60 protein-coding genes and 3 tRNA genes (2 of these 63 running past the window's edge) are annotated in these 54,028 nt (G+C 68.7%); 26 read left to right on the top strand and 37 right to left on the bottom strand.

The genetic code is table 11. The features are described from left to right. The 4 genes from EI982_RS17050 to EI982_RS17065 form a co-directional block, all read right to left on the bottom strand. Positions 1-1,807 carry the 5' portion of a PrkA family serine protein kinase gene (locus EI982_RS17050; protein WP_157690828.1) on the bottom strand. 446 nt of this gene lie to the left of the window's left edge, so the window shows 1,807 of its 2,253 coding nt (coding positions 1-1,807); its start codon is at positions 1,805-1,807; its stop codon lies off the left edge, out of view. Next, complete coding sequence (locus EI982_RS17055; protein WP_157690829.1) at positions 1,804-3,870, bottom strand: PrkA family serine protein kinase; 2,067 nt, start codon at positions 3,868-3,870, stop codon at positions 1,804-1,806. The genes EI982_RS17050 and EI982_RS17055 overlap by 4 nt, the downstream gene beginning before the upstream one ends. Positions 3,871-4,121: 251 nt before the next feature. Next, positions 4,122-4,325: a DUF8132 family protein gene (locus EI982_RS17060; protein ID WP_157690830.1), complete on the bottom strand. Its 204-nt coding sequence runs from the start codon at positions 4,323-4,325 to the stop codon at positions 4,122-4,124. Positions 4,326-4,344: 19 nt separating this feature from the next. Beyond that, on the bottom strand, positions 4,345-4,623 hold the full coding sequence (locus tag EI982_RS17065; RefSeq protein WP_157690831.1) for an acylphosphatase: 279 nt from the start codon (positions 4,621-4,623) through the stop codon (positions 4,345-4,347). 102 nt (positions 4,624-4,725) lie between these two features. Here EI982_RS17065 and EI982_RS17070 point away from each other — a divergent pair, with 102 nt between their 5' ends. Further along, the gene (locus EI982_RS17070) at positions 4,726-5,172 is read left to right on the top strand and encodes a universal stress protein (protein ID WP_157690832.1); all 447 of its coding nucleotides are present in this window, start codon (positions 4,726-4,728) and stop codon (positions 5,170-5,172) included. A 65-nt stretch (positions 5,173-5,237) separates the two neighbouring features. Here EI982_RS17070 and EI982_RS17075 read toward each other — a convergent pair whose 3' ends face one another. Both EI982_RS17075 and EI982_RS17080 read right to left on the bottom strand, forming a co-directional pair. Continuing rightward, positions 5,238-6,122, bottom strand: a complete 885-nt coding sequence (locus EI982_RS17075) for a DUF5794 domain-containing protein (RefSeq protein ID WP_157690833.1) — start codon at positions 6,120-6,122, stop codon at positions 5,238-5,240. A 278-nt stretch (positions 6,123-6,400) separates the two neighbouring features. Beyond that, entirely contained in the window at positions 6,401-7,450 is a 1,050-nt protein-coding gene (locus EI982_RS17080) for a LolA family protein (protein WP_157690834.1), read from the bottom strand. An 83-nt stretch (positions 7,451-7,533) separates the two neighbouring features. Between EI982_RS17080 and EI982_RS17085 the strand changes: the two genes are divergently transcribed. Together EI982_RS17085 and EI982_RS17090 are read left to right on the top strand one after the other, a co-directional pair. Beyond that, positions 7,534-7,953: a VOC family protein gene (locus tag EI982_RS17085; RefSeq protein ID WP_157690835.1), complete on the top strand. Its 420-nt coding sequence runs from the start codon at positions 7,534-7,536 to the stop codon at positions 7,951-7,953. A 174-nt stretch (positions 7,954-8,127) separates the two neighbouring features. Further along, positions 8,128-8,403, top strand: coding sequence for a HalOD1 output domain-containing protein (locus EI982_RS17090; RefSeq protein WP_157690836.1), 276 nt, complete (start codon positions 8,128-8,130; stop codon positions 8,401-8,403). A 9-nt stretch (positions 8,404-8,412) separates the two neighbouring features. On the opposite strand, the gene EI982_RS17095 is transcribed toward EI982_RS17090, so the two are convergent. Next, positions 8,413-8,763: a nuclear transport factor 2 family protein gene (locus EI982_RS17095; RefSeq protein ID WP_157690837.1), complete on the bottom strand. Its 351-nt coding sequence runs from the start codon at positions 8,761-8,763 to the stop codon at positions 8,413-8,415. A 270-nt stretch (positions 8,764-9,033) separates the two neighbouring features. Between EI982_RS17095 and EI982_RS17100 the strand changes: the two genes are divergently transcribed. Both EI982_RS17100 and EI982_RS17105 read left to right on the top strand, forming a co-directional pair. Beyond that, the gene (locus tag EI982_RS17100) at positions 9,034-10,344 is read left to right on the top strand and encodes a hypothetical protein (protein WP_157690838.1); all 1,311 of its coding nucleotides are present in this window, start codon (positions 9,034-9,036) and stop codon (positions 10,342-10,344) included. Positions 10,345-10,386: 42 nt separating this feature from the next. Then, positions 10,387-12,651, top strand: coding sequence for an NADP-dependent malic enzyme (locus EI982_RS17105; protein WP_157690839.1), 2,265 nt, complete (start codon positions 10,387-10,389; stop codon positions 12,649-12,651). A gap of 1 nt (position 12,652) precedes the next feature. Here EI982_RS17105 and EI982_RS17110 read toward each other — a convergent pair whose 3' ends face one another. Further along, positions 12,653-13,093, bottom strand: a complete 441-nt coding sequence (locus EI982_RS17110) for a universal stress protein (protein WP_157690840.1) — start codon at positions 13,091-13,093, stop codon at positions 12,653-12,655. Between the two features lie 102 nt (positions 13,094-13,195). Between EI982_RS17110 and EI982_RS18555 the strand changes: the two genes are divergently transcribed. Continuing rightward, a complete protein-coding gene (locus EI982_RS18555; protein WP_166033678.1) occupies positions 13,196-13,351 on the top strand; it encodes a DUF7563 family protein in 156 nt (51 codons plus the stop codon). Between the two features lie 27 nt (positions 13,352-13,378). Beyond that, complete coding sequence (gene dph5, locus EI982_RS17115) at positions 13,379-14,170, top strand: diphthine synthase (RefSeq protein ID WP_157690841.1); 792 nt, start codon at positions 13,379-13,381, stop codon at positions 14,168-14,170. A gap of 263 nt (positions 14,171-14,433) precedes the next feature. Here dph5 and artA read toward each other — a convergent pair whose 3' ends face one another. The 6 genes from artA to EI982_RS17145 form a co-directional block, all read right to left on the bottom strand. Then, entirely contained in the window at positions 14,434-15,378 is a 945-nt protein-coding gene (gene artA, locus EI982_RS17120) for an archaeosortase A (protein ID WP_157690842.1), read from the bottom strand. Between the two features lie 39 nt (positions 15,379-15,417). Continuing rightward, positions 15,418-16,494 carry a DUF7350 domain-containing protein gene (locus tag EI982_RS17125; RefSeq protein ID WP_157690843.1) on the bottom strand — a complete coding sequence of 359 codons (1,077 nt, stop codon included), beginning with the start codon at positions 16,492-16,494 and terminating at the stop codon, positions 15,418-15,420. Positions 16,495-16,551: 57 nt separating this feature from the next. Beyond that, positions 16,552-17,841: a DUF7405 family protein gene (locus tag EI982_RS17130; RefSeq protein WP_157690844.1), complete on the bottom strand. Its 1,290-nt coding sequence runs from the start codon at positions 17,839-17,841 to the stop codon at positions 16,552-16,554. 58 nt (positions 17,842-17,899) lie between these two features. Then, positions 17,900-18,415: a winged helix-turn-helix transcriptional regulator gene (locus tag EI982_RS17135; RefSeq protein WP_157690845.1), complete on the bottom strand. Its 516-nt coding sequence runs from the start codon at positions 18,413-18,415 to the stop codon at positions 17,900-17,902. Next, on the bottom strand, positions 18,412-18,750 hold the full coding sequence (locus EI982_RS17140; RefSeq protein ID WP_157690846.1) for a DUF7471 family protein: 339 nt from the start codon (positions 18,748-18,750) through the stop codon (positions 18,412-18,414). The genes EI982_RS17135 and EI982_RS17140 overlap by 4 nt, the downstream gene beginning before the upstream one ends. Before the next feature lie 251 nt (positions 18,751-19,001). Continuing rightward, positions 19,002-19,086, bottom strand: a tRNA-Leu gene (locus EI982_RS17145). 153 nt (positions 19,087-19,239) lie between these two features. Here EI982_RS17145 and EI982_RS17150 point away from each other — a divergent pair. Then, the gene (locus tag EI982_RS17150; RefSeq protein WP_157690847.1) at positions 19,240-19,800 is read left to right on the top strand and encodes a DUF420 domain-containing protein; all 561 of its coding nucleotides are present in this window, start codon (positions 19,240-19,242) and stop codon (positions 19,798-19,800) included. 68 nt (positions 19,801-19,868) lie between these two features. Here the strand turns inward: EI982_RS17150 and EI982_RS17155 are convergent, their stop codons facing one another. Beyond that, positions 19,869-20,144: a DUF7521 family protein gene (locus tag EI982_RS17155; protein ID WP_157690848.1), complete on the bottom strand. Its 276-nt coding sequence runs from the start codon at positions 20,142-20,144 to the stop codon at positions 19,869-19,871. After that, a complete protein-coding gene (locus tag EI982_RS17160; RefSeq protein ID WP_157690849.1) occupies positions 20,141-20,518 on the bottom strand; it encodes a winged helix-turn-helix domain-containing protein in 378 nt (125 codons plus the stop codon). Before EI982_RS17160 ends, EI982_RS17155 begins: the two co-directional genes overlap by 4 nt. A 123-nt stretch (positions 20,519-20,641) precedes the next feature. Here EI982_RS17160 and EI982_RS17165 point away from each other — a divergent pair, with 123 nt between their 5' ends. The 3 genes from EI982_RS17165 to EI982_RS17175 all read left to right on the top strand — a co-directional run bounded on the left by EI982_RS17165 (position 20,642) and on the right by EI982_RS17175 (position 23,050). Beyond that, the gene (locus EI982_RS17165; protein WP_157690850.1) at positions 20,642-21,046 is read left to right on the top strand and encodes a MoaD/ThiS family protein; all 405 of its coding nucleotides are present in this window, start codon (positions 20,642-20,644) and stop codon (positions 21,044-21,046) included. A 164-nt stretch (positions 21,047-21,210) separates the two neighbouring features. Then, positions 21,211-22,326 (top strand): copper-containing nitrite reductase, encoded by a 1,116-nt coding sequence (gene nirK / locus EI982_RS17170; RefSeq protein ID WP_157690851.1) that lies wholly within the window; start codon positions 21,211-21,213, stop codon positions 22,324-22,326. A gap of 82 nt (positions 22,327-22,408) precedes the next feature. Further along, entirely contained in the window at positions 22,409-23,050 is a 642-nt protein-coding gene (locus tag EI982_RS17175; RefSeq protein WP_157690852.1) for a helix-turn-helix domain-containing protein, read from the top strand. Here the strand turns inward: EI982_RS17175 and EI982_RS19050 are convergent. The 4 genes from EI982_RS19050 to EI982_RS17195 form a co-directional block, all read right to left on the bottom strand. Then, entirely contained in the window at positions 23,047-23,793 is a 747-nt protein-coding gene (locus tag EI982_RS19050; RefSeq protein WP_157690853.1) for a halocyanin domain-containing protein, read from the bottom strand. The genes EI982_RS17175 and EI982_RS19050 overlap by 4 nt on opposite strands. Before the next feature lie 90 nt (positions 23,794-23,883). Beyond that, positions 23,884-25,326 carry an amidophosphoribosyltransferase gene (gene purF, locus EI982_RS17185; RefSeq protein WP_157691270.1) on the bottom strand — a complete coding sequence of 481 codons (1,443 nt, stop codon included), beginning with the start codon at positions 25,324-25,326 and terminating at the stop codon, positions 23,884-23,886. A 194-nt stretch (positions 25,327-25,520) separates the two neighbouring features. Beyond that, a complete protein-coding gene (locus EI982_RS17190; protein ID WP_049936239.1) occupies positions 25,521-25,694 on the bottom strand; it encodes a 50S ribosomal protein L37e in 174 nt (57 codons plus the stop codon). After that, positions 25,691-25,924, bottom strand: coding sequence for an LSM domain-containing protein (locus tag EI982_RS17195; protein ID WP_157690854.1), 234 nt, complete (start codon positions 25,922-25,924; stop codon positions 25,691-25,693). The genes EI982_RS17190 and EI982_RS17195 overlap by 4 nt, the downstream gene beginning before the upstream one ends. 150 nt (positions 25,925-26,074) lie before the next feature. Between EI982_RS17195 and EI982_RS18560 the strand changes: the two genes are divergently transcribed. After that, the gene (locus EI982_RS18560; protein ID WP_199243682.1) at positions 26,075-26,233 is read left to right on the top strand and encodes a DUF7563 family protein; all 159 of its coding nucleotides are present in this window, start codon (positions 26,075-26,077) and stop codon (positions 26,231-26,233) included. Positions 26,234-26,240: 7 nt separating this feature from the next. Here EI982_RS18560 and EI982_RS17200 read toward each other — a convergent pair. The 3 genes from EI982_RS17200 to EI982_RS17210 all read right to left on the bottom strand — a co-directional run bounded on the left by EI982_RS17200 (position 26,241) and on the right by EI982_RS17210 (position 30,381). Next, positions 26,241-26,360 (bottom strand) — tRNA-OTHER (locus EI982_RS17200). 49 nt (positions 26,361-26,409) lie between these two features. Next, complete coding sequence (locus EI982_RS17205; protein ID WP_157690855.1) at positions 26,410-28,107, bottom strand: sensor histidine kinase; 1,698 nt, start codon at positions 28,105-28,107, stop codon at positions 26,410-26,412. 45 nt (positions 28,108-28,152) lie between these two features. Next, a complete protein-coding gene (locus EI982_RS17210) occupies positions 28,153-30,381 on the bottom strand; it encodes a CDC48 family AAA ATPase (RefSeq protein ID WP_157690856.1) in 2,229 nt (742 codons plus the stop codon). Positions 30,382-30,566: 185 nt separating this feature from the next. On the opposite strand from EI982_RS17210, the gene larC reads away from it, so the two are divergent. Then, positions 30,567-32,021, top strand: coding sequence for a nickel pincer cofactor biosynthesis protein LarC (gene larC, locus EI982_RS17215; RefSeq protein WP_157690857.1), 1,455 nt, complete (start codon positions 30,567-30,569; stop codon positions 32,019-32,021). 37 nt (positions 32,022-32,058) lie between these two features. After that, entirely contained in the window at positions 32,059-32,466 is a 408-nt protein-coding gene (locus tag EI982_RS17220) for a RidA family protein (RefSeq protein WP_157690858.1), read from the top strand. Here EI982_RS17220 and EI982_RS17225 read toward each other — a convergent pair. After that, complete coding sequence (locus tag EI982_RS17225) at positions 32,463-33,191, bottom strand: hypothetical protein (RefSeq protein ID WP_157690859.1); 729 nt, start codon at positions 33,189-33,191, stop codon at positions 32,463-32,465. The two genes, EI982_RS17220 and EI982_RS17225, sit on opposite strands and share 4 nt — an antisense overlap. A 94-nt stretch (positions 33,192-33,285) precedes the next feature. Between EI982_RS17225 and radB the strand changes: the two genes are divergently transcribed. After that, a complete protein-coding gene (gene radB, locus EI982_RS17230) occupies positions 33,286-33,996 on the top strand; it encodes a DNA repair and recombination protein RadB (RefSeq protein WP_199243683.1) in 711 nt (236 codons plus the stop codon). Here the strand turns inward: radB and EI982_RS17235 are convergent. The 5 genes from EI982_RS17235 to EI982_RS17255 all read right to left on the bottom strand — a co-directional run bounded on the left by EI982_RS17235 (position 33,991) and on the right by EI982_RS17255 (position 36,834). Next, positions 33,991-35,139 carry a CBS domain-containing protein gene (locus EI982_RS17235; RefSeq protein WP_157690861.1) on the bottom strand — a complete coding sequence of 383 codons (1,149 nt, stop codon included), beginning with the start codon at positions 35,137-35,139 and terminating at the stop codon, positions 33,991-33,993. The two genes, radB and EI982_RS17235, sit on opposite strands and share 6 nt — an antisense overlap. A 466-nt stretch (positions 35,140-35,605) precedes the next feature. Continuing rightward, positions 35,606-35,680: transfer RNA gene (locus tag EI982_RS17240), tRNA-Val, on the bottom strand. Between the two features lie 42 nt (positions 35,681-35,722). After that, the gene (locus EI982_RS17245; protein WP_157690862.1) at positions 35,723-35,980 is read right to left on the bottom strand and encodes a DUF7553 family protein; all 258 of its coding nucleotides are present in this window, start codon (positions 35,978-35,980) and stop codon (positions 35,723-35,725) included. Positions 35,981-36,064: 84 nt separating this feature from the next. Then, on the bottom strand, positions 36,065-36,598 hold the full coding sequence (locus EI982_RS17250) for a cob(I)yrinic acid a,c-diamide adenosyltransferase (RefSeq protein ID WP_157690863.1): 534 nt from the start codon (positions 36,596-36,598) through the stop codon (positions 36,065-36,067). After that, on the bottom strand, positions 36,595-36,834 hold the full coding sequence (locus EI982_RS17255) for a glutaredoxin family protein (protein WP_157690864.1): 240 nt from the start codon (positions 36,832-36,834) through the stop codon (positions 36,595-36,597). Before EI982_RS17255 ends, EI982_RS17250 begins: the two co-directional genes overlap by 4 nt. Before the next feature lie 249 nt (positions 36,835-37,083). Here EI982_RS17255 and EI982_RS17260 point away from each other — a divergent pair, with 249 nt between their 5' ends. Then, positions 37,084-38,055 (top strand): transcription initiation factor IIB, encoded by a 972-nt coding sequence (locus EI982_RS17260; protein ID WP_157690865.1) that lies wholly within the window; start codon positions 37,084-37,086, stop codon positions 38,053-38,055. On the opposite strand, the gene EI982_RS17265 is transcribed toward EI982_RS17260, so the two are convergent. Continuing rightward, the gene (locus tag EI982_RS17265) at positions 38,056-38,607 is read right to left on the bottom strand and encodes a hypothetical protein (RefSeq protein ID WP_157690866.1); all 552 of its coding nucleotides are present in this window, start codon (positions 38,605-38,607) and stop codon (positions 38,056-38,058) included. 85 nt (positions 38,608-38,692) lie between these two features. On the opposite strand from EI982_RS17265, the gene EI982_RS17270 reads away from it, so the two are divergent. The 3 genes from EI982_RS17270 to EI982_RS17280 are packed head-to-tail and all read left to right on the top strand — an operon-like array spanning position 38,693 to position 42,510. Continuing rightward, a complete protein-coding gene (locus EI982_RS17270; protein WP_157690867.1) occupies positions 38,693-39,187 on the top strand; it encodes a hypothetical protein in 495 nt (164 codons plus the stop codon). After that, positions 39,184-39,795, top strand: coding sequence for a hypothetical protein (locus EI982_RS17275; RefSeq protein WP_157690868.1), 612 nt, complete (start codon positions 39,184-39,186; stop codon positions 39,793-39,795). Before EI982_RS17270 ends, EI982_RS17275 begins: the two co-directional genes overlap by 4 nt. Positions 39,796-39,834: 39 nt before the next feature. Further along, entirely contained in the window at positions 39,835-42,510 is a 2,676-nt protein-coding gene (locus EI982_RS17280; RefSeq protein WP_157690869.1) for an AAA domain-containing protein, read from the top strand. A gap of 14 nt (positions 42,511-42,524) precedes the next feature. On the opposite strand, the gene EI982_RS17285 is transcribed toward EI982_RS17280, so the two are convergent. Together EI982_RS17285 and EI982_RS17290 are read right to left on the bottom strand one after the other, a co-directional pair. Further along, the gene (locus EI982_RS17285; RefSeq protein WP_157690870.1) at positions 42,525-44,258 is read right to left on the bottom strand and encodes a sensor histidine kinase; all 1,734 of its coding nucleotides are present in this window, start codon (positions 44,256-44,258) and stop codon (positions 42,525-42,527) included. Between the two features lie 176 nt (positions 44,259-44,434). Further along, positions 44,435-47,197 (bottom strand): ATP-dependent helicase, encoded by a 2,763-nt coding sequence (locus EI982_RS17290; protein ID WP_157690871.1) that lies wholly within the window; start codon positions 47,195-47,197, stop codon positions 44,435-44,437. A gap of 86 nt (positions 47,198-47,283) precedes the next feature. Here EI982_RS17290 and EI982_RS17295 point away from each other — a divergent pair, with 86 nt between their 5' ends. From EI982_RS17295 to EI982_RS17315, 5 genes are all read left to right on the top strand, one after another. Next, positions 47,284-47,568: a hypothetical protein gene (locus tag EI982_RS17295; protein ID WP_157690872.1), complete on the top strand. Its 285-nt coding sequence runs from the start codon at positions 47,284-47,286 to the stop codon at positions 47,566-47,568. Between the two features lie 126 nt (positions 47,569-47,694). Beyond that, on the top strand, positions 47,695-48,699 hold the full coding sequence (gene mvk, locus EI982_RS17300) for a mevalonate kinase (RefSeq protein WP_157690873.1): 1,005 nt from the start codon (positions 47,695-47,697) through the stop codon (positions 48,697-48,699). Then, positions 48,696-49,442, top strand: a complete 747-nt coding sequence (locus EI982_RS17305) for an isopentenyl phosphate kinase (protein ID WP_157690874.1) — start codon at positions 48,696-48,698, stop codon at positions 49,440-49,442. Before mvk ends, EI982_RS17305 begins: the two co-directional genes overlap by 4 nt. A gap of 151 nt (positions 49,443-49,593) precedes the next feature. Continuing rightward, positions 49,594-49,788, top strand: coding sequence for a cold-shock protein (locus tag EI982_RS17310; protein ID WP_157690875.1), 195 nt, complete (start codon positions 49,594-49,596; stop codon positions 49,786-49,788). Positions 49,789-49,962: 174 nt separating this feature from the next. Continuing rightward, positions 49,963-50,238, top strand: a complete 276-nt coding sequence (locus EI982_RS17315; RefSeq protein ID WP_157690876.1) for a DUF7967 family protein — start codon at positions 49,963-49,965, stop codon at positions 50,236-50,238. Here the strand turns inward: EI982_RS17315 and EI982_RS17320 are convergent. The 3 genes from EI982_RS17320 to thyX form a co-directional block, all read right to left on the bottom strand. Beyond that, positions 50,235-50,975: an MBL fold metallo-hydrolase gene (locus EI982_RS17320; protein WP_157690877.1), complete on the bottom strand. Its 741-nt coding sequence runs from the start codon at positions 50,973-50,975 to the stop codon at positions 50,235-50,237. The two genes, EI982_RS17315 and EI982_RS17320, sit on opposite strands and share 4 nt — an antisense overlap. A 159-nt stretch (positions 50,976-51,134) precedes the next feature. Continuing rightward, positions 51,135-51,344, bottom strand: a complete 210-nt coding sequence (locus EI982_RS17325) for a TRAM domain-containing protein (protein WP_157690878.1) — start codon at positions 51,342-51,344, stop codon at positions 51,135-51,137. 68 nt (positions 51,345-51,412) lie between these two features. After that, entirely contained in the window at positions 51,413-52,156 is a 744-nt protein-coding gene (gene thyX, locus EI982_RS17330) for an FAD-dependent thymidylate synthase (RefSeq protein WP_157690879.1), read from the bottom strand. 173 nt (positions 52,157-52,329) lie between these two features. On the opposite strand from thyX, the gene EI982_RS17335 reads away from it, so the two are divergent. Both EI982_RS17335 and EI982_RS17340 read left to right on the top strand, forming a co-directional pair. Further along, positions 52,330-52,806, top strand: coding sequence for a dihydrofolate reductase (locus EI982_RS17335; RefSeq protein ID WP_157690880.1), 477 nt, complete (start codon positions 52,330-52,332; stop codon positions 52,804-52,806). 152 nt (positions 52,807-52,958) lie between these two features. Next, positions 52,959-53,537, top strand: coding sequence for an MBL fold metallo-hydrolase (locus EI982_RS17340; RefSeq protein WP_157690881.1), 579 nt, complete (start codon positions 52,959-52,961; stop codon positions 53,535-53,537). Here the strand turns inward: EI982_RS17340 and EI982_RS17345 are convergent. Next, positions 53,534-53,803: a DUF5827 family protein gene (locus EI982_RS17345; protein ID WP_157690882.1), complete on the bottom strand. Its 270-nt coding sequence runs from the start codon at positions 53,801-53,803 to the stop codon at positions 53,534-53,536. The genes EI982_RS17340 and EI982_RS17345 overlap by 4 nt on opposite strands. 40 nt (positions 53,804-53,843) lie before the next feature. Then, positions 53,844-54,028, bottom strand: the final stretch of a protein-coding gene (locus EI982_RS17350; RefSeq protein ID WP_157690883.1) for a nitrous oxide reductase accessory protein NosL. The gene runs 391 nt beyond the window's last position; only the last 185 of its 576 coding nucleotides appear in the window; the start codon falls outside the window, past its right edge — the gene reads right to left on this strand; the stop codon is at positions 53,844-53,846.

Below are 54,028 nucleotides of genomic sequence, written 5' to 3' on the forward strand. Positions count from 1 at the left end.
GCTCGTCGTTCGCCCAGGCGAAGACGTGTTCGACGTACTCCGCGACCGTCTCCTCGTCGACGGCCTTGTCGGCGAGCAGCGCGTCGAGGACGTCCGCCTCCTGTCGGTCGAAGACGTAGCTTTTGACGACCGCGAGACGGTTCTCGTACTCGGCGGCCTCGGCCCGCGAGAAGACCGGCGCGTCGTTCAGTCCCTCGGCCATCGCGTCCAGGATGTCGTCGGGCATGACGACCCGCTCGACCGGCAGGTCCGGATGGTGTCGGTCGGCGTCGGTCTGGAGCAGGTCCGCGATCACGTCGCGGGTGTAGGTGACGGGAACCCCGTGGCTCCCGTCGTCGCCGTCGAAGTCGTACTCGTCGGCCTCGATCCGCTCGTCGTCCTCCCGGAGGTAGCCCTGATCGAAGAGCAGGGCCTTCTCGACGAGCGTCCGGTTCCCGGGGATGTCCTCGCCGTCCAACCGGGTGACGACGCTGTACAGCGCGGCCGCCTCGACGGCGTGCGGGGCGAGTTCGCGCTCGACGACGCCGTCGTCGTCGCGGGTCGACAGCGTCAGGCCCTCGCGGACCCGCGATTCGAGGTCGGCGTACCCCTCCGCCTCCCAGACGGCCGTCTCCGCCGTCAGCTCTCGGCGGATCAACTCGGCCTCCAGCGAGAGGTTGGTGAGGTAGCCGAACTCGTGTTTGTCGAGGCGCCGCTTCAGCGCCTTGAGCGGGTCACGGCCGTTCCGGTCGGCGTACTGATCGAGTTCGACGTCGAGGTCGGGGTTCGAGATGATGAGCAGCTGTGTGTCGATGTCCATCCCGATTCCCTTGTCGAGTTTCACCCGTCCCTCGTCGGGGACGTTCAGGAGCTTCCGCAGCAGGTCGGCGTGCTGGGAGGCGTCCTCGACGACCGTCAGCAGGCCGTTGCCCTGCGAGAGGACGCCGTCGTAGGAGAACGCCTGCGGGTTCTTCCGCCCCCGGGAGTCGAGTTCGCGGAGCATCCCGGGCATCCACGAACCGACCAGTCGCTCCTTGGGCGAGCCGTCGTCCTCGGAGTGGAGGACGCCGATGCCCCGCCCCACGTCGACGACGTAGTTTTTGACCCGGAGGTGTCGCGGGTCGGTGATCGAGGAGAACAGGTTGGTGCCGCCCGCCCGCCGGTAGCGCTCCTCCAGGTGGTCGTAGGCCTCCCGGCAGAAGGGATCGAGGTCGGTCTCGATCCGGATCGGGATGTGACTCCCCGCGTTCAGGTCGTCGAGTATCGACGCCCGCACCCCGGGGGGAAACACCGAGAGCGGGTGGGACTGGACGGGGCTCTCGTACCAGTCGTCCTCGCGGTCGACCCCGTCGCCGTAGCTGAGGCCTCGCTCCTCGCTACCGCTGGCGACGTTCCACTCGACGGTGTACCGGCGCCCGGCCTCGGTCTTCGAGTACTCCCGGAGGCCGTTGATGAGACACCGCTTGAGTTCCGACTTGCCGGTCGCGGTCGGCCCGTCGAACCAGATGATCTTCTCGCGTTTCCCTCGGTCCGCGGCGATGGTCCGGAGGTCGTCGACGAAGCCGTTCAACACCTCGGTGTTGCCGAGGACGGCGTGTTCCCCGTCGTTGGCGGGGTCGTCGAAGAAGCGGTAGCGCTCCCGCCGTTTCCCCTCCTCGATGACCGTCCGGGTACCCATCGATTCGATGGCTTCGAGCAGGTACTTCGGGGCGTGGGAGGCGATGGAGGGCCGCTCCATCGCCGTCTCCACGTACGCCTCGAGGCTCATCGGCTCCTCGTAGGCGCCGGAGAGCGCCTCGTCGCCCGCGCGGATGTACTCGCCCGTCATCCTTCCAGTTCGCTCTTTGCGACCTCCGCACCGGCGAACTCCAGGACCTCGGTGGCGCCCTCGCGGGAGTATCCCTGTTCGATGAGCGCGTCGACCCACGCGCTCCGCTCGTCGTCGTCGAGTTCGTTCGCCGATACGAGCGCCGAGAAGTTGATGTTGTGTTTCTTGTCCTCCCAGAGCTTTCGCTCCAGGGCGCGCCGCAGGCGGTCGTTGTCCTGCGGGTCGAACCCCTCGCCCTCGCGGGCGCGACGACTCACCCAGTTGGACACTTCCTGTCGGAAGTCGTCCTTGCGGTCGCTGGGGATGTCCAACTTCTCCTCGACGGATCGCAGGAACGTCTCGTCGGGTTCCTGCTCGCGCCCGGTCAACTCGTCGGTCACCGTGGCGTCGTCGATGTAGGCCATGACGTGGTCCATGTACTTCTCGCCCTGCCGCCGGATCTCGTCCACGTCGTAGGCGAGCGCGTGGCGCACGTCCTCGATGGCCCGCTCCTTGTACTCCTCGCGGACGAGTTCGAGGTAGCGGTGGTACCGGTCGACGTTCTCCTCGGGGATCGAGCCGTGGTTCTCGAGGTTGCGCTCGAAGTGGGTGAACACCGAGAGCGGCGAGAGGTAACCCCGGCCGCGGTGGGTGGCATCCATGATGGCCTCGGCGATCTCGTCGCCGATGAACCGCGCGGAGACGCCGTCCATGCCCTCGGCGATGTCGGCCTTTCGCTCACCCTCCTCCCGGAGTTTCTTGACGTCGACGTCGTCGGCCTCGTCGATCTCGCCGTTGTACGCCTTGGCCTTCTGGACGAGCGTGACGTTCTCGCCGTCGGGTTCGGTGATCCGGGTGAGGACGCCGAACAGCCCCGCCATCTCCATGGCGTGGGGCTCGATGTGCATGTCGGGCACGTCGGCGTTCCGGAGCATCTTCCGGTAGATCTCGGCCTCCTCGCTGTACTCCAACACGTACGGGAAGTCGATGCGCTTGGTGCGGTCGTTGAACGCCTCCATCTTCTCGTCGCCCTTCTTGTCCCGGTACTCGGGCATGTTGGTGCGGCCGACGATCACCTGGTCGATGTCGATCCGGGGGTTGTTCTTGGGCTTGATCGTCTGCTCCTGGGAGGCATGGAGGAAGTCGTAGAGGAACTCCCGCTGGAGCTTCAGGAGTTCCTCCCCGCTGAACAGCCCGCGGTTGGCGTTACAGAACGCTCCGGAGTAATCGAAGGCCCGGGGGTCGCTCTCGCCGTAGATGGCGATCTTCGAGTAGTTGACGTCCCCCGTCAACTCCGTTTCGTCCTGGTTTTTCTTGTCCTTCGGCTCGAAGGTCTCGACGCACTGGCGTTTGTTCTCGGAGGCGACCAGCCGGACGATCTCGACGTGGTTGTCGAGGACGGCCTTCAGGTCGTCGTCGTAGTGGGCCAGCAGGCGATCCATGTAGAACTCGCTGGCCGGGTCGAGCGACTGCTCGTTCCGGATCGTGTACGGTGCCTCCAGCGCCCCGTTCAGGCGTTCGAGCACCCGATCGCGTTGCTCCTGTGGGAGGAGCACGAGGGGGTCCTGGTTCATCGGCGAGACGACGGTGTCGTCCGCGGGGTCCTGATCGCGGACGATGTCACAGAGGTTGGTCCACCGGAAGGTGTACATCCGGCCGTCGTCGTTCATGGTGTAGTCCTCGAAGTAGCGCCGGACCATCCAGTCGAAGTGGGACTTTCCGGAGCCGACGGGCCCGAGCAACAGTTTGATGCGTTTCTCCGGGCCGAGCCCCCGGGCACCGCTTTTCACCTTGTTGACGAACTCGTGGATCGACTCGTGGACCTCCCGGCCGTAGAAGGTGTTCTCCCCGTCGTGCAACGGGTCCTCCGAGGCCATGAGGTACTCCACCACGCCGGCGTCCTCGTCGTACTCCGTCCCGTAGTAGTCGAACATGTCGGCGACACGCTGGTGGGAGTTACGGGCGATCCGCGGATGGTCGTACACCTCGTCCAGATACCAGTCGAAGCGCTTCGCTTCGCGGAGGTCCGCGGGAACCGATTCCTTGTAGTGCTGGCTGAGGTCTTCGAGGGTTTCCTTCGTCATTGTCTCGTCGTGTCTCGGGCCCGAGGACCGGCGTCACGTCCCCCGACGCGTGTGGTATGGCTACTTCTACCACGCCCCGGTCGCGACCACGGGGTGCGTGCGTTGACTCCAGGGGACGCCGGACGGCGGGGGCGGTCGACCAGTCCGCTGGTAACCGAGACTATAAACCATGTCAGGAGTACACACGGATAAGTCTTGCTGGGATCCCGGGTAATCGGCCGGATCGAAACCGTGCCCCGTCGTGCGACCGACTACAGTCTGGCGTAGCGCGTGGCGCCCCAGGCCGCCACGGTGACGCCGACGACGAACGCGCCGAGCGTCGCGAGCAGCGGTCGCGGCGCCAGCGTGGGGCCGCCGAGGAAGGGTCCGCGGACGACGAGATACCCCGCGCCGAGCGTCACGACGAGTCCCAGGGCGCCGACGACGCCGGCCACGAGCTTGACGACCGAACTCACGTCGGTCGGTCACCCTCACTCATCGGCGGATCGTAAAGTCCGATTCGCCGTCCGGTTTCTCGTAACTCACGTCGACGTCCCGGACGTCGGCGGCGGGACTGCCGGTGTGACACCACTCGATCATCGACTCGACTGCCGCCTCCTCGCCCTCGAAGACGGCCTCGACGCGTCCGTCGCTCAGGTTGCGCACCCAGCCGTCGACGTCCCTGGCTCGCGCGGCGTCCCGGGTGTTCGCACGGTAGTACACACCCTGGACCCGTCCCGAGACGAAGACGCGGGCCCGCACTCGCTCGCTCATGGTGGTTCGTTCGTGATCCACCGATAAAAACCCGAAGCGTGCGACCCGGGACCGTGCTGGCCGCCGACAACACTACGCCCGCCGGCCGACCTAGGGGGACGTATGTATCGAACCATCCTGGTGCCCACGGACGGAAGCGACGCTTCGGCGGCGGCGGTCGATCACGCGGTGGATCTGGCCGACCGATACGACGCCCGCATCCACGCGCTGTACGTCGTCGACAGCGGGTCGTACGGCGTCCTCGGGGAGAGTACGCCGACGGTCGTCGAGGCGTTGCACGAGGAGGGATCGCGGGCCGTGTCGGCGGTCGCGGAGGCGGCCGCCGACGCGGGCGTCGAGGCCGACACGGCCGTCGTCGAGGGGGCCGTCCACCGATCGATCCTCGACTACGCCGAGGAGGCCGAGGCCGACCTGATCGTGATGGGGACCCACGGCCGACAGGGCATCGACCGATACCTGCTCGGAAGCGTCACCGAACGGATCGTCCGGTCGTCCCCGCTTCCCGTGCTCACCGTCCGGTCGGCGGACGACTCATACGGATTATCGTAACTGTTCACCGGTGGTTCGCCGGACCGTCTCGGCGAATCACCGGTAACGACGTACAATAAACAGTATCATAACCACGGGGCGCGGGACTCCTCCTCGACGGGGAACGGCGAGGGGCGACCCTCGTCCTCGGCGGGGGCGTCGGCGTCCTCGTCGGCGACCTCCGGTGACCCCTCCGGGGCCGGATCCTCGTCTCCGGCGTCCGCGTCGTCCGCCGCCGGGGCACGGCCGGGGTCGAAGGAGAACAGGGCCGTCACACAGAGGACGCCGAGCGCCACGGGCGCTTCGGTGGGCATCAGGCCCAACACGGAGAGCGCCAGCATGCCGAGGGCGACGGCGCTCCCGAACCGGAACAGATCGAGGTCGACCGATTCCTGCAGCACCGGTCCGAGCGCCGCGATCAGCATGGCGAAGCCGACGCCGACGCCGGCGGCGGCGACCCCGCGGACGACGAGGCCGGGATCGGCCACGAACGTCACGGACGCCCCCGCAGGCTGGAGGCTGGCGATCAGCCCCAGGCCGATGATGACCGCCGGCCGGGGGAGGTATTCGCCGACGCGCGCGCTCGCCGTCTTGGCCGCGACGGTCAGGATGACCAACCCGGCGAACCGCTCGAAGACCGCCATGTCGATGAGACTCTGGACGGTTGGCGCCAGCGCGGCCTCCACGGCCGCCGCCGGGAGGAGGACGAGCGCCAGCAGCGCGATGGCACGCACGCGCTCGCGGGGCGAGCCGTCCATCTCGGCGAGGACGACGGCGACGGTGGCCGAGCCACCGAAGATGAGCAGGCCGGTCTCGAGGATGCCGAACGGATAGGTGAGCGCCCCCGCCAGGATCAGCGCGGGAAAGATCCCGTCGATCAGCGGGAGCATCATCACCGTCGCGAGGAGCTTCGTCGCACCACCGACGCGTCGCTCGAGGCGGAGTGCGATCGGGTGTTGAGAGACGCTCATGCCACGCTAGCGGCCGTAACCATCGGCCGACCGGTGGTGTAACGCCCGCGACCTATCGGGTCGGTCGGAGACGTTCGCGTCGGTTCCGAAGCGTTTGAAATTCGCCAGCGCTGTAAAGATGCCGGAGTTCTCGACGGAACTCGTCCGGGCGGCAGTGCGCGTGGCGATGGAACGCTTCGAAGCCATAGGCGTAAGTGGGGCCACGGCGGTATTAAACGTTGCGTGGGACGGGGCCCCACGACCGTCGACGGCACCGATCCGGCCGTCGCGGTGCCTCCCTACCCGTCCAGTCGGCGGGCCAGCGACACGGCTCGGTCCTCACTCCCCTCGACGACGACGGCCGTCGTCACGCCGTCGTCCTCCCAGTAGACCACGGCGGCGTCGCGGACCGTCGTCACGTTCGCCTCGTGGCCGTCCACGGTCACGCGGGTGGCGTTCTCGCCCGACCGATCGAACTCGCGGTCCGCCGTCGTCGAGACGACGGTCACGTCGTCGCCGTCGTCGCGGTACCGCTGGGCGACGTTGGTGCCTGCGGCCCGCGTGAGGACCGTCGCGTTGCGGAACTCGGCGTCCAGCCGCGGCAGGTCGAGGCTCGTGTTCGTCTGCGCCGCGCCGAAGGCGTCGTAGCGCTCGACCGAAGCGACCGAGAGGCGGTCGCCCGGCGGGTCGAAGGTGCTGTCGTGGACGCTCGCGTTGAACCGCGTCTCGCGGTAGTCGATCACCGTGGTGTTCGTCCCGTCCTCGGTCTCGACCCGCAGAAGCCGCGAGTCGTCGACGGCGACCCAGACGGTCGCCGTGGTCGTCGCCGACGGGTCGTCCGGGCGCACCTCGACGACGTGGGCGTCCGTCCCGTCGTCGCTCCCGCGGCGCAGGTACGTGGCGCTCAGGTTCGCCTCGTCGGCGGACCGGTTCGTGGGGTCGAGGGTCGACGAGGCGTTCCCGACGGGTTCGACGCCGGCCACGCGGCCGGCCGCGCCGCGCTCCACGGCGACGCTCCGATTGGGGCCGACGTACCAGGCGACCGTCTCGTTGACGCCGGTCCGGTAGGTGACGTTCTGGCCCGCGACGACGGTCCGAGACCGGTTACCCGCGGCGGCGAACTCGACGGTCGACGTGCGGTTCGCGCTCCCGTTGTCGACGGTCACGTTCGCCGTCACGACGACGGTGTCCGCGGCCGCGTACCGGTCCCGCGTGTCGTTGAGCACCGACTCGCCCGAGGGCTGCCCGTCGTCGGTGCCGGTCGTCGCGGCGCCCGCCACGGCCACCAGGGCGACTACCGCGACGACCAGAAGCGCCAGGCGGCGCCACTCGCCGAGTGTCGGTCGCATGACTGCTAGTACGCCCGGATCTCAAAGAAGGTTCCCCCGGCCGTATCGAAGCCGCTATGTCGACGGCGGCCCCGCCCGACGACGTGACCCGACTCGCTGCCCACCACTTCGGCGTGACCGTCTCCGACCTAGATCGTGCGGTCGAGTTCTACGGCGACACCCTGGGGCTCGGCGACCCCGAGCGGTTCAGCGTCTCGGGGGAAGCCTTTGCCGACGCCGTCGACGTCGACGGCGCCACCGGGCGGTTCGCCCACTTCGACGCCGGCGGCGCCCGGATCGAACTCGTCGAGTACGACCCCGAGGGTCCCGACGCCTCCGGCGGGACCGTGAACCGCCCCGGGGCCAAACACCTCGGCCTCTCCGTCGAGGACCTCGACGCCTTCTACGCCGGCCTCGACCCCGCCGTCACCACCCTCAGCGAACCCCGAACGACCGAGAGCGGGACGCGCATCCTCTTCGTTCGGGATCCGGAGGGGAACCTCGTCGAGGTGCTCGAAGCCTGAGACACGTTTGCCAAAAGACGTATTCCAGCGAGGCGGCTAGCTGGTCCCCGTAGCACAGGCACACATCATGCCCGACCACCATCGCGGCCCCCGACGGCGGCGTATCGCCGAATCTCCCTCGAGCGGCCGTAACACGGCCCTCCCTCCAGCGGCGACGGAGGTGTCCCGTCGGCCATGATCGGGACCGATCCCCCGGCCTCCTGGGACGACGACCGGGACGCGTACGTGGCCGACTTCGACGCCGAGGGTCTCCCGCCGAGCATCGCCGTCGCCGAGGCGCTCGATGTGGCCCGCGAGGGGAGCGACCGACCGCTGTTCGACTACGTCGATCCCGACGCGCTGGACGCGCTCGTGACCGACTCGGGCCCCTCGATGAGCGTAACCTTCGCGGTCGAGGAGATGCGGGTCACCGTCCACGCCGACGGCCGCGTCTTCGTCCGACCGTCCTGACGCCGACGGCTACGCCTTCGGTTCGATCTTCCCGGCGAACGTCTGTCGGTGGATCGTCCCGTCACGGACGACGAACGTGTCGGTGCAGAACTCGTAGTCGTTCTCTGGGGTCTCCCCGTTCCAGACGATGTACGCGTACTCGTCCTCGACGGTCTTCCGTTCGAGGTCGATCCGCGAGCCCTCCTGGGAGAACTCCTCGAACAGATCGGCGAACAGGCCCTCGATCTCGTCGAGCCCCCGGAACGTCCCGACGTTGGTGATGACGACGGACTCGTCCGTGTAGTCCGCGAGCGTCTCGTCGAGATCCTGTGCGGTGAAGGCGTCGAGGTGGTGGTCCAGCACGTCTTCGGTCGTTGTCATCGGTGTAACACCGGCTACCCGTTTCGGGCACACTATCATGAACGTTACCCGTAGACGGGCCGGGCGGGGTCACCCGCCGAAGTAGATGACTGCGAACCCGAGCGCCGCGGCGAGGAGGATAAACACCATCATGTATTCGAAGAGACCGTCCGGCGTCGTCAACGATGGAAGGTTCATACGGCGTCGTTCGACACCCCGGTTCAAGACGTTAACGCTCGCCGAGTGGTCGGCCGACAGAGCTAATTGGCCGCCGGCCTTCCCTTTCACCGAATGTCCGTGACCCGACGGGGACTCCTGGCGGCCGCGGCGCTCGCCCAGTCCTCCATCCTCGCGGGGTGTTTCGACGGCTCCAACGGTACGACCGCCGACGACGGATCGAACGCCGACGGCGGGTCGACTGCGGCGGCAACGGGGACCCCCGAACCGACCGGGACGAACGCGACAGAGACGGCGACGGCGACGGCGACGCCGGTGGCCCACGCCGACCTCGCGGGCGCTACGGCCGACGTCGTCGCGGAGTTCGAGTGGTTCCGCACGGAGTATCCGGCGGCCATCCGCGGACTCCGAACGCGGGTCAACCGGGTGCTCGGCGCCATCGGCGACGCCGAGACCGCCGACGAGGCGACCCAGTCCCACGTGACGGCGCTGCGGGAGGCGACCACGACCGTCGCCGACTACGTGCGGTCGAGCCTCGTCGATCACTTCGTCGTCGACGCCGCGCTCCGGCGTGGCGACAACGTTTACGTCCGTGACTTCGAGCGGGGCGTCACCCGGAACGACGAGGAACTACAGCGGCGGGCGCTCTCCAGTGCCCGGGTGTTCTACCAGCGGGCCATCTCGACGGAGTACGTCGAGAACGCGTTCTCCCGGCGGCCGATCTACGGGCCACTGTACGACACCTTGGTCCCGGGCGGGGACGACCGGGTCGTCGCGCTCGTGAGCGCCGACGACGACTTCGTCACCTGGTCCCATCCGGACCGCACCGAGTCGACGGCCGGCGACGGGATCGACCGGCACACCCACGAGTTCCCGAGCGGGCACCGGACCTACACCCACGCACACGCCCACTCCCCCCCGCATCCGATCGGCGATCACGAGAACGAACCGCAGTACAACGAACTGTACGCTGTCGGCGAGGACGGTACCGTGGCTCTCCTCGAGGACACGGTCGACTACCGCGAGCGACTCGACGACTTCGAACCGGTCCTCACCGACCTCTTCGGCCCGGTCCGATCACCGAGTCGGACGGCCGGCGTCACGATGCTGATCGACACGGTCGACGCGGGGTTCGACGCCGAACCGCTGTACGTCGAACGGTTCGCCTCCCCCGAGGTCGCCCGGTCGGCCGTCGCGTCGGCCGATGACGGCCCCGTGACCGCGTCCGGCACCGCCACCTTCGCCGGGCGGCCGTGGGACCGCGTGCTCTACGAGATCGACGGCACCACCGTCTACGCCTACCGCATCCGCGCCGGCGCGGCGGTCGTCACCGCGCTCCCGTCCGACGTGCCGTGGGAGCGCCGGCCGGAGTGGGCCGCCAGCCTGCGTGGCACCTGGCTCGACACCCCGCCCGCGGACGCGTAACCGTCCGCCCCGTTTTATCAGCGCGGGTGTCGAGTCGGCGGTATGGGACTCGACGAAGACGCCCTCGACTACCATCGGCGCGATCCGCCGGGCAAGGTCGCCATCGAGACGACGAAACCGACCAGCACGCAACGCGACCTGAGTCTCGCGTACTCGCCGGGCGTGGCCGCGCCCTGTCGGGCCATCGCCGACGACCCGACCGACGCCTACACCTACACCGCGAAGGGGAACCTCGTCGGCATGGTCTCGAACGGATCGGCCGTCCTCGGACTGGGTGATATCGGCGCGCAGGCGTCCAAACCCGTCATCGAGGGGAAGGGTGTCCTACTCAAGCGCTTCGCCGACATCGACGTGTTCGACTTCGAACTCGACACCGACGACCCCGACGCCATCGTCGAGGCCGTCGCGCTCACCGAACCCTCCTTCGGCGGCATCCACGTCGAGGACATCAAGGCCCCCGAGTGTTTCGAGATCGAGGAACGGCTCCGCGAGCGGATGGACATCCCCGTCTACCACGACGATCAGCACGGCACCGCCATCGTCTCCGGGGCGGCCCTGCTCAACGCCGTCGACCTCGTCGACAAGGACCTCGCCGACTTGGAGGTGGCCTTCGCCGGCGCGGGCGCCAGTGCCATCGCCACCGCCGAGTTCTACGTCTCGCTCGGCGTCCCCCGCGAGAACGTGACGATGGTCGACTCCGAGGGAATCATCACGACTGCGCGCGCGGACGCGGGCGAGATCAACGACTACAAGGCACGGTTCGCGAGCGACCGCCCCGCCGGCGACCTGGCCGACGCCATGGCGGGTGCCGACGTCTTCGTCGGCCTCGCCGTCGGCGGCCTCGTCGACCCCGAGATGGTTCGCTCGATGGCCCGGGACCCCGTCGTCTTCGCCATGGCCAACCCCGACCCCGAGATCGGATACCACGAGGCCCGGGCGGCCCGCGACGACACGGTGATCGCCGCCACCGGCCGCTCGGACTTCCCGAACCAGGTGAACAACGTCCTCTGTTTCCCCTTCATGTTCCGGGGCGCGCTCGACGTGCGCGCCCGCGAGATCAACGAGGAGATGAAGGTCGCGGCCGCCCGCGCACTCGCCGAACTCGCCCGCGAGGACGTCCCGGACGCCGTCGCGAAGGCCTACGGCGACGACCCGCTCCGCTACGGTCCCGAGTACCTCATCCCGAAGGCGCTCGACCCGCGCGTGCTGTTCGAGGTCGCCCCCGCCGTCGCCCGAGCAGCCGTCGAGAGCGGCGTCGCCCGGGTCGACCTCGACCTCGACACCTATCGCGAGGACCTGGAGGCCCGCCTCGGAAAGGACCGCGAGATGATGCGGATCGTCCTCAACAAGGCCAAGACCGACCCCAAGCGGGTCGCCCTCGCGGAGGGGACGAACCCGACGACCATCCGCGCCGCCGCCCGGATGGTCGAGGAGGGGATCGCCCACCCCGTCCTGCTCGGGGACCGCGAGACGATCGAGGGGCAGGTGGCCGACCTCGGCCTCGAGTTCGATCCGGCGATCGTCGACCCGACCGAGGCCGACGTGCTCGACGCCTACGCGGACCGGCTCTACGACGCCCGCAAGCGAAAGGGCCTCACGCGGGTCGAGGCCGCGGACCGCGTCCGCACCGACACCGACTACTTCGGGAGCGTGATGGTCGAGGCCGGCGACGCCGACGCGCTCCTGACGGGACTGACCCACCACTATCCCTCGGCGCTGCGGCCGCCGCTCCAGGTGATCGGGACCGCCGAGGACGCCGACTACGCGGCCGGCGTCTACATGCTCGCCTTCCGGAACCGGGTGATCTTCGTCGCCGACACCACCGTCAACCAGGATCCTGGAGCCGACGAGTTGGCCGAAATCGGTCGCCACACCGCCGACCTGGCGTGCCGCTTCAACGTCGAGCCGCGCACGGCCTTCCTCTCGTACTCGAACTTCGGGAGCGTCGACAACGCGGGGACGCGCAAGCCCCGGCGGGCCGCCGAGCGGCTCCGAGCGGATCCGGCGGTCGACTTCCCGGTCGACGGCGAGATGCAGGCCGATACGGCCGTCGTCGAGGACGTCCTCGAGGGCACCTACGACTTCGCCGAGCTCGGCGAACCCGCGAACGTGTTGATCTTCCCCAACCTCGAAGCCGGTAACGTCGGCTACAAGCTCCTCCAGCGCCTCGGCGGCGCCGACGCCGTCGGGCCGATGCTGGTCGGCATGGACGACCCCGTCCACGTCCTCCAGCGTGGCGACGAGGTCAAGGACATCGTCAACCTCGCGGGCGTCGCCGTCGTCGACGCACAGGAACGCGACGGGTAGCTCAGTCGGCGTCGTCCCCGATGTTGACGACGAACACGGGGACGGTCGCGTTCTCGACGACGCGCTCGGTGACCGAACCGAGGTGGGCGAGCCGGTCCCGACCGGTGCGGCCGTGGGTCCCCATCGCGATGACGTCCACGTCCGCCTCGTCGGCGTACCCGAGGATGGTCTTGTAGGGGATGCCCTCGCGGACGCCGGTCACGGCGTCGACGCCGGCCGCCCCGGCCCGCTCGGCCACAGCCGCGACGGCCCCCTCGCCGCGCTCCGTGAGGCGGGCGATCAGGTCGTCGCGGTCCTCGTCGGCCGCGAGTTCGAACCGACGGTCGATGACATAGAGGGCGTGGACCGTCGCGTCGTGGTTGCGCGCCATCTCGAGGGCGTGGTCGAGCGTCCGCTCGACGCCCTCGCTACCGTCCGTCGGGACGAGTATCGCGTCGTACATACGCGGCCGTTCGACCCCCGAGCACTTGAAACGACGACTCCCGTCCCGATCACGTCGGTCGGCCGTAACGTACATGATGGTTCACGTCACTCGTTGGCACGTATGCCGAGCTGTCAGAACTGTGGTTCGTTCGTCACCGACGACTACGTCCGAGTGTTCGCCCCCACCGGCATGACGGAACCGCGCGTCTGTCCGAACTGTGAGGATCTGGTCCGCGACGGCGCGGACGTTCGGCAAGCGCGCGCGAGACGCACCTGATTTATCGGCTCGCGTCCCACGACCCGTATGCTCACTTTCGTCGGCCTCGGACTCTACGACGAACGGTCGATCACGGTCGAGGGACGCGACGCCCTCCGTGCGGCCGACCGTGCGTTCGCGGAGTTCTACACCAGTCGCCTCGTCGGGACCAGCGTCGACGCCCTCGAATCCCACCACGGGGTCGACATCGAGGTCCGGGACCGCGCCGGCGTCGAACGGAACCCCGATCCCATCCTCGACGCCGCCGCGGACGGCGACGCCGTCTTCCTGACCGCCGGCGACGCCATGATCTCGACGACCCACGTCGACCTCCGCCTGCGCGCTATCGACCGCGGGATCGACACCAGGGTCGTCCACGGCGTCACCGCCCAGTCCGCCGCAAGCGGCCTCACCGGCCTCCAGAACTACCGCTTCGGCAAGGCGGTCACGCTCCCCTTCCCCCGTGCCCACGGCGGGGCGGGCGTCCCCGACTCGGTCGTCGACTCGGTCGCGGCCAACCGCGAGCGTGGCCTCCACACCCTCGTCTACCTCGACATCAAGGTCGACGACGGACGGGGACCGGACGCCGGCGAGCGGTTCATGACCGCCGACGTCGCCGCGGATCTGCTCGCCGCGGAGTGGCCCGACCGCCTCGCCGTGGCCGTGGCGCGGGCGGGGAGCCCGGATCCACTGGTCGCCGCCGACCGCCTCGCGGCGCTCGCTGACCGCGACTTCGGCGACCCGCTCCACCTGCTGGTGATCCCCGGCGAGGTCCACCACGTCGAGGCCGACGCCCTCCGGACGCTCGCGGACGCGCCCGCGGCGCTCCTCCCGGAGTAGGGAGCGTCGATCCACCATTGGAAACGCGACACCGACGCGAAAAATATCACGAAAATATTATGCAGATGCGGGAGATCGCCGGTTTTTTTTGCAAAAACACGGGTAAACGGGATAAAATTTTAATACGGTTGAGGAGTTCCTGTCGAACGGGGGAAGCGGTCGGGGTCGGCAGGCTCTGAGGCCGGGTGACGCCCGCCGCCGCGACACGCCATACCGATCAGGAACGCTCAGCCTGCCCACGAAAGCATTGTGGCCGTCTCCCCCTAATCGGCGCCCGGTCCGATCTCGTCCGGTTCGGGCAGGTCGAGCGCCTCCCGGAGGTCGTACTCCTCGCGGGTGACGACATAGAGGACGTCCTCGACGATTGTCAGGAGTTCGGGGAGTTCACGCACCACGAGGAACGTGACGCCGATCAGGGCGAACACCGCGAGCACCTGACTGATGACGCGATCCGAGATGTAAAACGAGACCTTGTAGGGGTCGGTGCCGCCGAACAGGAACAGCACCTCGTCGACGAACCACTGCATGTACTGCTCGCCGAACATCACGGCGATGAACGTCGTGCGCGCGATGTTGAGGACGTAGATGATCGGCACGGCGACGGCGAGGGCCCGGAGTTTTCGACGCAGCGGTGCCTCGACGGCGCCGATGAGGCCGACGAAGATGGCGATGCTGCCCAGCCCCGTACAGGCGAGAATGATCGAGAACAGGATGACGTGTCCGCCCTCGGTGACGAACTTGAACGTGTTGAGATACCCCTGGTCGCCCTCGACGAGCGTCGGCGTGTAGCCCAACAGTTCCATCGCCCGTTCGGTCTGGGCGGTCGTATGTGAGATGAGGATATAGCGAGGCGACGGGAGCGCGAGGCCGCCGACCGTGAGCGCCGGAATCGTCTCGAAGGGGAGGTAGACGACGCCCATGACGGCGATGGCCTTCGAGAGGACGAAGAGGGAGTCCCGGCCGTCGTAGAGGAGCCAGCCCACGTACAGCGACGCGGGGACGGCGACGAGCGAGAGGAAGCCCTCGACGAAACTCTTCTGTTCGAACGCGAAGTGGGGCACGAGCGCGGCCCAGAAGGCGGCGAAGACGGCCCACGCGGCGACGGTCACCGCCCGACCGCCGTCGCGGTCCTGCCACCGGAGGAGGGCACCGACGAGAAAGAGGCCGACGACGGCCCAGGCGAGTACGTCGGTGACGGGGCCTGCCATATCCGTGACAACGACATCGACCGATAAATCCCTTGTCGTTCAGGGTGCCTCGACCGTCACGTCGGGCATCCCGCCCGTGACTCCGCCGAAGGCCGTTTCGTAGCCCTCGTGGCGCGCCGTCTGTGGTTGGACGGTCGTCGAGAGGGTGAGTGTGTCTCCCGACTCGACGCCGTCGACGACCGCCCCGTAATGATAGCCCAGGTCCGGATCGAGCGTGCGCGCGAACTCGCCGTCGTATACGGCCTCGCCGTCGCGCTCTAGCCGTCCCGACAGCCCCATCGCGGGGATCACCATCCGGTTGTACCGGGTCCGTGCCGAGACGGCGAGGTAGGTCCCCTCCGCGTCGATCCCCGTCGGCGGGCCGTCGAGTGCGGTCACGACGAGGCGGGCGTCGTCGCTCGTCGCCGCGCCGAGGACACGCCCCGGCAGCGCCGACTCCGGCGGCGCGAAGGAGTCGGGGAGCCCCTCCATGCCCATGGGGTCGACCGCCCCGGGCGTGCCGGCCCGGTCGTCGAGGGTTCGGAACTCGATCTCCTCTTTCGCCGCCTCGCTGTACTCGAAGGGGATCTCGACGGTCGCCGGGTCGGCGAACCGCCCCTCGAACGCCCCCGTTCGGCGCGTCGACACCGCACCGACGCTCAGGCGGACCGCGTACGTCCCCTCCCCGTCGAGGCCGAAGTTCGCCCCGTAGTGAAACCCCATCGGCTGGGAGAGCATGGGGTAGATGGCCTCCTGGGAGACGAGCGACCCGTTCCGATAGATCTCGGCCGAGAGGCCCGTGTCGGGGAGGATCGCCTCGGTGTCGGCGTCCCAGACGCTCGCCATCAGGTGGACGGCGTCGTCGGTGTCGATCTCGGTCAGCGAGACGTTCTCGCCGTTGACGTTCCAGAACCGGTGGGGGTAGCTGTACATGAGGCCGACCACGTAGTCGCCGCTCGACGCCGTGCCGACCATCTCCATTCCCTCGACGTGACTGGGGAGGTAGACGCCGTCGGGACGGTCCTCCGGGACCGGGGGAACGCCGGCCGCCCGCGTCTCCATCAGCCTAGAACAGCCCGCGAGCGTCAGCGCTCCCGACAGGGCCGCGCCCGTCCGGAGCAGTTCCCGGCGCTTCATATCCCCGCTCGGGGCTCGGACGGAAAACCGGTTCTGGTCCGGTCGTCGAACGGGTGCTCACTCCGGCCGCGGCGTCGGCAGGACACGGTGTCGACGTGGCGGGACGAGGAAGTTCCCCCGGCGACGCACGAAGATGTACTCCAGGATGCCGTTGTTGACCCGCTGGCGGATCGCCGGCGTCGCTTCCGTCAGGTCGGTCCCGTTCATCGCCCGGCGCACGGCCTCGAACGCCGAGATCCGCCGCTGGAGCGACGGGAAATGCAGGCTCGCGACCCGCTGATCCGACCCGATGTCGTCGGTCGACTCGAAATGTCGGCGGAGCAGGCGCACGTTCCCGTCCGTGTCGCGGTTGGCCCGCGCGGCCTTCTGGGCGTGGCCGACCCGGCCGTGCTCCCGTGCGTCGTCGACGATGCCGTCGACGAACCGGTCGATCCCGCTTGACGACCCGAGGTTGTCGCCGACGCCCTCGACGAGGCCGTTCTCGGCGTGCCCCGGGCTGAACATCTCCATCACCCGCTCCGCTTCGGACTGCTCGTCGTACCAGTCGTCGAGTCGCTGGCGGAGGTTGGCGATCACTTTGGTCGTCCCGCCGGCGAAAGGCCCCGACTCGATGGTCACGTAGTCCTCCGTCGCCTGGTTGCCGCGGAACCCCGCCTGGAAGCCCATGAACAGCGGCGACGCCTCGGGCACCGGTTCCGAGTCGGGGATGCCCGCCGCGTCCTGGTTGGCCGCGGGGAGGCCGGCACCGACGAAGCCCGTCCGCCGGGACGCCACCGTCGCCACCTCGGTCAGCGGCGGCACCGACACGCCGTTGGCCGTCTCGCGCTCCCCGCGGAGGGCGCGGTCGGCCGTCAGCACGACGTCGGCCCGGTCGCTGGCGAGGTGGAGGACGGCATCCTGTCGGTCGAAGGTCGGCGACTCGAACGGCGACAGGGCCGTCGGCTCGGGGAGGTCGACCCCCTCGGGGAGCGACGCGTCGAACCGGTCGAAGTAGGCCGGGGAGTAAGCGAGCGAGTGGAGGAGCCCCTCGTGACGCCACGCGTAGGCGCGGTCGAGGGCGGTAAGCGACGCCGCGAGCGCCTCCCGGTCCCCGTCCGTCGGCGGCCCCTCGACGTCGAAATCGAGGTACAGAAGGATCTGGTGGGCGGGTAGCTGCGTGTTCCCGTGATCGTCGTGGCGAACGTACTCGCGCCACGCGTGCTGTCTGGGCGGTTTGGATGCGGGATCGCCCGTCGGGACGGGGTCGTCGTCGGTGCGGTCCAGACAGGCGCTCAGCGCGCTCGCGCCGCCGAGTGCGACGGCCGCCTTCAGAACCGCGCGCCGCGATCGGTCGCCGTCGGTGGACATCGGTCGGCGGAGCCTTCGGGCCTCGACGGGAAGCGGGTTGTGGTGTGGCTCTCGAAGGCTACTCGTCGGCGACCAGTCCGTCGACGAGTCGCGTGAACCGATCGACGAGTCGCTCGGGGAGGGTGGGTTCGACCTCGCGGAGCGCGCGGGCGGTCGCCCCCGGCCGCGACAGGGCGAGGGTCACGCGGCCGCGTTCGTCGCGTCGCTTCTCGACGAGGCCCTGTTCGACTAAGTGATCCAGGTGCCACTCCAGCGTGCTCCGGGCGATGCCGAGGTCCGCCGCGACGGCCCCCGGTGGACTCGGCCCCCGGTCGATCAGGGAGAGCAACGCGTCCCGCGCCGTCTCCCGTCGCAACACGGCGATGGCCCCCCGCTCCGCCGCGTCGTACTCCGGCGTGTAGTAATGCGTGCGGCCGTACAGCGGCTCCGCGACCAGGTCGCCCGCCCGGCGGAGCTTCTTGAGGTGGTACTGGGCCTGCCCCGTCGCCAGATCGAGTTCGCGGGCGAGCCGGTTGAAGTGGTCGCCCGGGTTGGCGGCGACGTGTCGGCGGATACGGTCGCGCTGGGTCGTCACGAGGCCGACACCTCCCGGTCGACGCTCCGGGCGTAGTACACCGCCGCGACGACGAGCGCCACCAACACCACGTCCAGGCCGTGTTCGAAGAGGTGGTGATCCGCGGGTGAGAGTCCCCCGAGCAGGCTCATCCCGACGACGGCGGACCGACCGAGCAGCGCGGCGAAGGCGGCGACGAGCAGGAGGTAGGGCCGGGAGCGCCGCTGCACGAAGGCGGCGAAGGCCACCCCGAGGAGCACGGCTGCTCCGAGCGTGGCGACGACGACGACGGCGACCAGCCCGGGCGACCTAAAGCCCGCGTCGGCGACGGCGTGCAGAGGCAAAGACGGTTCCATGTGCGCCCGTTCGGACCGGGCGCACCTGAACGCTTCGTCGTGGCTGCCGCTCGCCGTCGACGTCCGCGGAGAAGTTTTGCGTGGGTGATGTCCCGGATGGGAATCACCTGCATCGGTGGGCGCGAACGTCCGTTCGCGTCCGTGCGATGCGTGGGACCGGATTTGAACCACGGTCGAACGCTCGCGCGTTCTCCCTGATTCGAACCCGGGTGTGCATCCCCGGCCGCTCACGTCCGTTCGCGTCCGTGCGATGCGTGGGACCGGATTTGAACCGGCGGACCCCTATGGGACAGCGCCCTCAACGCTGCGCCGTTGGCCTAGCTTGGCTACCCACGCTCGCAGTGTTCTGTGTTTCGTCGGTACGCATACCACCGTTGTCGGGGGTATTTGAAATGGCTTTCCTTTTGCCCGTCGTCGTTCGGTGGCCTCCGTCGTGGCGCCCGCACCGAAATCCCCGACGTTTTGTGAGTTGCTACCCCACCGTCGGGTATGCAGCTCGACGCACGGAACCGCGTGCCGGCACTCACCGCCGTCCTCACCGCCGCGTCGCTCGCTCTGGTGTTCGGCGCGGTGCTCGGCGCGATTCCCCGCGGCGCCGTTCCGCGCGCGCCCGAGGCGGTTCTGACCGCCATCCCCCACGTCAACGCCGCCGTCAGCGCCGTCGCCGTAGTCACTATCGCCGCGGGCATCGCCTTCGCCCGCCGCGGCGAGTTCGACAGACACCGCGCGATGATGCTTACCTCGGCCGCCCTCTTCGCCGTCTTCCTCGTGCTCTACCTCTACAAGGTGACACTCGTTGGGCCCGCGGAGTTCCCCGGCCCCGACGCCGTCCGCCGCTGGGTGTATCTCCCCCTCCTCGCGGTCCACATCCTCCTCGCCATCGTCTGTATCCCCCTCCTGTACTACGTGCTCCTGCTCGGGACGACACGTCCGGTCGCGGCGCTCGCCGACACCGCCCACGCCCGCGTCGGACGGGTGGCCGCGGCGCTCTGGCTGCTCTCCTTTGTCCTCGGCAACGTCGTCTACGGCCTGCTCTATCTCCGCTACTGACCGACCACGGGTCGATCCCGTCGCAACCGACCGTAACGGTACCCGAGGAGACCGGCGCCGAACCGGTGTCACTCCACGTACAGCGAGTAGACGATGACCGCGAAGCCGACGAGGGTGAGTCCGCTCTCGATGACGACCGAGTGCGTGAGCGAGAGCGCGGTGAACTGATGGCCGACGCCGGCGAGGAGCGCGCCGACGGTGACGAGACCGAACCCGATGCCGAGCGCCCGGAGCGCGGGCGTCCCGGTCCGACGGTAGGCCTTGAGCGAGAGGAAGGTGATGAGGCTCCCGAGCAGGAGTGTCCCCGTCTTGACCGCCATGAGCGCGATGTCGATGTGGCTCATGTTTCCTTGCGAACCTCCCCCCACAGTGACGCGAGGCGCTCGTCGGCGCTGTGAGACGGCCGGTCGATACTCACGTCCAGGTCGCGCTGCTCGGTCACCCCGATGGTGACGGCCTCGAAGTCGACCTCGTAGCGCGTGGCGTGGTGACCGTCCGGTCTGATCTCCGTTCCCTCGACGAGTAACGATGCTTCGGTCAGTAGGTCGAGTTTTCTGTAGGTCGTAGACATGGGGATATCACATTCCTCCGACACCTCGGTCGCCGTCATCGGCTCGTCGAGGTGCCGAATGATGGTCCGGCAGTCGGCGTCGTCGAGAGCGTCCAACACCGACTGCAGGTCGGGCGGATCGTCGCCCGACAGCGGATCGCGCACCATACACACCCCTCGCCGAGGAACTCACTTAGGCCCGCCGTTTCCCGGAGCGCGACGACGACACGGAGACGATCGAACATGTTCGGACACAGCTTTTCGGGTGATACTCACGTATGTGTAGTCGTCATGAGTACGACTACCGATTCCGAGGGCCGGACGGATCCACGAACGACGACGGTGGCGCTCCACGCGACCGGACACGTCCGCGACGCGATGGACCAGCCCCACCAGGAGTTCACGTTCGAGGGGCATACCCTCCGGGACCTGCTGGAGAAACTGTTCGACGAACAGCCCGGGCTCGCGGAGATGCTCGTCGCGGAGACGGAGGCCGAGGCGACGACCGACGGGTGGGCGAAACCCCCGGAGAACCTCCCGGGCACGTGGCACAAGAATCCCGAGGGCGAACAGACGAAACCCTACGCGCGTGTGCTGGTCAACGGGAAGTTCAACGAGGTCCTCGACGGGTTCGACACGAAAATCGAGGACGAGGACCGCGTGAGCCTGGTCTACCCGTTCATCTTCTGCTGTTGACTGCGCGGCGTTGCCGCGTCACCGTCGGAGCGACCGTTCGTCGCCCGTCCGCCGGCCCTTTTATGCACCCGGCCGAACCGGTTCGGTCGCGGACCCACCCGTCAGGAATCGACTGACCGGTTGATACGGGTTGCTCCCGATGATCCAAACAGAGGTGACACCCGATGTTCGAAACCACCCGTCGACGGGCGCTCCAGGCGCTCGGTATCGGCGGCGCGGCGACAGTTGCAGGGTGCAGCGCCGAGGCTCCGAGAGCCTCTGAAGCCGAGACGCAGCGACAACAGGTCGAACAGACGTCGACGCCGACTACCGACCAGGTGGCTGCCGATCCCACCGACATCCCGGGTCCGATCGATCGGGACGAGCCGACGACGCACGAGGTTACGCTGACCGCCGAGGAGGTGACCGCCGAGATCGAACCCGGCGTCACCTTCGACTTCATGACGTTCGACGGGGAGATTCCGGGCCCGATGATCCGGGTCCGGCAGGGGGACACCGTCGACCTGACCTTCGAGAGTCCTTCGGGTAACGCGCTGCCACACAACGTTGACCTCCACGCCGTCTACGGTACCGGCGGCGGGGCGGTGGCGACCACCGCCGCACCCGGCGAGGAGAACGCCATGCGGTTCCGGGCCGACTACCCCGGCGCGTTCATCTACCACTGTGCCGTGCCGAACCTCGACATGCACATCAGTGCCGGGATGTTCGGCATGATCCTCGTCGAACCGGAGGGGGGACTCCCCGAGGTGGACCGCGAGCTCTACTTCGGCCAGCACGAGGTGTACACCGACGGCGAGGTCGGACAGGAGGGCAAGCACAGCTTCGACATGGCCGCGATGCGGAACGAGAACCCGACCTACGTCCTCCTGAACGGCGAGAAGTACGCGTGGGCGGCCGCCAACCGCGGCCCGATCGAGGTCCAGCAGGGCGAACGGGTGCGCGTGTTCATGGTCGACGGCGGCCCGAACTACTCCAGCAACTTCCACCCGATCGGCAACGTCTGGAAGCGGGCCTACCGCGACGGTGGCATCCCCGAGGACGGTGACTTCGAGGCGTACGCCGACAAGAACATCCAGACGGTGAAGGTGCCGCCCGGAAGCTGTATGATCGGCGAGATGGACACGCCCGTCCCCGAGCGGATCAAGCTCGTCGACCACGCGCTCAGTCGCGTCGCCCGCCGGGGGATGCTCGCGGAGGTCGACGTGGTCGGCGAGGAGAACGAGGACATCTACGACCCCGACGCCCACGGCACCAGCCACGAAGGGGCACAGTACGCCTGACATCCTTGTGGTCGGTGTCGATCCGTTCGCCGTTCCGGCGCGTCGAGACCGACTTATACCCGTCGCGGACAACCGTACTGTCATGCCCACGGCACGGCTCGCGGTGACACTTCCGGAGGACGTCTGGATCGCCGATCTCTCGTCGCGCCATCCCGAGGCGACCTTCCGCGTACTCGCCGCGCTCCCCGACGACGACGACACGGGCGTCGGGCTGGTCGAGATCACGGCCCCCGACATGGAGGCCGTCCTCTCGCAGCTCGATGCGGTCTCCGGCGTCCGGGTCTTCGAACTGCTCCACCGTGGGGACGACCGGGCGCTGATCCAGTTCGAGACCGACGAACCCCTCCTGTTGCTCTCGATCCGTAACTCCCGGACGCCGTTCGAGCCGCCGATCACCATCGTCGACGGCGTCGCCGACCTCGAACTCACGGCCTCGCGGGACCGACTGTCGTCGCTCGCCGACCAGCTTCGTACCTTCGGCCTCGAGTTCGACGTGCGGTCGGTCCGCACCTCGATGGACCCCGAGTCGGTCGTCACCGACCGCCAGCGCGACCTGCTCGAGACGGCGGTCGAACGCGGCTACTACCACACGCCGCGGACCTGTACGCTGACCGAGCTGGCCGATCACCTCGATATCGCCAAGTCGACCGCCAGCGAACGGCTCCACCGCGCCGAGGGCGCGATCATCCGCGCGTTCGTCGCCGACGCGAGCGTCGTCGACTAGTCCTCGTGGCTCGGCTCCCCGTGTTCGGCGCTCGCGTCGTCGGAGCGAGAGCCGCCGGCATCCCGGAGCATCAGGATCAGCCCGAAGACGATGGGCGAGAGGAACGCGGCGACGAGCGACCCGCCGATCGCCAGGGACATCACCTGACTGGCCGCGCTGCCGCCGTCACCGCCGCTCCCGCTCCCCTCACTACCGCTGTTACCGCCGCCACCGCCGTCGCCACCGCCGCCACCGCCGTCGCCGCCACCGCCGCTGATGACCTCCGCGCCGGTGTCGACGTCGCCGACGACGACGACGCCCTTCATGCCGAGCGCCCGGTGGGGCGTACAGAAGTACTTGACGACGCCTTCGGAGTCGAAGGTCTGTTCGAAAGTGAAGCCGGCTTCGGCGGAGAGCTCGCTCTCGAAGTCGCCGCCCTCCTCCGCGACGACGTTGTGCTGTCCGCCCTGGCCGGTCCACTCCCAGACGACGGTGGTCCCGGTGTCGACCTGGATGGCCGCCGGACCGAACCCGAACGCGCCGTTGTTGGCCTCGACGCCCACCTCGACGGTCACCTCGCCCGACCCCGTTTGGTCGACGACGCCCTCGTAGTTGCTCACGTCACTCATCCATCCGTCGAACGGGCCTGACTGGCCCGCGGCGGTCCCGGTCGCTCCCACACCGAGTAGCCCGGCACCCACGGCCCCGGCGCTCGCCTGCAACAGCCGCCGCCGTCCCAGCCGAGCGTCGCGTTCCTCGCTCATGGTCGCCTCCTCCTACACACGACCCCTTCAAAAATATTGCCGGTTTCGGGCCCGATCCGCGGGGTTTTCGGTCAGTTCGGTGACGGGAGTTCAGTCGTCCGCCGGCGCGGACTCGCCACCGACGGCCGGCCGGGAGACGTCGCGGTCGGTCCGCTCGCCCTCGATGTCGTACGGATACTCCCCGGTCACACAGCCCAGACAGAGGTCGCCTTTCGCCCGACCCAGGACGTCGGCGATGGCGTCGATGGAGAGATAGGAGAGGCTGTCGGCGCCGATGATCTCCCTGATGTCGTCGACGCTCTTGTCCGCCGCGATGAGTTCGTCCCGGCTCGCCATGTCGATCCCCATATAGCAGGGGGCGACGATCGGTGGGGCACCGATCCTGACGTGGACCTCCTCGGCCCCGGCGTCGCGGATGAGGTCGACCAACTGGGTCGAGGTGGTGCCACGGACGATGCTGTCGTCGATGATGGTGACGGTCTTGCCCTCGACCGTGCTCCGGATCGGGTTGAGTTTCAGCCGAACGGCGCGTTCGCGCTCGTCCTGTGTCGGCATGATGAACGTCCGGCCGACGTAGCGGTTCTTCATCAGTCCCTCGGCGAACTCCACGTCGCCGCCGTCGTCGCCCGCGGCCTCGGCGTAGCCGGAGGCGAAGGAGCGCCCGGAGTCCGGCACCGGCATCACCACGTCCGTATCGATGCCGCTCTCCGCCCAGAGTTCGCGCCCGAGGTCACGCCGCACGTCGTAGACGAGGTCGTCGTCGATGACCGAGTCCGGGCGGGCGAAGTAGACGTGTTCGAAAAAGCAGTGGGCCGTGTCGTCGCGGTCGACGAGTTGATACGAGTCGAATCCGGAGCCGTCCGGTTCGAGGACGATCAGTTCCCCGGGAGCCACGTCGCGGACGAGTTCACCGTCCAGCGTGTCGATGGCCGCCGACTCCGAGGCCAACACGTAGCCGTCGTCGAGTTTCCCGATACAGAGCGGGCGATTCCCCTCCGGATCGCGGACCCCGAGGACGGCGTCGTCGTGCATGATCGTCAGGGCGTAGGAGCCGTGGATGCGGCCCATGGTTCGCTTGACCGCCCGCACGAGGTCCTCCTCCAGCAGGTTGCGCGCGAGGTCGTGGGCGATCACCTCGGTGTCGCCGTCGGAGGTGAAGGCGTGGCCGAGCGCCTCGAGGTCCGAGCGGATCTCCGCGGCGTTGACGAGGTTGCCGTTGTGTGCGAGGCCGAGCGATCCGGACTTGAAGGAGACGGAGAACGGCTGAGCGCAGGAGGCGTTGACGCCGCCGGACGTCGGGTACCGAACGTGACCGATCCCGGCGGTCCCGTTCAACTGGTCCAGGTCGTCGGCGCCGAAGGCGTCGCCCACCAGTCCCATCTCCACGTGACTGTGTTGTTGGAACCCGTCGTGGGTCACTATGCCGGCCGACTCCTGCCCCCGGTGCTGGAGTGCGTACAGCGAGTAATACAGGGGCCGAGCGGCGTCGCGGTCGGCGAGGGAAACGCCCACGACGCCACACTTCTCGGTCATCCCGTCCGGGGTACGGTGATCCCGCCCGTGTGCCATGAGCGTGGGTAGTGTGCCGCGGGGTAAAAAGGCACGCTATTGGGTACGTTTTCGCCTCGACCCCGAGCGGCGATAGGCCGTATCAGCGCCGCTATCCCTGCTGAACGGCGATCGTGAGGAGAGACGAAAAACGGAGCGTCGGCCCGCTCGGAGCCGGGTTACTCGCCGGCCTTGCTCTGCCACTCGTAGTCGCGTCGCTTCGCCGACTTGCCGAAGCCACACGACGAACAGACCTTCTTCCGGACGTGGTAGGATTTCTCACCGCAACGTCGACATTTGACGTGGGTCGTCTTGTTCTTCTTGCCCTGGCTCGGCGTTCCTGCTCCGGTCATGTACTTATCGTCACGACGTTGTCGCCGCGTATAATGGTTGTGTTGTCCACCTGCTCGACGTTCGGATCGTCGAGGGCGCCCTCGACGATCTCGTCGCCAGGTTCGAGCACGACGTTCATATGCTGGTCGTACCCGCCGAGAAGGCCGTGGAACGCACGGCCGTCCTTGAGATACACCGTCACGTCCTCGTCGAGCGAGGCCTCCAGCACGTCGAGGGGTCGTCCGCCCATGCCATCAAAAGCGGGTGGTCGGAATAATAAACGTACCGAAGGTCGGGCGCCGTCGCTGCCGTTCGCTTCCCGTCGGAACGGACCGGACGACGCCCGGTGATCGCCGATCCCCCAAGACTTATGTCAAATCTGACGTGATTTTCCGGCGGTATGCCCGAGTGCCAGAACTGTGGAGCCTTCGTCACTCGCGATTACGCCCGGGTGTTCACGCCGAACAGCGTCGAGGAACCGCGCGTGTGTCCCCGCTGTGAGGACATGGTCCGTGACGGCGCCGACGTTCGCGACGCTCGCTCACCCCGCAACTCCTAACCCGAAGTGGAAGGGGCGGGAGTCGAACCACGCGAAGCCACGCGCCGACCGGGGTCGGTCGACAGCCCCGCCGGCCACCCTCGTCGGGCGGACGACGGCGTGCGCTCTACCACTGAGCCACCCTTCCACGCTGGCGTACGCCGACGAATCACTAATACGCACCGGCCCGTGGGCCGCTACGCCGACGCCGCCCCGCCGTCGGTACCGGACGGCAACGTGAGGGTGATGACACTCCCGTCGGCGTCGCTTTCCCCGAACGACACCTCGCCGCCCGCGGCGGTGACGGTCCAGTGGACCAGCCAGAGGCCGAGTCCGCTCCCGTGTTCGAGGGGCGTCTCGCTGCCCCGGCGCAACACCGCCCGCTCGTCGTCGGGGATGCCCGGCCCGTTGTCGGCCACCCGGATTCGCGTGTGTTCGCCGTCGTCCTCGACGACCAACCGGACCCACGGCCGTTCGGCGTCGTTGTGTTCGACGGCGTTCTGGAGCAGGTTCTCGACGGCGATGACGAGGAGTTTCGCGCTCGGCACGACCGCCGTCGCCGTCGACGGGAGGTCCGCCTCCACGGCGACCTGGGGATGACTCTCCCGCAGGCGGTTCAGCAACGGTTCGAGGTGATCACGCAGGACGACCCGTTCGGTGGTCTCGCCGACGTCGTCGGCCGTCTCGACCAGCAGTCGGACCTGCGATCCCAGTTCGACCAGGTCCACGGCCGTCGTGGTGATCCGTTCGCCGGCGGCGGCGACCTCCGGGTCGTCACGTTCCCGGAGTTCCTCGGCCCACCCGATGATGACGTTCATCCGGTTGCGGAGGTTGTGTCGCAACACCCGGTTGGCGACCTTCAAGCGCTTCTCGTACCGGTGACGATCCGTCACGTTCCGGTAGCGGAGGACGTAGCCAACCACCCGGTCGTGGTGGTCCGACAGGGTCGAGCAGGTCACGTCGTAGACGCGTTGCTGCTGGCCGACGACCGCCGTCAGGGTCGTCCCGTCGAGGGCGGTAAGCGTCGCGCCGTCGCTTCCAGCCGGAAGGTGCTCTCGGAGCGGACGTCCCTCGATCGGATCGTCGAGCAGCCGTGCCGCGCTCGGATTGAACGTGACGATCCGTTCGTCCTCGTCGAGGACGACGAACCCGTCGTCGGCGTCCGCGACGATCTTCCGTCTCGCGACGGGGACGCGTTCCAGCAGGTCGAATCGGAACAGCGCCAGCGCGAAACAGGGCCCCGTGATCACGAACGCGAACGGCGTGAAATCGACCGGCGGCAACGACGTCCATCGCAGTCCGAGCGAGAACGCCGCGTTCGCCACCAGCGGCGGGATCGCCCCCACCACCAAGAGTCCCGCTTGCGCGCGATACAGCGTCGACCGGAGCGCCGCGACCGCGAGCAGACCGAACCCGATCGGCGTCACGACGTAGGTGTACGCGATGTGGAGCAGATACCCCGGCCCGAACGCGATGTCGAGCGCTTGGAGCGTGCCGTAGGAGACGAGCGATGCGTCGTGCCAGACGAGGCCGTGTGACGGGTTCGTGAGCGTCAGCAGGCCGAAGACCGCCGAATCGAGGAGCATGATCGCCCGGACCGGACGGGTGAGCCAGGCGTCGCGGTTGGTGTACTGGACCGCAAAGAGAAACCAGAGCGTCGGCACCGGTCCCCCGATGGCGAGGGCGACGCGCTGCCAGGCGAGCTGTGCGTCGAGAGTCGTGAATCCGAGTTGAATCCCGTAGACGAGCGCCCACGCGCCGAGCGCCGTGATGAGACCGATAAACGCCTTGGCCCCGGGCTCCGTTCGGTGTTGCCACCCTGCCGCGGCGACGACGAACAACAGCGCCGCCGCCGCGATGCCGACGACGGAGTACAGCGTCGGATCCCACACCACGTCCCGAGGCAGGACTGACGGGGAGATAAACCTGCCGTGGCGGCGTTACTGGAAGCCGATGCGACCGCCGCTGCCGCGCTCGGCGAAGCTCTCGCCGCCGCCGCCCTTGAACTGCTCTTCGATCTGCTCGTAGTAGTCCATGATCTCGTCGGTGATCGTCGGGCGGACGTTCTCCATGGCCTGCCGGAAGTGGCGCATCTCCACGTCCTCGGCCTCGTCGTCCTCGCGGAGCGCGACCATGGCCGCCTCGCGGGCGATGCTCTCCAGGTCGGAGCCGACGTAGCCGTCGGTGATCTCCGCGATCTCGCGCAGGCTCACGTCGGGAGCCAGCGGCGAGTCCTGCGTGTGGATCTTCAGGATCTGCTCGCGACCCTCCTGTTCGGGTTCGCCGATGAACACGAGGCGGTCGAACCGCCCCGAGCGGAGGAGCGCGGGGTCGATCATGTCGGGCCGGTTGGTCGCGCCGATGACCATCACGTTGCCCATCTCCTCCAGCCCGTCGAGTTCCGTCAGGAGCTGGTTGACCACGCGCTCGGAGACGTTGTTGCCGACCTCGTTCCCGCGCGAGGGGGCCAGCGAGTCGAGTTCGTCGAAGAAGATGACCGTCGGCGACACCTGCCGGGCCTTCCGGAAGGTCTGCCGGATCGCCTTCTCGCTTTCCCCGACCCACTTCGAGAGGAGTTGCGGGCCGCGCACGCTGATGAAGTTGGCGTTGGTCTCGTTGGCGACGGCCTTCGCCATCAGGGTCTTCCCCGTCCCCGGCGGGCCGTACAGGAGGACGCCCTTCGGGGGTTCGATCCCCATGCGGTCGAACTTCTCCGGCGAGGAGAGCGGCCACTCGACGGCCTCCTTGACGTTCTGTTTTGGCTCTTCCAGCCCGCCCACGTCGTCCCACGTGATCTTCGGGAGTTCGACCAGCACCTCCCGCATCGCCGAGGGTTCGACCTCGTTGAGCGCGCCGCCGAAGTCGTCGTCCTTGACGATCATCCGGTCGATGAGGCTCGGCGGGATGTCCTCCTCGTCGAGATCGATCTCGGGGAGGTAGCGCCGGAGCGCCTTCATCGCCGCCTCCTTGGTGAGGCTCTCGATGTCGGCGCCGACGAAGCCGTGGGTCTCGTCGGCGAGGTGATCGAGGCTCACGTCGTCCGAGAGCGGCATCCCGCGGGTGTGGATCTGGAGGATCTCCTTCCTCCCTTCCTCGTCGGGGACGCCGATCTCGATCTCGCGGTCGAACCGGCCCGGGCGGCGGAGCGCGGGGTCGACGCTGTCGACGCGGTTGGTCGCCGCGATGACGATGACCTGCCCTCTGGTTTCGAGGCCGTCCATCATCGTCAGCAACTGCGCCACCACGCGGCGTTCGACCTCGCCGGTCACGTCCTCCCGTTTCGGCGCGATGGAGTCGAGTTCGTCGATGAAGATGATCGACGGCGACTCGTCTTTGGCGTCCTCGAAGATCTCGCGCAACTGCTGTTCGGACTCGCCGTAGTACTTCGAGATGATCTCCGGGCCCGCGATGGAGAAGAAACTCGCGGACGTCTCGTTGGCGACGGCCTTGGCGAGGAGGGTCTTCCCCGTCCCCGGCGGGCCGTGGAGGAGAACGCCCTGCGGGGGTTCGATCCCCAACTTCTTGAAGATCTGCGGGTGTTTCATCGGGAGTTCGACCATCTCCCGGACCCGCTGGATCTCGTTTTGCAGGCCGCCAATGTCCTCGTAGGTGATGCCGCCGCCGGTCTTCTCGAACCCCGAGATCGGTTCCTCCCGCAGTTCGACCTCGGTGTCCTCGGTGACCAGACAGACGCCGTCGGGCTCCGTCTCGACGGCGATCAGCGGGATGGCCTGTCCCGGCGAGCGCATGAACGGGTGGTTCGTACTCGACATGACGGGCACGATGTCGCGTTCGACCACCGGGCGCTTGAGGATCTGGCGTTTCACCATGCCGGCGGCGTCGGAGCCGAACTGGACGCTCGCCTCCTCCGGCGGCGCGAGGACGAGTTTCTCGGCTTTCGTCGCCTCCGCTTTGCGGATGGTGACACGCTCGCCGATCCCAACGTCCGCGTTCTGTCGCGTGAACCCGTCGATGCGGACGGTGTCCGTGTTCCAGTCCTGTCTGTCGGCACGCCACACCTTCGCCGCCGTCGTCTCGGCCCCCTCGATCTCGATGATGTCACCTGGCGACAGCTTCAGGTGGAGCAAGGTGTCGGGGTCCAGTCTGGCGATGCCGCGTCCCGAGTCGTTCGGGTACGCTTTCGCCACTTCGAGTTGCACTTCGTTCATGATGTACCCGCGAGGATGGTCGTGACTGGGCGATGATGCGGGATAAGTTTGTTGTTACCCGGGGTTTCGGGGTCCGATTTCGCCGTGGACTGTGACATACCGTAGCATACGACGGGGCGGTACAAACCCCTGCCGGTCCGACGGCGGTCGCAAGCCGTTTGCCCGTCGAACCCGACCGAGGGGGTATGCACACGCTCGCGTTCGACGGCCGCATGGGGGCGAGCGGCGACATGCTCCTCGGAGCCCTGGTCGCCGCCGGCGCCGATCCGGCCGTCCTCGACCCCGTCGAGGCGGCGCTGGACGTCCGATACCACGTGGGGTCGACGACGAAAGCCCGCATCGACGCGACGACCGTCGACGTGATCCTCGACGACGCCGAGGCCGACGATCCGGCTCGGAAGCGGCGTCCGGAGCACGACCCGGAGCGTGGCCACGACCAGAGCCACGACCACGACCACAGTCACGACCAGAGCCACGACCACGACCACAGTCACGACCAGAGCCACGACCACGACCACAGTCACGACCAGAGCCACGACCACGACCACAGTCACGACCAGAGCCACGACCACGACCACAGTCACGACCAGAGCCACGACCACGACCACAGTCACGACCACGACCATACCCACACGCATGCCGAGGGCGCCGGCCCCGACCGCACCTATCCCGAGGTCGTCGCTCTCGTCGAGGGCATGGATCTCCCCGCCGCCGTCGAGCGGAACGCCCTCGCGGTCTTCCGTCGCCTGGGCGAGGCGGAGGCGGCGGTCCACGGTACCGACCTCGATACCACCCACTTCCACGAGGTCGGCGCCGACGACGCCATCGCGGACGTGGTGGGTGTCTGCCTCCTCGTCGCCGACCTCGACGTCGAGCGGATCGTGACGACGCCCGTCGCGGTCGGCGGGGGGACCGTCACGATGAGTCACGGCACCTACCCGGTCCCGGCGCCCGCGGTGACGGAGGTGGTCGCCGACGCCGACTGGTCGATCCGCGGTGGTCCCGTCGACCGCGAACTCCTCACGCCGACCGGGGCGGCCATCCTCGCGGAACTCGCCGACGGCGCCGACCGACTCCCCGACCTCGCCGTCGACACGGTCGGCTACGGCGCCGGCGACGCGGACGTTCCCGACCGCCCGAACGTACTCCGGGCGCTCGTCGGCGACGGCGGCGGCGGGCTGCGTCGGGAGTCGATCACGGTCCTCGAAACCAACCTCGACGACGCCACGCCGGAGGTCCTCGGGGCGCTGCAGGAGACGCTCGCCGAGGCGGGGGCCCGCGACGTGTCGATCCTGCCCGCGACGATGAAGAAATCGCGACCGGGTCACCTCGTCAAGGTGGTCGTCGACCCCGCGGACGCCGAGCGGGTGGCGCGCCGTCTCGCCGAGGAGACGGGGACGCTCGGCGTCCGGGAGGGGAGCGCCGGGCACCGCTGGGTCGCCGACCGGCTCTTCGAGACGGCGACGCTCGACGTCGACGGCGAGGACTACGACGTGGCGGTGAAGGTCGCGACCGATGCCGACGGGACGGTCTACGACGTGAGCGCGGAGTACGACGACGCGCTCGCGGTCGCCCGTGCGACGGACCTGCCGGTCCGCACCGTGTTGCAACGGGCCGAGGCGGCGATCCGGGACCGGTAGGCGACACCGTTTCGAGGCTCCGCGTCGAGCGCCCGACATGGAGCGAGAACGCGTCTCCTCGGGTACAGAGTGGGAATCGGCGGTCGGCTACTCGCGGGCGGTCCGCGCCGGCGACGAGATCCACGTCTCGGGGACCACGGCGACCGACGACGACGGCGCGGTGGTCGGTCCCGGCGATCCCTACGCACAGACCCGTCGCGCGATCGAGAACGTCGACACGGCGCTCGCGGCACTCGACGCCTCGCTGTCCGACGTGGTGCGGACCCGGCTGTTCGTGACCGACATCGACGACTGGGAGGCCATCGGTCGCGCCCACGCCGAGGCGTTCGACGAGAGCGAGGAACGACGTTCCTCGGGAGGGCGGCCGGCCACGACGATGGTGCAGGTCGAGCGGTTGATCGACCCCGAGATGCTGATCGAGGTGGAGGCGACGGCGCGCGTCTAGTCGCGGTGCTCGTCCAGCGCCTCCTCGACGGTGAGGTCGCCGACGGCGACCCGGCGGGCGAGCGCGTCGTCGATGGTCCGGTCGTCAGTCGAAACGCGCCGCGAGCGGTCCTTGATCCGCTGGAGTTCGCCGGCGGTGGGTTCGATCTCCCGCGAGTCGACCCGTTCGCCCTCCAGACGGGCGATGTTGACCGCGGCGAGGACGTCGCCCATCCCCCGAGTGCCGGTTCCGAGGTAGGGGGTCGTCCCCGTCTCGTCGACGAGTTCCACGGTCACGTCGTCGAGGTCGTCGACGAGTCGGGCCCCCTGGATGCGGGCGCCGTCGCCGATCCGGACCAGCGGGTCGACCGCGTCCGCGACCTCCCGGCGGATCGTCTCGACGGCGTCGGCGAGGGGGACGTGAAAGGCCGCGACGACCGTCTCGCCGGCGAGGACAGCGACTCCCGGCCGGGTGCCGGGATCGACCCCGACGACGGTCCGGCCTTCGCCGCCACGCAGGAGTGCGAGTGCCTCGTCGACGGCGCGTCTGGCCTCGTCGGCCGTCGCGGTGACGCGGTCCACGTCGGCGTCACCGTCGATGTGGTCGTCCGGCGCCGTGACGACGACCGACGTCCCCTCGGGCAGGTCGTCGTCCGGTTCGACCGTGGTGAACGCCACGCCGCGCTCCCGGAGGAGGTCGACGACCTCGTGGTACAGCTCGAAGTCCGCGGTGGCGACGACGATCACGACCTCCCTTCGACGCCGCGGCGGTAAAACGTATCGCGGTCGAGCGACGACCGCGGTGTCGAGGGTTTATGACCCGGAACGACCGATGAGGTGTGTGTCCGAGTCAGAGCCAGCGCCAGTGTCGACCGGCTGTGCCCCGCTCGACGACCTTCTGGGCGGCGGCTTCGAACGCGGTACCGTCACCCAACTGTACGGTTCGCCGGCCGCCGGCAAGACGAACGTCGCGCTCTCCGCGGCCGTCCAGGTCGCCGCCGAGGGGGGGACCGCGGTGTACATCGACACCGAGGGGCTCTCGGTCGAACGGTTCGGACAGCTCGCGACGGGGGTTCTCGGTGACGACGGGGACCTGGAGGCGGTTACCTCCCGCATCGTCGTCACCGAGGCTCACGACTTCGCCGAACAGGAAGAGGCCGTCCGCGACGCCGCCGACTTCGCCTCCCGGGCGGAGCTGATCGTCCTCGACAGCGCCACGGGCTTCTATCGGCTCGAACGCCGCGACGGCGACGAGGGCGAGACGCTCAGACGAGTGGGGCGGCAGGTGACCCACCTCTTGTCGCTCGCGCGGAAACACGACCTCGCGGTCGTCGTCACCAACCAGGTGTTCACCGATCCCGACGCCGACCGGACGCGAGCGCTCGGCGGGAACACGCTCAACCACTGGACGGGGACGGTCGTCCGCCTGGATCGGTTCCGCGGCGGCAACCGGCGAGCCACGCTGGAGAAACACCGGTCGAAGCCCGCCGGCGAGACGGTCACCTTCCGCATCACCGGCGACGGCCTGGCCGCGGGCGAGGAGAGCCTATAGTTCGCCGAGTTTCCGGAGCAGTTGCCCGCGGTACTGCTCGTCGGCCCGAAGTCCCTTCAGTTCGAGGACGTTTCGCTCGAGCGTGTCGGCCGCGACGTGGAAGGCGTGATCGGCGCCGTACCCCTCGCCGGAGCCGGCGACCTGCCCGTGGTTGGTCCGCAGGCGGATCTGACACTGGATCAGGGGCGTTCCACGGAGCTTCTCCTTGTGCTCGTGGAAGCGCACGTGGGCGTGGTGGACCTGCATCTTCTGGTACTTGTCCGCCACGTCGGTGATGCCCTCGACGATCTCCTCGCGGGCGATGGTGTCGAGCAGGGCCACGTTGGTGATCTGGACGTCCATCTGTCCTTCCTCGGTGAAGGTGAGCGCGCGGAGCACGTCGGTCTTGGTGAGCACGCCGGCCACCGTCCCGTCGTCGGCCTCGGTCGGCGTGACCACCAGACCGGACACGTCGTTGTCGAGCATCGTCCGCACGGCGTCCTCGACGGTCTCGTCGGCGGTCGTCGTCAGGACGGGGCTGGTCATCAGGTCGTAGACGGGCAGATCGAGCATCCGATCGAGGTCGCCCCGGCGGTCGCCGCGACCCTGCCGGTCGGCGTCACGGACGACGAAGTCGACGATGTCGTGGGTGGTCAACACGCCGGCGAGCGACCCGTCATCGTCGTCGACGACGGGCAGTCGCGAGACGCCGTGCTCGCGCAGTCGGTTGATCGCCTGTCCGACGTGGGCCTTCTCGCCGATGGTGATCACGTCGTCGGTCTGGATCTGTTCGACGGTCAGCGCGTCGAGGCTGTCGAGAACCGCCTCCAGGATGGCGTCGGCGGTGACGATCCCCCAGAGCTTCTCGCCCTCGTAGACGGGGGCGACCTTGGTTCCCCCCTCGACGAGGACCCGGGCGACCTCGCGGACGTCCTCCGTGCGGTCGACCCGCGGGGCGGACTTCATCAGCACGTCGGCCTTGGTGTCGTCTTCGATCCGCGATCGAACCAAGTCGCGTTCGCCGATGACGCCGGCGTACTCGCCGTCCCGAGTGACGATGAGCCCCTTGGGGTTCTCGCGTTCGAAGATGGAACGGACCTTCCCCAAGCGCTCGCCCGCGTCGACTTCGATGTATTCGGGAGTCGCAATATCGGAGATATCCATAGCTACACGTGAACCGCCCGGTGGCTTGAAAGTTGTTTCTTGCGCGTGCCGGCGTGGAACCGCGGTTGTCACCGGTAGCTCGGTACGATGCAGGGGAAGTGGGTTGGGGCGGATTCGAACCGCGAGGACTCGCTTCGCTCGTCCTCTGGGACCGAATCCGCCGACCACTTCGACGACGAACGGACTCCTCGCTTCGCTCGTCGTCGTTGCGTCGGCAGAAGTGGGTTGGGGCGGATTCGAACGCTGGCGGACTCCCGCCGGTCGTCCGCTGCCTCCCGCCTCGCTCCGCTCGGCGGGAACGCCGGCCTGTTCCATCCCTCCTTCAGGAACGTCAGGAAAACGAGTGGGTTGGGGCGGATTCGAACCGCGAGGACTCGCTTCGCTCGTCCTCTGGGACCGAATCCGCCGACCACTTCGACGACGAACGGACTCCTCGCTTCGCTCGTCGTCGTTGCGTCGGCAGAAGTGGGTTGGGGCGGATTCGAACCGCCGGCCTGCTCCGTGTGAAGGAGCCGTCATAACCGGGCTAGACCACCAACCCGCGCAGTACGTCGGTACCGGCGACGCCGACTTAAGGATTGTCTTACTCGCCCGAGCGGTACCGACGGATGCGCTCGCGGGCGTCCTCGATGGCCGTCTTCGCCTCGCCCTCGGCCCGGGATTCCAGTTCCTGCAGGTCGTCCTGTAGCTTCTCCAGGCGCGACGGTTCCGGCTCCTTCTCCTCCCCGGTGAGCTCCCGGAATCGCTCCTCCAGCGGATCGAGTTCCTCGATGACGCCTTCCTTCGCGTGCTCGCCGGCGCGGCCGATGTAGTACAGTGCGTCTTCGAAGTGTTTGTTCATATGTGACCAGACGTGGACGACAAATATAGCTCTTGTGGGGGATGACCGGCCGTCGGCACGGGGGCGCGGTGGTGTGTCGCCCGTTCAGTACGTCGGGCGGTCCTCGCGGACGCCGTCGCGGGCGTTGACGAGGCGACCGAACGTAAACAGCGCGTCGGAGAGCCGGTTCAGGTAGGCGACGGCGACGGGGTTCACCGGGTCGGCGTCGGCCAGGTCGACCGCCCGCCGTTCGGCCCGCCTGACGACCGTTCGGGCGTGATGGAGGGCGGCGCCGGCCTCGCTCCCGCCGGGGAGGACGAACGACTGCAGCGGATCGAGTTCCGCCTCGGCCTCGTCGATCCACGCCTCCAGTTCCTCGACGTGGGCCTCGTCGACGGCGGGGTCGTCGTCGTCCGGGTCGGGGTTCGCGAAGTCCGCTTGGACGATGTGGAGGTGGTTCTGGATCCGTTCGAGCCGGTCGTCGACGTCGTCGTACCCCGACGGTCGGATCGTCCCGATGAGGGCGTTCGCCTCGTCGACGGTGCCGTAGGCCTCGATCCGGGAACTCGTCTTCGAGACGCGGGACATGTCCCGCAGGTCGGTCATGCCCTCGTCGCCGCGGCCGGTGTAGACCGTCATGCCAGGGTTCGCTCGACGTACTGCAGGATGTTGTCGCTCTCGGCCATCGTGACGCCGTGGTCGTCGTCGACGAGGACCGGGACGCCTCGCTGGCCGCTGACTCGCTTTACCTCGTTTCGTTCCGAGTGGAGCGCCTCGACCCAGACGGTGTCGTAGGTGACGTCGTGTGCCGCGAGCGCGTCGTGGATCTTCTCACAGTACGGGCAGCCGTCGAGCGCGTACAGCGTGATCGACATACCGCGGGTTCGGTCGCTGCGGTCAAGTAGCTTGGCCCACGTGACGAGCGAAATAGATATATACGTCGCCGGCGCGTCCGTGTGCCTCACTCACACGGCAAAATACCCGTGTAAGACCGTTAACGACCCGAATTCGGGCGTTTCGGGGCCAAAACGTTTATAACTGTCACGACCGTACCTTTGGTTAAGGACCCACCCGCCGTTCGTCTCTTCGCTTCTCTCTCGGTACGGGGGCATCCGACACCAACCATGAGCGAAACAACGACATACAGTACCACGGACGCGGCCGAGCGAGAACAGGAACGAACGGACGAGCGGACGGCCCCGAACTGCCCCGAGTGTAGCGGCTCCCTCGTGACCGACGAGGAACACGGCGAGACCGTGTGTGCCGACTGTGGGCTCGTCGTCGAGGAGGACGAGATCGACCACGGCCCCGAGTGGCGCGCCTTCGACTCCAGCGAGCGCGACTCCAAGTCCCGCGTGGGTGCCCCGACGACCCAGATGATGCACGACAAGGGGCTGTCGACGAACATCGGCTGGCAGGACAAGGACGCCTACGGGCGGGCGCTCTCCTCGCGCCAGCGCGAGAAGATGCAGCGCCTGCGGACCTGGAACGAGCGGTTCCGCACCCGTGACTCGAAGGAGCGCAACCTCAAACAGGCCCTCGGCGAGATCGATCGCATGGCCTCGGCGCTCGGCCTGCCCGAGAACGTCCGCGAGACCGCGAGCGTCATCTACCGCCGCGCGCTGAGCGAGGACCTCCTGCCCGGCCGATCGATCGAGGGCGTCGCCACTGCGGCGCTCTACGCCGCCGCGCGCCAGGCCGGCACCCCACGAAGCCTCGACGAGATCGCCACCGTCTCCCGCGTCGAGAAGATGGAGCTGACCCGGACGTACCGCTACGTCGTCCGCGAACTCAAACTCGAGGTCAAACCCGCCGACCCCGAGCAGTACGTCCCGCGCTTTGCCTCCGATCTCGACCTCTCGGAGGAGGTGAGCCGACAGGCCCGCGAACTGCTCCGCTCCTCGCGCGAGCGCGGCGTCCACAGCGGCAAGAGCCCGGTCGGCCTCGCGGCCGCCGCCGTCTACGCCGCCGCCCTCCTCACCAACGAGACGGTGACCCAGAGCGAGGTCAGCGAGGTGGCCAACATCAGCGAGGTCACCATCCGCAACCGGTACAAGGAGCTCCTCGAAGCCAAGGGCGCCGCCGACGCCGCGTAGTCACTGGAAGCCGCGGCCGACGCCGTCGTTTTCGATCAGATCATCGAGTTCCGCATCGAGCAGTTCCTCCGCCTCCTCGAACGTCTCCGAGAGTGCGTCCAGCGGCTCGGGGCGGTCCGCGAGGTCGAAGGACATCGGTCCGTAGGCCGGGCTGTCGACGGCGTCCATCACGTCCTCGAAGAAGTCCTCGGGCGTGGTCGGCGCCTCGGCGTGAACCCGTACCGTCTCGGCCAGCCGTCTGGCCGTCGACTCGGCCTCGTCCTCGTTCTCCGGCGGCGACTGGACCGCGAAGCGCCGGGGGCGGTCCTCGGTCGGGAAGTGAGCGGCGATGTCGTCGTCGAGCGACCGGGTGACCTTCGTGCCGACGCCCCGGACGTCGTACGGGTTCTTCGCGTACGTCTTCAGGTGGTAGACGCCGACGCCCGGATGGCCGAGATAGAGATCCTCGCCGACGCCGTCACGGCGCTGTCCGGCGACGGCACGCCACCCGTCCGGGTCGACGGTTCCTTCGCTCACGTCGTCGAGGATGTCCTGCCACTCTCTGACCCGCATGGGCCGCGGTTGACGAGCGATCCCCGAGAGTGTATCGGTCGCGGAGACGCCCACCTTCATAGGTCGCGGGACGCAAACTCGGGCAATGCCCGAAATCGAGATCACCTCGGAACAGGAGGAGCGTCTGCGCGCCCTCCAGGAGGAGATCGCGCGCGACGTGGTCGGCAAGTACGGCCACGTCCGGCCCCGCGACGCCGTCGAATATCTCCTCGATCGCTACGAGGACGACGAGGAGGCGGACCCCGCGAACGCGGCGGACGACGCCGACGGGGGCGACTCGGTCGACGGCACCGAGGCCGCGACGGCCCGTGTCGTCGACGACGACGACGGCGAGGCCGCGGACGGGACGACCGACGGCGACCCCACGACCGACGGCGACCCCACGACCGACGGCGACCCCACGACCGGCGGCGACGACGCCATGCTGAACGAGATGATGAGTCTGCTGGACACCCACGACGACAAGTGGGGCGAGTCCGACGGCGACGAGCGGTACGCGGTCGAACTGCCCGACGGGACGACCGAGCAGGTCCGGACCAAAGACGACGTGAAGGCGCTCCTGTTCAAACATTACCGATGACGGGGCTCCTCGATGGCCTCCGCGCGTGGCTCGGCTCCTTTTTCGGCGACGGGACTGATGGCGACGACGCGCCCCCGGATGACGAGGATCGGTTCGCGGGCGAGTCCCCCACCGTCGTCCACCGGGACGACCGACCGTTGGAGACGCCGTCGGATCTCGATCCATCGCCCCCCTCGGAGGGTGAAACGTCGTCGGGGACGGTTCCGAACGCTGCCACGACCGAGGACGGCGACGACACGTCGGGCGACGGCGAGGACGTCGAGCGCCCCGACCGGGTGTCCATCCCCGACGCCGAGTCGGTGGCCGGCGGGACCGATGCGCCGACGGCGGGCGAGCGAGCGGTCGACGTCGACGACCCGACCGGCGACCGCGAGATGGCGGACGACGACCCGACCGGCGACGTCGTCTGTGCAGTCTGCGGGACGGCCGTCGAGGACCCGACCGGGGCGTGCCCGCTGTGCGGGTCGACGGACGTGCGGTCGGCCGAAGCCGGGGACGGCCCGCCCGGGTCGCCGCGGGGGCGAACCACGGTCTCGGCGGCGGACGACGAGGCGGTCGACCGCCTCGGCGACGTCCGGAGCGGCGAGGGGGACGGCGACGGTGGGTGACCCGCAGGGTTTTTCGCCGGCGACCGCCCACCCCCGGTCGTGAACCTCCGCGGGACGATCATCGACGTCGGCGAGGTGCGAAGCGTCTCGACGCGACACGGCGAACGCGAACTCGTCGAGGCGACGATCCGTCCCGAGCGCATCGACGGCGAGGGGGCGGCGACGGCCGACGGATCGGTCACGGTGACGCTCTGGGGGAAGTGGACCCACACCGCCGAGCACGCGGGCGAGGGGATGGACCTCCTCGTGACCGAGGCCGAAGAGACGGAGTTCCGGGGCGAGCGGGGATACGCGACGACCGGCGACTCCTACGTCGTCCTCGAACCCGACTTCCTCGTGGACGTGACCGACGTGCGCTCGTGGGTGCAGTGTCCGCGGATGTACTACCTGAACAAGCTCTCGGGCGTGCCACTCGCCTACCCCGTCGTCAAGGGGACCATCGTCCACGAGGTGTTCGGCGACCTGTTGCGGGGCCGTGACCTCGACGCCGCCGTCGCGGACCACGTCGAAGCCGCGGGGCTGGAACTCGGGTTGCTGGGCCGCGAGGCCGAGGAGGTCCGCGACGAGGTGCGCCGGAACGCCGCCGCCATCGAGGGGTGGCTGGCACAGGGTACCCTCACCGACGAGGACGAGTGGCGCTCGGAGTACACGCTCATCAGTCCCACCTTCGGCATCAAGGGACGCGCCGACGCGCTCCGGCGCGGGATGCCGGTCGAACTCAAGACGGGGAAAAACACCAAGCGCGACCCGCGCTTTCACGACAAGATCCAGGCGGCGACGTACGCCCTCCTGCTCGGCGAGTCGGGCGACCCGCCGGACACGGGGACGCTCCTCTACACGAAAAATGCGGCCCTCGACCGGAGCGAGGCGAGCGGCGACCTCTCCCCGGCCAAGGAGTTCTCGGTCGGGCGCGGGTTGCTGGAGTTCGTCGTCCGGACGCGCAACGAGATCGCGGCCGCCGAGGCCGAGCGTCGCGTCCCTACGGGCTACGAGGCCGACGCCAAATGCGAGTGGTGCTTCGAGCAGGACACCTGCATGGTCGTCTCGGGGCGCCTCGATCAGGAGTCCAAGGCCGGACAGGTCGGCACCGCCATCCCCGAGGAGGAACGCGAGTACTTCGAGACGTTCTACCGGGCCATCGAGGACGAGCGCCGGGCGGTCCACGCGGAGTACCGGAAGCTGTGGGAACAGCGACCGGCCGAGCGGGCGGCGGCCGACCGCGCCCTGATCGACTTGGAGCCGCTCGACCGTCGGCAGCTCCCCGACGGCGACTGGGAACTCCGGGCACGGGTCCCCGACGGCGCCGTCTCGAAACTCCGCGAGGGCGACGTCGCCCTCGCCAGCGCGGGCGACCCCATCGACGGCGACGCCGAACTCGGGCGGATCGAGGAACTCGGCGACGAGGCGGTCGTCAGGGTAGACGAACCGCTCGACCTACGACGGCTCGACGTCTACCCCTCGGAGATTTCGGTCTCGCGCCAGCTGACGGCACTCCACGACGCGCTCCTGAAGGGCGACCCCGAGCGGAAGGACGTCCTGTTCGGCCGGCGGGACCCCACCTTCAACGAGGTGGCGGAGACGTTCGTCGACAACAACGATGCCCAGAACGACGCCGTCCGGCGGGCCGTCGGCGCCGAGGATTTCGCGCTCGTCCACGGCCCGCCGGGGACGGGCAAGACCTACACCATCGCCCACGTCGTCCGAGCGCTGGTCGAACGCGGCGAGCGGGTCCTCCTCTCGGCGTTTACGAACCGTGCCGTCGACAACGCCCTCGAAGCCCTCCGGGAACAGGGGTTCGAGGACGTGGCTCGGGTGGGCACGGCGACTGGCGTCCGCGAGGACATGCTCGACGTGCGCCTGGAGCGCCGGGGCGAGCCGAACGACCGGGCGGCCGCGCTCCGGTCGGCGCCCGTCGTCGCCGCCACCACCGCCACCTGTGGCTCCCGGGAGCTCCGCGAGGATTCCTTCGACGTCGCCGTCGTCGACGAGGCGTCGCAGTTGACGGAGCCGGGGACGCTCGCGGCCATCAACCTCGCGGACCGGTTCGTTCTCGTCGGCGACCACCAGCAACTCCCACCGGTCGTCCAGTCGGGCGACGAACGGCTCGCTACATCGCTGTTCGAGCGCCTCCACGACGCGCATCCCGACGCCGCGACCATGCTCGACAGACAGTACCGCATGAGCCAGCGCATCCAGGCCTTTGCCTCCCGGGAGTTCTACGACGGCGCGCTCCGTCCGGCGACCCCCGAGGTGGCCGGCGGGACGCTTTCCGACCTCCCGGGCGTCGACGGGGCGGCCCTCGGTCCGGAACTTCGGCGGGGCGTCCGATTTATCGACCCCGACGGTCGCCGCGAGGGCAACGCCAACCCCGTCGAGGCCGAGCGGGTGGCCGCCGTCGTCGCGGAGTACCTCGACGCCGGCGTCGACCCCGACGACGTGGTGGTGATCGCCCCCTTCCGCGCGCAGGTGGCGGAGATCAGCCGCCGGGTGGACGTGGCCGTCGACACCGTCGACCGCTTCCAGGGGTCGAGCGCCGAGGTGGTCGTCGTCTCCTTCGTCGCCACCGGCGACCTCGACGGCCCCATCTTCGAGGATACCCGGCGGGTGAACGTGGCGCTCACGCGGGCGAAGAAGTCGCTCGTCCTCGTCGGGGACGCCGGGGCGCTGGCGTCGGAGCCGTTCTACGCCCGGATGCTGGACTGGGCGCGGCGGTGACGACGACCCGAGACCTACGCCGCCTCGACGCCGGTTATTTCGAAGCGCGCCCCGCCCGCCGCGCTCTCGGCGGCGCGGACGGACCAACCGTGTGCCTCGGCGATCCGTTCGACGATGTGTAATCCGAGCCCGCTCCCCTCGTCCCCGGTCGAGTAGCCGCTCTCGAACACCCGCTCGTGCTCCGCCGCGTCGATCCCCGAGCCGTCGTCCGCCACGAAGAAGCCGTCCTCGACCGCACCGACCGTGACCGTGACGCCGTCGTCGTTGCCCGCTCCGTGTTCGACGCTATCGTCGGCCTCCGGCCGGCTGTCGGTCGACCCGTGTTCGACGCTGTTCCGCACGAGGTTCTCCAGCAGCTGCTGGAGGCGGGTCCGGTCGGCGACGACCGTCTGGTCCGTCTCGACGGAGAGAGTCGCGCCGTCGGTCTCGACGTTCCGCCAGCAGCGCCGGGCGACCGCCGGCAGGTCGACCGCCTCCGTCTCGTCGATGGAGCGCCCGCTCCGCGCCAGGGTCAGGAGGTCCTCGATCAGGGCCTCCATCCGCTCGTGCGATCGCAGCACTTCGTCGAGGTGGTCGCTGTCACACTCCTGACGGGCCAGCTCGGCGTGTCCCGCGCCGACGTTCAGCGGGTTTCTAAGGTCGTGAGAGACGACGCTCACGAACTCGTCGAGGTGCTCGTTCTGTCGTTCGAGTTCCCGCTCACGGTTCCTGCGCTCGGTCACGTCCTCGATCACTACCGTCCGACCGAGTCGGACCTCGCGATCGCCGAGGCGGCCCGCGTGCGACCGGGTGTGATACACCGGCGACTGCTTGATCCGGTAGTGGCGCTCCCTGCCGTCCCGCCGGAGCGTGATCTCCCGTTCGTCCTCGCCGGCACCGATCGCGTCCAGCAGCGGCGGATACGCGGAGAGTGCCGCCGTGACGGGGGTTCCGACGTCGTCGTCGTCGAGGTCGAGGAGGTCGCGCGCCCGTGGATTGGTATCGAGGACGCGGTCCTCCGTGTCCAGCGCGATGACGGGATCGGCCATGCCGTCGATGAGCGTCTTGCGGGCGACCTGTCTCGTTTCGAGTAGATCGACCCGAAACACGCCCCAGAGCGTGGCGAAACACCAGCCGACGATCCCGACGGTCGCGAGGTTGAACGCCGGATGGATCGGTGCGAGCGACTCCCAGAGGAAGAAGGCGATTCCGAGCAGAAAGCCCACGACGACGGCTGTGATCTGCTCGCGGTAGATCCCGTCCGCGTTCGCCAGTTCGACGGTCAACAGGGTGACGCTGGCGAGGATGATCGCCAGCGAGACGAGCGTATGCATCCAGAAGAGCGGGCCGTAGGTGGCGGTGAACACGCCCATGGCCGTCAGTTCGGGTGGGCCTCGAAGCAGGTCGTGTGCGGGATCGGTCAGCGAGACTGCTAGGATCACCACCACCACGCCGACCAGCGGCCCCGTGACCGCCGGCCGCAGGTACCGCTCGCGCCGCGTGAACTCGGCGGCGAGGTAGAACGACTCGACGGCGAGGGCGGCCGTCAGTGGATACTGGAGGCCCGTGACCAGCTCCCACAGCATCGGGTCGCCGACGGTCGACTCGACGACGCTCGTCGCCGCGTAGGCGACGCCCGTGACCGCCATCGCCAGCAGAGGAGTTCCCCCCGGCCTGTCGCGGTAGGTCCACGCCACGAACGCCACGACCGTCGCTGTCGCGCCGACGACGAGCTCCAGCAGCACGAACAGCGTGAGCGAGAGATCCATCTACCCGAGAGCGTGAGCCGACCTTACCATGACGACCGTCCTATGTCCCACATCGTGGCCCCCCGACCGTCCCCGGCGATAGCCGAATCACCGTTTCCGTCACCCGATCGTATTTGCCACACCGACAAATGTCCGTTGGTCGATCCGTCCGCCCGCCGGGCCGGTCAGTCGTGCCGTTACCCGTCGCCGTCCGCTCCGCGTGGCCCGTTACCGCCGGCGACATCGGCGTCGCTTCCCGCCGACCTCCCGTCGATATCCGCCAGCACCCGCTCGTGGAACTCCCGGAGCACCGCGTCCTCGTCCTCGGCGAGGACGGTGTCGGTGGCGGCGAGGGTCGCCAGGCCGAAGGCCCGCGGCGTGGGCGTCTCGACCGTCCGCTCGCTGATCTCGATTTTCCCCGACCGGATCCCCCGAAGCACGCGTTCGAGCCCCTCGACGTGGAGTTTGTCCTCCAGTAGCTCCCGGTCGGTCTCCTCGATCACCGCGAAGTCCTCCAGGTCGTCGGCCAGCGAGAGGAGCGTCTCGCTTTCGACCTGCTGGCGAGCCGCCGACTTCTCCGTCCCCTTGTACCGTTTCAGGATCATCAGCGAGCGCGTGGCGTCGATCCGGAAGTACCGCTTGCGGAGGTCGGTCCCCCGGAGGGCCGCCCGGAGTTCCGCCCGCACGTCGTCGGGGTCGAGTCCCCGGAGGAGGCCGGCGACGTCGATCCGGCGGTTCAGCGGCATCGAGAGGACGAAGCCGTTGTCGGCGACCGCGACGGTGACGTTCGCCGTCGCCTCGTTGGCACACTTCGCGGCCAGCAGCCGCGAGAGGCCGTCGTTGCACCGCCGCCCGTAGACGGCGTGGACGTAGTACCGGCGGCGGTAGGCCTCCCGGTCGCGTACCTCCTCGATGGCGAGGCGGGTCGGCGTCGAGACGCTCTCCGCGCCGGCGAAGGCGACCTGCTGGTCGTAGAGGCGGGTCAGCGCCCGCACCGCCCGTTCCGACAGGACGTCGCTCCGGAGCCAGTCCCGGGCCGCCGGCGGACCGCCCTCGCCGAGACGGTCGAGGAGGTCGCGCTGGAAGGCGAGGATCTCCCGCGCGAGGTCCGCCGAGAGCGGCAGGCGCTCGGAGTACCACGAGGGCACCGTCGGCCGGGCGGCGGTGCGGTCGACGTACACCTTCGAACCGCGACGGTAGCGGAACTCGAAGCGCTCGCCGCCGATGACGAACACGTCGCCCGGATCGAGGGTGTCGAGGTAGTCCTCGTCGAGTTGGCCGACCCACTCCTCGCCGCCGCGAACGAACACGTCACAGGCGAAGGAGTCGGGGATGGTCCCGACGTTCGTCAGGTAGATCATCCGCGCGAGGCGGCCCCGCTTGCCGATCAGTGGCTCGCCGACCGGGAACGACGGGTGGTGGTGCTCGCCGTCCGGCGGGTCGTTCCGGTCCCGCCAGACCTTCGCGTAGACGTTTCGCTCCTCCAGTCCCTCGTAATCGGCGGTGAGGTACCGAAAGAGCGTCTCGAAGTCGTCGCCGCCGAAGTTCCGGTAGGGGTAGGCTCGGCGGAGGATCGCCCGCACCTCGGACTCGGGGCGAACGCCGTTGATCGCCATCCCATAGACGTGCTGGGCGGCCACGTCGAAGGCGTTCTCGGGGACGAACACGCGGTCGACGAACCCGGATTCGGCCTTGCGGCCCATCACGGCACACTCGACCAGGTCGTCGCGGTCCAGGGCGACCACGCGCCCCTCGACGACCTGTCCCACTTGGTGGCCAGCCCGTCCGACCCGCTGGAGCAACGCCGCGACGGATTTCGGCGAGCCGACCTGCACTACCAGGTCGACGTGGGGCATGTCGATACCGAGTTCGAGGCTGGTGGAGGTGGTCACCACGTCGAGGTCGCCGGCCTTGAGCGCCGCCTCCACCGCGTCCCGGCGCTCGGCCGAGAGGCTCCCGTGGTGACAGCCGGAGTTCCCGTCGTCGTAGCCGTAGCGCTCGCGGAGCGCCTGCAGGACCCGCTCGGCACCCGAGCGGGTGTTCGTGAACACCAGCGTGTTGGTGTGGGAGTCGACCAGGTCGTGGAGGCGGTCGTAGAAGCGGTCGCGGACGACGTCGCCGGGCGTGGCGACCAGGTCGTCGACCGGGCAGTCGATCCGGAGGTCGAACTCGCGGGCGAAGCGGGCGTCGACCACCTCGCAGTCCCGGGCCGGGCCACCCGGTTCCGCCCGCCCGACGAGGAAGTCGGCGACGGTATCGAGGGGTTCGACCGTCGCCGAACAGCCGATCCGGGTCGGCGAGCCCTCGGTCAGGTCTGCCAGCCGTTCCAACGACACCGAGAGGTGCGTGCCGCGCTTGTTCGCGGCGAGCGCGTGAATCTCGTCGACGACGACGTACTCGACGGTCCGCAGTTTCTCGCGGAACTTCGGGGCGTTGAGCAGGATGGCGAGCGTCTCGGGGGTCGTGTTGAGGATGTGTGGCGTCTCCGCGAGCATCCGCCGGCGGGCGGCGTCGTCGGTGTCGCCGTGGCGGGTGGCCTGTCGCACTTCCGTCGACTCCCCCCGCGTCTCCAGTCGCTCCCGGATGCCGGCCAGCGGGTCAGCGAGGTTCCGCTGGACGTCGTTGGCGAGTGCTTTCAGCGGCGACACGTACAGACAGTACACCGTGTCGTCGAGGCCGTCGGCCCGCTCCCGGCGGAACAGTTCGTTGATGATCGCGATGAAGGAGGCGAGGGTCTTCCCGCTGCCCGTCGGGGCACAGACGAGCGCGTTCTCCCCCTCGTGGACGAGCGGGATGGCGCCCCGCTGTGGCGGCGTGAAGAAGCCGCCGTTCTCGGGGACGTACGCCCCGAACCGGTCGACCCACCAGTCGCGGACGGCGGGGTCGAGCAGTTCGAGGACGTCGACGTCGTCCGCCGCGGCGGCCAGTCGCTCGGGGACCTCCGCCTCGGGCCGATCCATCGGTCTTCCCTTGGTGCGGACGACCAAGTCGGTTGCGTCCGGACACGCAACCGACAATATAAGTCGCGGCTGGCGCTATGGTCGGTATGGTAGACAAGAAGCTCACCCTCCTGGAACTCAACCTCGGCGACGGTACGGTGCAGATCGGTCCCGCGACGCTCGGCGGGTCGTCGGACGACGACGACGCGACCGTCGACGACGAGGACGAGGGCGACGCGGCCGAGGGCTGTGGCTGTCCCGGGCGCAAACTCGGCACACTCCTCCTGGTCCTCGGCGGCCTCGTGCTCCTCGCGGTCGTCGCGAAGAAGCTCCGCGGCGGCGGCGACGACCTCGACGAACTCGAGGACCTCGCCGACCTGGACGAGGAGTGATACCGTCTACGGTACGTCAGTACTGGTGGTTCGCCGAGACGGTCCGGCGAACCACCGGTAACCGGTCACGGTAATCCGTCTGCCCATCCGGACTCCTTAAGCGACGCCCGGTCCGTAGGGGTTCGTATGACGGTATCGAGTGCGCCGGGCAAAGTGTACCTCTTCGGCGAACACGCCGTCGTCTACGGCGAACCCGCCGTCCCGTGTGCCATCGAGCGGCGCGCGACGGTGACCGTCGAGGCCCGCGACGACGACCACGTGCGCGTGGAGGCGTCCGACCTCAGCCTCGACGGCTTCACCGTCGAGTACGCGGGGACGACCGACGGCCGGCCGGACGTGGACGTGCCGGCGTCGCTGGTCGAGGCGGCGATGGGCTACGTCGACGCGGCGGTCGAACAGGCCCGCGAGGCCGTCGGCCGGCCCGACGCCGGCTTCGACATCACCGTCGAGAGTTCCATCCCGCTCGGGGCAGGGCTTGGCTCCTCGGCCGCGGTGACCGTGGCCGGCATCGACGCCGCGACCCGCGAACTCGGCCACGAGCTCTCGGCGCGGGAACTCGCGGACCGCGCGTACCGCGCCGAGGCGGCCGTCCAGGACGGCCAGGCCTCCCGGGCCGACACCTTCTGTTCGGCCGTCGGGGGCGCCGTGCGGGTCGAGGGCGACGACTGCCGGGCCATCGAGACGCCGAACCTCCCCTTCGTCGTCGGGTTCGACGGCGGCGCGGGCGACACCGGCGAACTCGTCGCCGGCGTCCGCGCGCTCAAGAAGGAGTACGATTTCGCGGCCGACACCGTTTCGACCATCGGCGATCTGGTCCGGACGGGCGAACGGCTCCTCGACCCCGAGAACGGGTCGGCCGACGACCGGCTGACGGAACTCGGTCGGCTCATGAACTTCAACCACGGTCTGCTCGAATCCCTGGGCGTCTCCTCGCGGTCGCTCGACAGCATGGTGTGGGCGGCCCGCGAGGCCGGTGCCCACGGCGCGAAACTGACCGGGGCCGGCGGCGGCGGCTGCATCGTCGCCCTCGATCCGACGCCCGAGACGCTGACCGCGCTCCAGTTCACGCCGGGCTGTGAGGAGGCCTTCCGTGCCGAACTCGCGACCGACGGCGTCCGGAGGCTGGAATGACGACCGTCCTCAAACTCGGGGGAAGCCTCGTCACCGACAAGGAGCGCCGGGAGACGCTCGACGACGACGCGCTCTCGGCGGCGACCGACGCCGTCGCCGACGCCGTCGGTGGCGGCGCCCCCGCGGACCTCGCTTTGGTCCACGGCGCCGGGAGCTTCGGCCACCACTACGCCGAGAAACACGGCGTGAGCGTGACCGAAGGGACGACCGACGCGGGCGCGGCCCTCGAGATCCACGGGTCGATGACGACACTCAACCGGTTCGTCCTCGCGCGACTGCACGACTGCGACGTCCCGGCCCTGCCGGTCCACCCGCTCTCGGCGGGCGCCCGCGACGCCGAGGCGACGCTCGAACTCCCCATCCAGACCGTGCGGACGATGCTCGGCGAGGGGTTCGTCCCCGTCTCGCACGGCGACGTCATCGCCCACGCGGGGAGCGGGACGACGATCATCTCGGGCGACGAGGTGGTGGTCCGGTTCGCGACGGGGCTGGACGCCGACCGGGTCGGCCTCTGTTCGACCGTCGACGGCGTCTACGACGCCGACGGCGCGGTGATCGACCGGATCGATTCCTTCGCGGACGTGGCCGACGCCCTCGGCGGGAGCGACGCCACCGACGTCACCGGCGGGATGGCCGGGAAGGTCCGGACCCTCCTCGACCTCGACGCGCCGGCGTACGTCTTCGGCGCCGACGACCTGCCGGCCTTCCTCGCGGGCGGCGAGCCGGGAACCCGGATCGATTGATACGGAGTACGGTAACTGTTCACTGGTGGTTCGCCGAGACGGTCCGGCGAACCCCCCGGTGATGGCTTACAGTAAACCGTATGGGATCGGCGGTCGTGGTACCACGACCCTCGCAAGGGTTATCCCCGAAGCGGCTGTACGTATATTTGCAATGGCAAACGGTAAGGTTGATTTCTTCAACAACACTGGCGGCTACGGTTTCATCGAGACTGAGGATGCTGACGACGACGTTTTCTTCCACATGGAGGACGTTGGCGGTCCGGACCTCGAGGAAGGACAGGAACTAGAATTCGAAATTGAGGACTCCCCGAAGGGTCCGCGCGCGACCAACGTCGTTCGCAACTAAGACGACTTTCGACCCGTCGCTTCGGAGCGACGGCTCACACGACGCCGTTTTTTATCGGCGGACAAGGCGAATACCCCGGGGCTTGACCCCGAGGCGATTCACCGGACTCACACGACGTAGCGACGGCGCGGTCCGGTCGGTCGCTTTTCACTCGGGGGCCCCGTCGCCTGGCCCATGGCCACCGACGACACCGTCCGGGTCTGGCTCGTGGAGCGGACGTACTCGGACGACGAGCAGAACGTCATCATCCTCACGTACGCGACGACCGATGGCGAGCGGTACTTCCGGAAGGAGCGCGCGCTCACCTCCTTCTCCGATGTCCGCGATACGACCGCGGCGGTCGAGGCGTCCCCGACCGACCTGGGGGACGTCGCGGACGACCGGCGCGAGCAGTACGCGGCCGAGGCCCGGCGAATGGCCGCCGAACACGACCCGGAGGACGTGATCTAACACTCCACGCGGAGCCCGTCGCGGGCGAAGCGCACGTCGCCGTCGTACCGCCGTTCGACCGCGTCCAGCATCTCGTCGTGACGGCCCTCGGTGTGGGGGTAGAGGTGGGTCAGGTAGACCCGTCCGTAGTCGTGGCCCGCCAGGGCGTCGCCGAGCGTCGACGGTGTGGGATGATTCGAGACGTCGACGTCGTCGGGAAACGAGCAGTCGTGGACGAGGACCGCGGAGCCGTCGGCGAAGGCGGCCATCCCCTCGAAGGCCTCCGTGTCGCTACTGATCGTGAGGTCGCCCGCAGCGCCCGCGAACCGGTACGCGAGGCCGTCGACCGAGTGCCGCGTCTCGCGGGCGCTGACGTCGAAGCCGGCGACCGAGAACTCGTGGGCGCCAACCTCGCGCACCCGGAGGTCGACCCGGCTGTCGAGGTAGTCGAAAGCCGAGAGCAGGTCGTCGACCAGGGCCTTCGTCCCCCGGGGGCCGACGACTTCGAGCCAGTCCTCGCCGGCCAGCCACCGCGCCTTCAGAAGCGCTAGGAGGTCGGAGACGTGATCCAGGTGGTGGTGAGTCAGAAGCACCGTCGAGACGCCCTCGTAACCCGCGTCGGTCCCCGCGAGGCGGTGGAGGACGCCCGCACCGCAGTCGACCAGCAGGCGCCGATCACCGTCGTCGAGCAACAGACCGGTCTGTGCCCGGTCGGGGAGCGCCATCGCGCTCCCGGTGCCGAGGAAGGTGAGGTACATGCTCGGCCGTGGGGTGGCGGTTCGGAAAGACGTTCGGATCGTCGGGACGCCCATCGACCCGTCCCGGCGACTCCGCTCATACTGTCTATTGTAAGTCAGTACCGGTGGTTCGCCAGGATAGTCCGGCGAACCACCGGTACACAGTTACAATAATCCGTATCAGTCGAAGCCGAACTCGTCGCCGAGGACGTCGGCCTGGGCGAAGTTCGACCCCACGTCGGTGATCTCGACCTGCACCGTCTCGCCGAGCGACGCGCCGTCGACGAGGACGGCGAACTCGTCGACGTAGCCGACCCCGTCGCCCTCGTCGCCCAACTCCTCGATGGCGACGACGTACGTCTCGCCGGCCGTGACCGGTCGATCAACCATGGCAAACAGTAGCACACGGAGACGGAAATAAGTCGTGGCGACGACGTGTCGGCGCCTCGGATCGCGGATCAGGGCGCGAGGCGGTTCTTCCGACCCTTCAGGTGTTTCTCGTAGTGTTCGAAGGTGGTCGGACACCAGTCGGCGGCCAGGTCGAGGATGGATTCGGTCATCTCCCGGATCTCCCACTGGCTGTCGGCGGCGGCGCGCATGTCCGCGATGTGCATCAGCATCCGGGCGTTGACCGACATGACGATGTTGACCTCGGTGCCGATGGGGAGGACGAAGCGGGCGTCCTCCGGCGGCATCCCCAGGTCGAGCAGTCGCTGGTAGGACTCGACGGAGTCACGGACCGTCTCGCGGAAGACGCGCTTGCGTTCGGCGACCGTCTCCTCGTCGACGGAGCCGCTCGACTGGTTGCGGCCGATCCAGTCGGGATCGACCGCCGACGGCGGCGTCACCACCATCGCTCCCTCCTCGACGTCCGCGGGGTCGACGTCGTCGAAGGAGACGTATCGCATGCTCTGGATGTCGAAACTGGCGTGTCGGTGGCGCGTGATCTGGGCCATACACGACCGGCTGACGCCCTTGATGGCGAAGGTCGCCTGCGGATGCTCGAACGGGCCGAAGTGGCCGTGATCCAGCAGGTGGCCGATCAGCGTCTCCCGTTTCTCCTCGATCGTGTCGCCGTCGATCCCCTCCATCGCCTCCTCGAAGGGGACGTCGCCGACGAACTCCGAGAGGTAGTCGTTTCGCGCCGCCGAGCAGATCACCCGCTCCGGATCGGGCGTCGCTTCGAGCAGTTTGACGTCCATAACTTCGAGGGGGGCGCCGGGCTACTTTAACCATCGGGAGTGCCCCATCGTGGGACCGACGACCCGAGGGGGACGTTTTTGTCCACGCCGCGACGATAATCCCCGATGGAACGGATGCGCGTCGCGGCGTCCGCCGACGGACGACCGCGGACGGCGGTGAGGTGAGAGACGGCATGCAACTGATAACCGTCGCCGCGGTGGCGGCGAACGGCGTGATCGGTCGGGACGGCGACCTGCCGTGGCCGTCGATCCCGGCCGACAAGCGCCAGTATCGGGAACGGATCGCGGATTCGCCCGTGATCCTCGGTCGGCGAACCTTCGATTCGATGCGCGACGACCTCCCCGGGACCGCCCAAGTCGTGTTGAGTCGGTCGACGACCGAGTACGACGTCGCGTCGGCCCACCACGCCACCGGCGTCGACGACGCGGTGGCGACCGTCGAATCGCTCGGGAGCGACCGGGCCTACGTCATCGGCGGCGCGGCGATCTACGACCTGTTCCAGCCCCACGCCGACCGGATGGTGCTCAGTCGGATCCCCGACGAGTACGAGGGCGATACGTCCTTCCCCGACTGGAACCCCGACGACTGGAACCTCGCCGACCGCACGGAGTACGAGGCGTTCACGCTCGAAGAGTGGGTGCGGAACTAGTCCCACGGCCGCGGACGCCGCGGAGGCCCGGGGACGGCAATCCGCCGGTTCGACGGTGGGCCCGAGGGACGCGGTCCCCTCGCTACGCGGAGGGATAGCGGAGCGAGGCCGGGACGAACCGTTCAAGCCGCGAGGACCGGTAGGGCAACCACATGACCGATATCGAGAACCTCGCGGCCGACGTGCAGGCGTTCACCAGCAATGCCTTCCTCGTGACCGGCGACCGGACGGTACTCGTCGACACCGGCGCGAACTTCGACGTGGTGAGCCGCGTCGACGCCCGGAGCGACGGCCTCGACGCCGTCGTCCTCACCCACACCCACCCGGATCACGTCGGTAACGTCGACGCCGTCCGCGAGGCCTTCGGCGTCGAGACGTGGGGGTACGATCCGGGTCAGCCGTCGGTCGACCGGGAACTCGGCGGGACGGTCCGCCTCGGCGACGACGACTTCTCGGTCGTCCACACGCCGGGCCACAAGAACGATCACGTCTGCCTGTACGCGCCGTCGACACGGGTCTGTTTCGCGGGCGATCTGGTGTTCGCGAACGGCGCCTTCGGACGGACGGATCTGGAGGAAGGGGACCGCGAGACGCTGATCCGGAGCATCGACCGGCTCCGGGAGACGGTCGATCCCGACCTCGCGGCCCTCCATACCGGCCACGGGCCGAGCGTCACGACCGACGCCTACGCGACCGTCGAACGGGCGGGCGAGGCGGCGCGGATGGGCTAGTCCTCCCGCAGGCCGTAGTAGCCCGGATCCTCCTCCGTCGGCGGTTCGGCGATCACCAGGTCCTCGGCGTTGATCATCACCCACGGCACCGCCCAGTCGACGATGACGGCCTCGGTCCCCTCGTCGACCTCGGCGTCGGGCTCCAGCCCCTGCAACAGGCGGGCGATCTCCCCGATCGTGTACATCCGCTCCGGGTCGAGCAACTCCTCGGGCGTGTAGAACTCACAGGGGAAGGTTTCGTCGAACGACTCCTTGGGTCGTGGCATGCGTGTGGATAGGCGGGCGGCCCCGTAAACGGTACCGAACCTACTCGAAGAAGCGGCCGCGGTAGAACGTCGCCAGATCCATATCGAAGTCGGTCAGACGGAGGATATCCGATTCGGAGAGCTCGTCGTACTCGGCGACGTACGCCTCCGCGTCGCTCTCGGCAGCGAAGGGCAACGGGTTGCGCTGCATCGGGTCGGCTACCCGATCGGCGTTCGTCTCGCGGA

The sequence above is a fragment of the Haloplanus salinarum genome (genome assembly GCF_009762275.1).
GTDB classification, from domain to species: domain Archaea; phylum Halobacteriota; class Halobacteria; order Halobacteriales; family Haloferacaceae; genus Haloplanus; species Haloplanus salinarum.

Bases quoted from the DNA above. Each gene is read 5' to 3' on its own strand.
- EI982_RS17055 (WP_157690829.1), bottom strand. From the start codon at position 3,870: ATGACGAAGGAAACCCTCGAAGACCTCAGCCAGCACTACAAGGAATCG.
- EI982_RS17065 (WP_157690831.1), bottom strand. From the start codon at position 4,623: ATGAGCGAGCGAGTGCGGGCCCGCGTCTTCGTCTCGGGACGGGTCCAG.
- EI982_RS17070 (WP_157690832.1), top strand. From the start codon at position 4,726: ATGTATCGAACCATCCTGGTGCCCACGGACGGAAGCGACGCTTCGGCG.
- EI982_RS17075 (WP_157690833.1), bottom strand. From the start codon at position 6,122: ATGAGCGTCTCTCAACACCCGATCGCACTCCGCCTCGAGCGACGCGTC.
- EI982_RS17080 (WP_157690834.1), bottom strand. From the start codon at position 7,450: ATGCGACCGACACTCGGCGAGTGGCGCCGCCTGGCGCTTCTGGTCGTC.
- EI982_RS17090 (WP_157690836.1), top strand. From the start codon at position 8,128: ATGATCGGGACCGATCCCCCGGCCTCCTGGGACGACGACCGGGACGCG.
- EI982_RS17095 (WP_157690837.1), bottom strand. From the start codon at position 8,763: ATGACAACGACCGAAGACGTGCTGGACCACCACCTCGACGCCTTCACC.
- EI982_RS17100 (WP_157690838.1), top strand. From the start codon at position 9,034: ATGTCCGTGACCCGACGGGGACTCCTGGCGGCCGCGGCGCTCGCCCAG.
- EI982_RS17105 (WP_157690839.1), top strand. From the start codon at position 10,387: ATGGGACTCGACGAAGACGCCCTCGACTACCATCGGCGCGATCCGCCG.
- EI982_RS17110 (WP_157690840.1), bottom strand. From the start codon at position 13,093: ATGTACGACGCGATACTCGTCCCGACGGACGGTAGCGAGGGCGTCGAG.
- EI982_RS18555 (WP_166033678.1), top strand. From the start codon at position 13,196: ATGCCGAGCTGTCAGAACTGTGGTTCGTTCGTCACCGACGACTACGTC.
- dph5 (WP_157690841.1), top strand. From the start codon at position 13,379: ATGCTCACTTTCGTCGGCCTCGGACTCTACGACGAACGGTCGATCACG.
- artA (WP_157690842.1), bottom strand. From the start codon at position 15,378: ATGGCAGGCCCCGTCACCGACGTACTCGCCTGGGCCGTCGTCGGCCTC.
- EI982_RS17125 (WP_157690843.1), bottom strand. From the start codon at position 16,494: ATGAAGCGCCGGGAACTGCTCCGGACGGGCGCGGCCCTGTCGGGAGCG.
- EI982_RS17130 (WP_157690844.1), bottom strand. From the start codon at position 17,841: ATGTCCACCGACGGCGACCGATCGCGGCGCGCGGTTCTGAAGGCGGCC.
- EI982_RS17140 (WP_157690846.1), bottom strand. From the start codon at position 18,750: ATGGAACCGTCTTTGCCTCTGCACGCCGTCGCCGACGCGGGCTTTAGG.
- EI982_RS17150 (WP_157690847.1), top strand. From the start codon at position 19,240: ATGCAGCTCGACGCACGGAACCGCGTGCCGGCACTCACCGCCGTCCTC.
- EI982_RS17155 (WP_157690848.1), bottom strand. From the start codon at position 20,144: ATGAGCCACATCGACATCGCGCTCATGGCGGTCAAGACGGGGACACTC.
- EI982_RS17160 (WP_157690849.1), bottom strand. From the start codon at position 20,518: ATGGTGCGCGATCCGCTGTCGGGCGACGATCCGCCCGACCTGCAGTCG.
- EI982_RS17165 (WP_157690850.1), top strand. From the start codon at position 20,642: ATGAGTACGACTACCGATTCCGAGGGCCGGACGGATCCACGAACGACG.
- nirK (WP_157690851.1), top strand. From the start codon at position 21,211: ATGTTCGAAACCACCCGTCGACGGGCGCTCCAGGCGCTCGGTATCGGC.
- EI982_RS17175 (WP_157690852.1), top strand. From the start codon at position 22,409: ATGCCCACGGCACGGCTCGCGGTGACACTTCCGGAGGACGTCTGGATC.
- EI982_RS19050 (WP_157690853.1), bottom strand. From the start codon at position 23,793: ATGAGCGAGGAACGCGACGCTCGGCTGGGACGGCGGCGGCTGTTGCAG.
- purF (WP_157691270.1), bottom strand. From the start codon at position 25,326: ATGACCGAGAAGTGTGGCGTCGTGGGCGTTTCCCTCGCCGACCGCGAC.
- EI982_RS17190 (WP_049936239.1), bottom strand. From the start codon at position 25,694: ATGACCGGAGCAGGAACGCCGAGCCAGGGCAAGAAGAACAAGACGACC.
- EI982_RS17195 (WP_157690854.1), bottom strand. From the start codon at position 25,924: ATGGGCGGACGACCCCTCGACGTGCTGGAGGCCTCGCTCGACGAGGAC.
- EI982_RS18560 (WP_199243682.1), top strand. From the start codon at position 26,075: ATGCCCGAGTGCCAGAACTGTGGAGCCTTCGTCACTCGCGATTACGCC.
- EI982_RS17210 (WP_157690856.1), bottom strand. From the start codon at position 30,381: ATGAACGAAGTGCAACTCGAAGTGGCGAAAGCGTACCCGAACGACTCG.
- larC (WP_157690857.1), top strand. From the start codon at position 30,567: ATGCACACGCTCGCGTTCGACGGCCGCATGGGGGCGAGCGGCGACATG.
- EI982_RS17220 (WP_157690858.1), top strand. From the start codon at position 32,059: ATGGAGCGAGAACGCGTCTCCTCGGGTACAGAGTGGGAATCGGCGGTC.
- EI982_RS17235 (WP_157690861.1), bottom strand. From the start codon at position 35,139: ATGGATATCTCCGATATTGCGACTCCCGAATACATCGAAGTCGACGCG.
- EI982_RS17245 (WP_157690862.1), bottom strand. From the start codon at position 35,980: ATGAACAAACACTTCGAAGACGCACTGTACTACATCGGCCGCGCCGGC.
- EI982_RS17250 (WP_157690863.1), bottom strand. From the start codon at position 36,598: ATGACGGTCTACACCGGCCGCGGCGACGAGGGCATGACCGACCTGCGG.
- EI982_RS17255 (WP_157690864.1), bottom strand. From the start codon at position 36,834: ATGTCGATCACGCTGTACGCGCTCGACGGCTGCCCGTACTGTGAGAAG.
- EI982_RS17260 (WP_157690865.1), top strand. From the start codon at position 37,084: ATGAGCGAAACAACGACATACAGTACCACGGACGCGGCCGAGCGAGAA.
- EI982_RS17265 (WP_157690866.1), bottom strand. From the start codon at position 38,607: ATGCGGGTCAGAGAGTGGCAGGACATCCTCGACGACGTGAGCGAAGGA.
- EI982_RS17270 (WP_157690867.1), top strand. From the start codon at position 38,693: ATGCCCGAAATCGAGATCACCTCGGAACAGGAGGAGCGTCTGCGCGCC.
- EI982_RS17275 (WP_157690868.1), top strand. From the start codon at position 39,184: ATGACGGGGCTCCTCGATGGCCTCCGCGCGTGGCTCGGCTCCTTTTTC.
- EI982_RS17285 (WP_157690870.1), bottom strand. From the start codon at position 44,258: ATGGATCTCTCGCTCACGCTGTTCGTGCTGCTGGAGCTCGTCGTCGGC.
- EI982_RS17290 (WP_157690871.1), bottom strand. From the start codon at position 47,197: ATGGATCGGCCCGAGGCGGAGGTCCCCGAGCGACTGGCCGCCGCGGCG.
- EI982_RS17295 (WP_157690872.1), top strand. From the start codon at position 47,284: ATGGTAGACAAGAAGCTCACCCTCCTGGAACTCAACCTCGGCGACGGT.
- mvk (WP_157690873.1), top strand. From the start codon at position 47,695: ATGACGGTATCGAGTGCGCCGGGCAAAGTGTACCTCTTCGGCGAACAC.
- EI982_RS17305 (WP_157690874.1), top strand. From the start codon at position 48,696: ATGACGACCGTCCTCAAACTCGGGGGAAGCCTCGTCACCGACAAGGAG.
- EI982_RS17310 (WP_157690875.1), top strand. From the start codon at position 49,594: ATGGCAAACGGTAAGGTTGATTTCTTCAACAACACTGGCGGCTACGGT.
- EI982_RS17315 (WP_157690876.1), top strand. From the start codon at position 49,963: ATGGCCACCGACGACACCGTCCGGGTCTGGCTCGTGGAGCGGACGTAC.
- EI982_RS17320 (WP_157690877.1), bottom strand. From the start codon at position 50,975: ATGTACCTCACCTTCCTCGGCACCGGGAGCGCGATGGCGCTCCCCGAC.
- EI982_RS17325 (WP_157690878.1), bottom strand. From the start codon at position 51,344: ATGGTTGATCGACCGGTCACGGCCGGCGAGACGTACGTCGTCGCCATC.
- thyX (WP_157690879.1), bottom strand. From the start codon at position 52,156: ATGGACGTCAAACTGCTCGAAGCGACGCCCGATCCGGAGCGGGTGATC.
- EI982_RS17335 (WP_157690880.1), top strand. From the start codon at position 52,330: ATGCAACTGATAACCGTCGCCGCGGTGGCGGCGAACGGCGTGATCGGT.
- EI982_RS17340 (WP_157690881.1), top strand. From the start codon at position 52,959: ATGACCGATATCGAGAACCTCGCGGCCGACGTGCAGGCGTTCACCAGC.
- EI982_RS17345 (WP_157690882.1), bottom strand. From the start codon at position 53,803: ATGCCACGACCCAAGGAGTCGTTCGACGAAACCTTCCCCTGTGAGTTC.